This is a genomic window from Roseivivax lentus, assembly GCF_900156805.1.
GTDB classification, from domain to species: Bacteria; Pseudomonadota; Alphaproteobacteria; order Rhodobacterales; family Rhodobacteraceae; genus Roseivivax; species Roseivivax lentus.
In genome coordinates, this window is the sequence record NZ_FTOQ01000012.1 from 1 (window position 1) to 57671 (window position 57671).

A 57671-nucleotide genomic window follows, 5' to 3' on the forward strand; every position below is an offset into this window, starting at 1 on the left:
CTTCCTCGGTCCCATCATCGCCAATCCTCCCACCCATCGGCGGAATTGAATCAGCACCACGGCCCTCGATCAAGCGCGGGTTTTTCAACGGAATACGCCCTCCCTGCCGATTGCCTTCGCGGTCGCGGCGAGAACCGCGCAGGAGCGGCGAATGGCGGGAAGGTCCCGCATAGCGGCCATGCGAGCGAACCGCTGCGCAGGAACGTTCTTCGCCTTTGGCCGTCATTCGACTGCATCGCTGCCAAGTCCCCTTTCGACGCAAATCCGCTCTTTGCAGCCAAACAGCGGCGAGATGGGGTTTCGGTAAAAGCGTCAAGCGTGCACAGTCCCGCGCAGACGGAAAAAGGGCGGCCTGCGAGCCGCCCCTTCCGTAAAACGCGACGCCGGAGCGGTCACTCGACGGTGTATTCCACCGGCATCTCGTAGCCCGTCGCGGCGACCGCGGCGATGTAGGTCTTCATGACCTCGGTGCCGGGCATGCCGCGGCTGTCGGCTTCCTTGGCCTGCTGGTTGGGGAAGCTCACGAGGCTCTGGGCCCAGCCCGCGCGCGCCTCGGCGGACAATTCGCGGATCTCGGCGCCCACCTCGCGCAGGCCTTCGAGCCCGGCGGCCTGCCGCGCATTGTTGGACGCGCCCGACTGGTCCTCGTAGGCCCGGCCCACTTCCACGATGATCTGACGCACGTCCTCGGGCAGGCTGTCGAACTTGCGCTGGTTCATGGTCAGCGCGTTCACGCCCATCGCGCCGAAGCCGATCAGCGTGTAATAGGGCGAGGGCTCGTAGAACTTGAAGCCGAGATAGGCCGAGGGGAACATCAGCCAGCCGTTATAGACCCCGGTCTGCAGCGAGAGGTAGCCGTCGGGCAGGGTGGATTGCACCGGCACGGCCCCGGCGAATTCGAGCCACGGCAGGTTCGGACCGGCGCCGCCGATCTTCACGCCCTGCAGATCCGCCACCGTCTCCCAGGGATCGGTGGTGCCGAGGTGGTAATTGTCCCAGCCGTGCAGGCCCAGCAGGACCTGGTCGTATTCGGCGGTGAACTGCTCGGTGAGCCAGGGCACCGCGTCATAGGTCGCGCGCACCGCCTGCATGCCCTGCGCCGCGTCCTGCGGCCCGAAGGGCGTGTAATAGGGGAAGTTGTGCAGGAAGAGCTTCGCCGGCTCAAAGCAGATGCAATAGGCGCCGATATCGAGAATGCCGTTCTGCACCGATTCCAGCGTCTCGGCCACGCCGGCGATGGCGCCGCCATAGCCCTCGACGAACTCGATCGTGTGCTCGGTCTCCTCGGCCACGCGGCGCTTGACCTCGGGCACGAAGAAATCGGCCACGTCCGCCACGTAGACCGCGGGGCCATTGGGGTGTCCGGCGCCGATCCTGAGGGTGATATCCTCGGCAAGGGCCGCGGTCGCGCCGCAGGACATCGCCGTCGCCGCGAGCGCGATGCTGCGCGCGTAAGCCGTCTTGTTCATCTGTGTCTCCTCCCTGGTATCGCGTGAGCTAGGCGGCGGCGCCGTTCCGGCGTCTATTTATCGACCGCTAACTACAGGCGCATTCCCACACAGAATATCGATCCGGTCAAGCTGGCGTCGCGGCGAACGCCTCTTATTTATCGGTTGCTAATTAAATGCCTTGACCAAAATCCGAGATTCAGTAGCGTTCCCTGAAGCTTTGGCGGCAACAGGCAGGGGAGGGTCTGATGCAGGTGCCCATCAAGATATCGAGGGCGATCCATCTGATTTCCGCGCTCTGGACGCTGGCGCTCGCGGCGCTGATCTTCGGCGACGTGATCGGGCGGACGGTCTTCACCGCGCCCATCCCCGGCACGAAGGAAATCCTGCAGAATTCCATCGTGTCCATCGCCTTCCTGCAATTGCCACTGGCGATCTATTCGGGCTCGATGCTGCGCACGACGATCTTCGCGGACGCGGTGCCGCCGTTGGCGCGGCGCGTCCTGCGCACCTTCGCGGCGCTTCTGGGCCTGCTTGTCTTCATCGGGCTGGTCTGGAGCACGCTGCCCTCCTTCCTCGATGCCTACCGGATCGGCGAATACGAGGGCGAGGGATCGCTGCGGGTGCCCACATGGCCGGTGCGCGGCGTCGTGCTGGCGATGTCGGCCTTTGTCGGGCTCGCCTACCTGCAGATGATCTGGCTCGACTGGCGCGGGCGGCTGATCGACGAGTCCGAAGCGCCCGGCGCCTTCGCGCCCATCGGCGGCCAGGACTGAGACAAGAACAAGAAAAGACGGGGGAGGGCGGATATGGGCGGAGATATCGTACTTTGGATGCTGGCGCTGCTCATCCTGCTGATCTTCCTGGGTGTGCATATCGGCGTGGCGCTGGCGGTCTGCTCGGCGCTCGGCGTGTGGTTCATGCTGGGCAGCTTCGAGGCGGCGGTCTCGATCCTCGGCAACACCGCCTACGAGGCCGTGCGCAAGGATGTCTTCGCGGTCATCCCGCTTTTCGTGTTGATGGGCGATTTCATATCGCGCTCAGGGGCCGCGTCGGATCTCTACCGCATCTGCGACCGCACGCTGAAACGCCTGCCGGGACGGCTCGCGATCGCGACCATCGCGGGCAACACCGTCTTCGCTGCCGTGACGGGCGTCTCCATCGCCGCCGCCGCGGCCTTCTCGCGCATCGCCTATCCGGAGATGAAGCGCGTGGGCTACAAGCAGACCTTCGCGCTGGGGGCGGTGGCGGGTTCGGCCTGTCTCGGCATGCTCATCCCGCCGTCAGTTTTGCTGATCGTCTGGGCCATCCTGACCGAGATGAGCGTGGGCGCGCTCTTCATCGCGGGCATCATCCCGGGCATCGTGCTGGCGCTTCTCTTCACCGCCTATGTGGTGGTCTCGGCCATGCGCAAACCCGAGATCGCGCCGGCCTTCCAGGAGGACCTCGTGCCGCTGACGCCCGAGGAGCTGCGCTCCGAACTGGTGGGCGGGCTCGGCATCCTCGCGCTCATCCTGCTGGTGATCGGCGGCATCTGGACGGGCATGTTCACGCCCACCGAAGCGGCGGGGTTCGGCGCCATCGGCGCGCTGGTGATCGGCCTCGTCAAGGGCATGCGCGGGCGCGAGATCCTCGAGGCCATCTACCAGGCGGGGCGCACCACCGCGCCCATCATGTTCCTCCTGATCACCGCGCAGATGTATTCGCGCCTGCTGGCCATCGGCGGCGCGGTGAACTTCATCCAGGGGCTGTTCTTCGGGCTGGGCGTCGAGCCGTGGATGATCATCGCGCTGATGATGGTGATCTGGATCGTGCTGGGAATGCTGGTCGACTCGGTGTCGATCATCCTGCTGACGGTGCCGATCTTCGCCCCCATGGCGGCCGTTCTCGGACTCGATCCGCTGGCCTTCGCGATCTTCGGCATCCTGGTGATCGAGGCGGGGCTGCTCACGCCGCCTTTCGGGCTTCTTGTCTATACCGTGAAGGGCTCTGTGCCCGATCCGGACGTGACGCTCGGGCAGATCTTCGTGGGCTCGACGCCCTATTTCCTGCTGATCCTCGTGGCGGCGCTGATCGTGCTCTTTGTTCCGGCGCTGGCGACGTGGCTGCCGCAGGCGATGCTGTAGCGATGGCGTGGCGATCGCAGCCCGCGCAGGGCCGGACACTCCGCCCGGCGCAAGGCGCACAAGAGGCGCCCCTCGGACGGCAGCCGCCGCCGCGCCGGGTCCTTCACCACCTGCGCCAGTGCCGGTTTCTCCATGATATTTTCCCTTGAGCGCATGCCACTCTAGATTTTCTCCGATCAGCAATGCGGGAGGTCACGATGGATCTGGGTTTCTTCACCATGCCGATTCACCCGGTCGACAAGGACTGGCGGCAGTCGCTGGCCGAGGATCGCGCGGCCTTCCTGCTGGCCGACGAGCTGGGCTTCACCGAAGCCTATGTGGGCGAGCACGTGACCGATGCGGCGGAAAACATCACCAGCTGTGCGATGTTCATCGCCTCGCTCGCCTCGGCGGTGAAGCGGATGCGGCTGGGCACCGGCACGGTCAACATGCCCAACAGCCATCCGGCGGCGGTGGCCGCGCAGGTGGCGATGCTCGATCACATGCTCGACGGGCGGTTCAATTTCGGCATCTCGCCCGGCGGGCTCGCCTCGGATGCGGAGGTGTTCGGCAATCTCGACCGCGACCGTCCGGGCATGTTCCTCGAGGCGATCAACATGGTGCTGGAGATCTGGGCGCGCGAGGCGCCCTACAACATCAAGGGCGAATACTGGGAGGTCTCGACCGAGCGCACCCAGATGACCGAGATCGGGCAGGGCATCATGCCCAAGCCCCTGCAACGCCCGCATCCGCCCATCGTGGTGACCGCCGTGGCGCCGTTTTCCAAGGGCGTGACCGAGGCGGCGGCGCGCGGCTGGGAGCCGATCAGCGCGAACTTCCTGATGCCGCAATGGGTCAAGAGCCACTGGCCGAAATATGTCGAGGGCTGCGAACGGGCGGGACGGCCCGCCGACCTGACCAATTGGCGCGTCGCAAAAAGCGTCTTCGTGGCCGACGACCCGGACACCGCACGGGCCTACGCCACCGATCCGAATAGCCCCTACCGGTTCTATTACAGCCAGCTCCTGACCAAGATGCGCAAGCATAACCGGCTGGGATTGTTCAAGGAATACCATGATCAGCCGGATGAAGAGGTCACGCTCGATCATGTCTGCGAGCGGCTCATCATCTGGGGCACGCCTGACAAGGTCGCCGACGATCTGATGGCCTTCCGCGAAGAGGTGGGCGCCTTCGGCACGCTTCTGGTCGCGGGCAAGGACTGGGCCGATGTGGAGCTGTCGCGCCGCTCGAAGGTGCTGCTGGCCGAACAGGTCAAGCCCAAGATCGACGCAGCCGAGCGCGCATCGGCGCAGGCCGCGCAATGAACATCGCGGCCGATCTGGGTCATGTCCGGCTGAATTACCGGATCGACGGGGCGGAGGAGGCGCCCTGGCTGATCCTGTCGAACTCGCTCGGTGCGGATCTGTCCATGTGGGACGACCAGATGGCGGTTCTGTGCGAAACCTACCGGGTGCTGCGCTACGACACGCGCGGCCATGGCGGATCGTCGACGCCCGAGGGGCCCTACACATTCGGCGATCTGACGGGCGACGTGCTGGGGCTGATGGACCATCTGGGGATCGAGACGGCGTCCTTCATGGGGCTGTCGATGGGCGGGATGACCGGGCTTGGCCTTGCCATCCGTCACGGGGCGCGGATGCGGCAGGTGATCTGCGCCGATGGCCGCGCCGATGCGCCCCAACCGATCCGCGAGATGTGGGATCAGCGCATCGCCAAGGTTGAGGCGGGCGGGCTCGAGGCCATCGTCGACGGTACGCTCGAAAGCTGGCTGACCGAGGACTGGCGCGCGGATAACCCGGACCGCGTGGCGGCGATCCGGCGCATGATCCTCGGCAACGATCCGGCGGGCTATATCGCCTGTTGCCGGGCGCTGAAGGGGCTCGATTACCTGCGGCACCTGCCCGATGCGCAGGCGCCGATCCTCTTTTTGGGCGGCCGCGAGGACAAGGGCGCCGCACCCGAGGTGATGCAGGCCATGGCCGAGGCCACGCCGGGCGGCGCCTATATCGCGATTCCCGACGCCGCGCATCTGGCCAACATCAACCGGCCCGAGGCGTTCAACATCGCCATTGCCGACGTGCTGGGCCTGCCCGACCCGTCGCACCCGGCATGAGCGTGGACACCCCCGTGCCCGATCCGGCGGCGATGCCGCGCCTCGCCTATCTGCCGGTCGCGCTTTTCGGCATGACGATGGGGCTTCTGGGCCTCGGCCTTGCGGTCTATGCGGCGGGGTTCGCGACGCTGTCCTTCTGGATCGGCGGGGTGGGCAGTCTCGTGCTCGCGGTGCTTCTGGGCGCCTATGCGCTGAAGGCGCTGCGCTATCCGGGCCATGTGGCGCGGGAATGGGGCGATCCGGTGCGGCTCGCCTTCTTCCCGGCGGCCAGCCTGTCGGTGATCCTGATCGCCCTCCTGATCTGCCGCGACGCGCCGGCGCTGGCCCGGCCGCTTTGGATCGTGGGGGCCGGCGTGCAGGCGGTGATGACGGTGATCGTCTTCTCCGCATGGATATCGCACCGGGCCTTCGGGCCCGGGCAATTGTCGCCCGCCTGGTTCATCCCGGCGGTTGGCAACGCGGTCGTGCCCGCGGCGGGCGTGCCCCTGGGATATGTCGAGCTGAGCTGGTATTTCTTCGCCGTCGGCGTTCTTTTCTGGATCGTGCTGCTGACGCTGGTCTTCAACCGGCTGATCTTTCACGATCCGATGCCCGGCCGGATGCGGCCGACGCTGGTGATCCTGATCGCGCCGCCCGCGGTCGCGTGCCTCGCCTGGCTGCAACTCAATGGCGGCGTGCTGGACGCGCCCGCGCGCATCTTCATCAACCTGGGCTATTTCTTCGCCGCGCTCGTGGCGGTGCGGCTGCCATCGCTCTTGAAACTGCCCTTCGCCCTGTCCTTCTGGGCGCTGTCCTTTCCGCTGGCGGCGCTCACCAGCGCGAGCTTCCAGTTCGGCGCGCTGGCGGACTCGGCGCTGCATCGCGGGATCGGCTGGGTGCTGCTGGCGCTGCTATGCGTGGTGATCGGCGCGCTGAGCCTGCGGACGCTGAAAGCCGCGCTGGCGGGTCAGATCTGCGTGCCAGACTGAACGCGCGGGCGTTGCCGGGCGCCGGTTCTCAGGGATCGAAGGGATGGGCGGCCAGCCGGTCGGCGATATCCTCGTCGAGCGGCGTCTCGAAGGAATTCAGGATGAAACCCAGCGTCGAATAGAACCCCACCGTCGCCATCAGGTCGAGCAGGGCCGCCTTGCCATAGGCCGCGAGCAGCGCCTGCCGTGTCGCGGGCGCGAGGCGCTTGGTGTCGAAAAGCTCGTCCACCGCGTCGGTCAGAAGCCGGTCCTCGTCGTTCATCGCGGCCTTGGGGCCCATCGTGGTGGCGATGCGGCTATCGGAGAGCCCGGCCGCCCGGGCCCGTTCGATATGCTGTTGCCACTCGTATTCCGACCCCAGCCGGAAGCCCGTCCGCAGGATCACCACCTCGGCCCGCACCGGACCGAGGGCCGTGTGATGGACGATGTGATCCCGAAGCCCCGACCAGGCGCGCAGCAGATCGGGGTGATGCGCCATTGTGCGATAGATGTTGAGCCGCCCGGCGAAGCCCGTGCGCAGATCGGCCAGCGCCTCGGGCCAGTCCTGATCCGCGAGCGGGGCGAGGGGGGAAACACTGGTCATCTGTCAATTCGTCCAAGCGGACGCCCGAGGCCGCCGGTCATGCCACGTCGAAGGGTTCGAAGCTGGCGGGCCGGGCGCGGTGCCAGCGGTCGAGATAGCCGAACGCGTCCTTTTCCTCGCGCAGCAGGAAGCCGTCGGGCAGGTAGGGATAGACCTCCTCGCCGGTGACCATGTCGCGGGCGCTTTCGCGCATCAGCAGGTGATGGGGGCGGAAATCGCCGGGCTGGGCGAGGCCCGCGGCCCCGGTCATCTCGGCCAGCGCCTTGAGCGTGTTCTGGTGGAAGCGGAAGACACGCTGGGATTTCGAGTCCACATCGAGCGCGCGCTGCCGCATCGGGTCCTGCGTCGCGACGCCGACGGGGCAGTGGTTGGTGTGGCAGGCCTGCGCCTGGATGCAGCCGATGGCGAACATGAAGCCGCGCGCGGAATTGGCCCAATCCGCGCCGAGGGCCAGCGCCTTGGCGATGTCGAACGAGGTCACGAGCTTGCCCGATGCGCCGATCTTCAGCTTGTCGCGCAGGCCCGCGCCGCGCAGCGTGTTATGCGCGAAGACCAGCGCCTCGACGAGCGGCATGCCCATGTGGTTGGCAAACTCGAGCGGCGCCGCGCCGGTGCCGCCCTCCTTGCCGTCGATGACGATGAAATCGGGCACGATACCGGTCTCGAGCATCGCCTTGACGATGCACATGAATTCCCGCCGGTGCCCGATACAGAGCTTGAAGCCCACGGGCTTGCCATGGGCGTTTTCGCGCAGCTTGCCTACGAATTGCACCAGTTCGAGCGGCGTGGAGAATTCCGGATGCGCGGCGGGCGAGATGCAATCCTCGCCCATGGGAATGTCGCGCGCCTCGGCGATCTCGCGCGAGATCTTGGAGGCGGGCAGCATGCCGCCATGGCCGGGCTTGGCGCCCTGGCTCAGCTTCAGCTCGATGAGCTTGACCTGCGGATCGGCGGCCTGATCGGAGAATTTCTGCGCGTCGAAGCGGCCCTCGGGCGTGCGGCACCCGAAATAGCCCGATCCGATCTCGTAGATCAGGTCGCCGCCGCCCTCGCGGTGGTAGCGGCTGATGCCGCCCTCGCCGGTGTCATGGGCGAAGCCGCCCATCTTCGCGCCCTTGTTGAGCGCGCTGATCGCATTGGCCGAGAGCGCACCAAAGGACATCGCCGAGATGTTGTAGAGCGAGGCCTCGTAGGGCGTCTTGCAGTCCGGCCCGCCGATGGTCACGCGAAAATCGTGGTTCTCGATATGTTTGGGCGCGACCGAATGGGTGATCCATTCATAGCCCGAATCGTAGACCCGCTGGCGGGTGCCGAAGGGGCGCTTGTCCTCCACTCCCTTGGCGCGCTGGTAGACGATGGACCGCTTGTCGCGGGAAAACGGCTCCTCGTCCTGATCGCTTTCGATCAGGTATTGCCGGATCTCGGGGCGGATCCCCTCGAACATGAAGCGCATCCGCCCCAGAAGCGGGTAATTGCGCAGGATCGAGTGGCTGGGCTGGGTGAAGTCGTAAAGCCCAAGCGCAAGCAGCACGCCGAAGACCAGCACGCCGAGCCAGAACCAGGCCGACCAGAAGACGCCGATCAGCGCCAGGAGGGTCAGAACGCCGACCCCGATCAATACTGCGAAGCGCATGCCTTCCTCCCCGAAAGTCCAAGCCCGTCAGATGGTTGCGGTGATCGCCCGGTCGAGCTTGTCAACCAGCTCGTCGAGCTGCGCATCCTCGATGATGAAGGGCGGGGCGAGCAGGATGTGATCGCCGGTCTTGCCGTCGATCGTGCCCGACATCGGGTAGCAGATCAGCCCTTCGTTGAAGGCCGCCTTCTTCAGCGCCGCGCCGAGCTTGCGCGCCGGATCGAAGGGCGCCTTGGTGTCGCGGTCGGCGACCAGCTCGATGCCGCGAAAGAGCCCGCGGCCCCGGATGTCGCCCACATGCGGATGCTGGCCGAAGCGGTCCTCGAGGCGCGTCACGAGCTTGTCGCCCTGTTCTTTGACGCGCGCGATCAGCCCCCGGTTCAGGATGGCGCTGACGACCGCATGACCGGCGGCGGCGGCGGCGGGATGCCCGAGATAGGTATGCCCGTGCTGGAAAAAGCCCGATCCGTCGGCGAGGGTCTGGTAGATCTCGGCGGTGCAGAGCATCGCGCCGATGGGCTGGTAGCCCGCGCCGAGTCCCTTGGCGATGCACAGGATGTCGGGCGCGATGCCGTCCTGTTCGCAGGCAAAGAGGCTGCCGGTCCGGCCCATCCCGCACATGACCTCGTCGAGGATCAGCAGGATGCCGTACTTGTCGCAGATCTCGCGGATGCGCTTGAAATAGCCGGGGGCGGGGGCGAGGGCGCCCGCGGTCGCCCCGACGACCGGCTCGGCCATGAAGGCCATGACCGTGTCGGGGCCGACGCGCAGCAGTTCGTCTTCCAGCGCCTGCGCGGCGCGTGCCCCGTATTCCTCGGCGCTTTCGTCGTCGCGGCGGTAGCGGTATTCGTAGCAGGGATCGATATGGCTCACGTCGAGCAGCAGCGGGCCGAATTGCTGGCGGCGCCACTCGTTGCCGCCCGCCGAGAGCGCGCCGATGGTGTTGCCGTGATAGCTTTGCTTGCGGGCGATGAGACGGCCGCGCCCGGGTTCGCCCTTTTCGACCCAGTATTGCCGCGCGAGCTTGATCGCGGCCTCGGTGGCCTCGGACCCGCCGGAGACGAGATAGACGCGGTCGAGATCGCCCGGCGCGTGTTCGATCAGCAGATCCGCCAGCTTCTCGGCGGGCTCCGAGGTGAAAAAGCCGGTATGCGCGAAGGCCAGCTGTTCGAGCTGCGCCTCGATGGCCGCGGTCACGTCTGCATCGCCGTGGCCGAGGCAGGATACGGCGGCCCCGCCCGAGCCGTCGAGATAGCGCTTGCCGCTGTCGTCGATCAGGTAACAGCCCTCGCCGCCGACCGCGCGGGGCGGTGTGGCGTGACAATGACGGGAGAAGATATGCGACATCTTTCGCCTTCCTGCACCGGCTTCAGGGCGCTCTTGGGGGAACGTTCCCACCCACGATAGGCAAAGGCGTCGGGCGCGTAAACAACTGTGCCGCTTCGGTTCGCAGCGGGGGGAAGGCCGGTCTGCAGCGCGTGCGGGACGCTGCAGACCGGTTGCGCGGAGTTGGGGATTTACTCCGCGGCAATCGCGTGTTCGGCGGCGATGGCATCGGCGAGCGCGGCCTCGAACATGGCAAGGCCCTCCTCGATGATCGCATCCGACGCGGTCAGCGGCACCATGATGCGCAGCGCGTTGCCGTGCATGCCGCAGGACAGCAGGATCAGCCCGCGCTTGAGCGCATGGGCGATGACCGACTTGGTGAAGGCCGCATCGGGGGTCGCCATGTCGAAATCGGTGACGAACTCGACCGCCAGCATCGCGCCCAGACCGCGGATGTCCCACATCCGGTAGGGGGCCGTGCGCGCGCCGATCTCGGCGAAGCGGGCGCGGAAGGTCTCGCCCAGCTGGGTGGAGCGGGCCAGAAGGCCCTCGGCCTCGATAGCCTCGATCGCCGCCAGCGCTGCGGCGCAGGCCACGGGGTTGCCGCCATAGGTGCCGCCCAGACCGCCGGGGATCGGCGCATCCATCACTTCGGCGCGGCCGATGACACCGGCCACCGGGTAGCCGCCCGCCATGGACTTCGCCACGGTGATGAGGTCAGGCACGACGCCCGAATGCTCGATGGCGAACCAGGTGCCGGTGCGGCCGAAGCCTGCCTGGATCTCGTCGGCGATGAGCAGGATGCCGTGCTTGTCGCAGATCGCGCGCAGCGCCTGCAGCATCTCGGCGGGCACGGGCACGTAGCCGCCTTCACCCAGCACGGGCTCGATGATCATGGCCGCGATGCGCGAGGGATCGGCATCGGTCAGCATCAGCGTCTCGAGGCCCTTGAGCGCATCCTCGACCGTCACGCCGTTGCGGGCATCGGGGAAGGGGGCGCGGAAGATGTCGGACGGGAAGGGACCCACGTCCTTCTTGTAGGGCGCGATCTTGCCGGTCATGCCGAGCGTCAAGAGCGTGCGGCCGTGATAGCCGCCCGAGAACGCGATGACGCCGGGGCGCCCGGTATGGGCGCGGGCGATCTTCACGGCGTTCTCGACCGCTTCGGCGCCGGTGGTCACGAGCAGCGACTTCTTGGCGAAATCGCCCGGTGCCAGCGCGTTCAGCTTTTCGGCGAGCGCCACGTAGGGCTCGTAGGGGACGACCTGGAAGGAGGTGTGCGTATAGCGGTCTTCCTGCGCCTTGGCGGCGGCGATGACGCCGGGGTGACGGTGACCGGTGTTCAGGACCGCGATGCCGCCGGCGAAATCGATGTAGCGGTTGCCCTCGACATCCCACAGCTCCGCGTTCTCGGCATGGGCGGCGAAGACGGGGGCCGCGGAGGCGACGCCGCGCGGCACGGCCGCGTTCTTGCGCGCCAGAAGCGCCGCGTTCGTGGTGGCCGAAGCGACCTGCGCGCTGGCGGAGGCGAGCGCGGTGCTCATCGCCGTCTCGGCGATGTTGGCCTGACGCACGGGCGCCGCCGTCTCGGTCTTGGCCTCGGTCTTTGCGGCCTTCGTGGTCTTCGCGGTCTGGGCCTTGGAACGGGTGGTCTTCCGGGTGGTCTTGGTCATGGCACGCTCCGGCGTGAAAAGGGTCAGATGAGAAAATCCATACGCCGCTTAATATAATTGTCAATCGACGATTTCACGCAGCAGCGCACCGGCTGAAAGACGCCGAAAGGCCCCGTTCGGGTAAGCCGCCTTTGCGCAAAACACCCATTGACCCGCGCTGCGCCCCGGCGCTTAATAAATCAACCGGGCGATTAGCAAGGAGTTCGAATGGACGTCGGAGGCCGATTGAGGGCAGTGAGGGAGGCGCGCAGGATGTCCCAGCGCGACCTGGCGGCACGGGCCGGCATGACCAACGGTGCCATTTCGCTGATCGAGCAGAACAAGTCGAGCCCGTCGGTCTCTTCGCTCAAGGCGCTGCTCGATGCGATCCCGATGACCATGTCGGAATTCTTCTCCGAGGTCGAAGGCTCCGAACCCTCGAAATACTTCTACAGTCAAAGCGACTTCGTCGAGTTGTCGCCGCAGGACATGGGCATGGGCGAGACCGCCGCGCGGGTATCCCTGCGCCAGCTCGGCAATGCCGTCGATCACAGCCTGCAGGTGCTGCACGAACATTACCCGCCGGGCGCCGATACCGGCCCCGACATGCTGAGCCATCAGGGCGAAGAGGCGGGAATCGTCGTCTCAGGCATCATCAAAATCACCGTCGACGACCAGGAGCGGGTGCTCAATCCCGGGGAGGGCTACCTCTTCGACAGCCGCTTACCGCACAGATTTCAGAACATCGGTGACGTTCCGTGCGTCATTATCAGCGCCTGCACGCCGCCGAGCTTCTGAGATTTGCAATCCTCCGGGAAGGCTCCTAGCCTGCCCGGTACCAGAACCCGGCGCGTCAGATGCCGGGCCCAAATTTATCGAATGGGAGAAATTCGTATGAAGACGATCAGAACCGCCGCTTTCTCGACAATCGCGCTGATGGCCGCCTCCGGCGCCTCCGCGCAGGAATTCATCACCATCGGCACCGGCGGCCAGACCGGCGTTTACTACGTGGTCGGCCAGTCCATCTGCCGCCTGGTGAACCGCGGCACCGAGGAGCACGGCCTGCAATGCACCGCCCCCTCGACCGGCGGCTCGGTCGCGAACATCAACGCGATCAAGGCAGGCGACCAGACCATGGGCGTCGCGCAGTCGGACCAGCAATATTACGGCTATAACGGCGAGCAGAGCTTCGAGGAGCCCATCGAGGAGCTGCGCGCGGTCTTCTCTGTCCACCCCGAGCCCTTCACCGTCGTCGCCCGCGGCGATTCGGGCATCGCGACCTTCGACGACCTCAAGGGCAAGCGCGTGAACATCGGCAACCCGGGCTCCGGCCAGCGGGCGACGATGGACGTGGTGATGGAAGCCGCCGGCATGACCGCCAGCGATTTCTCGCTCGCCTCCGAGCTGAAGGCGACCGAGCAGGCGCAGGCGCTTTGCGACAACAAGATCGACGCCTTCGTCTACCAGGTCGGCCATCCGAACGGCTCCATCCAGGAAGCGTTCTCGTCCTGCGACGCGCAGTTCGTGGCGGTCACCGGCGATTACATCGACAGCCTGGTCGACTCGAATGCCTTCTACGCGACCGCGACCATCCCGGCCTCGCTCTATGAAGGCATCGAGGAAGACACCCCGACCTTCGGTGTGCGCGCGACCTTCGTGTCCTCGTCCAACGTGTCCGAAGACACCGTCTACACCGTGGTGAAGGCCGTCTTCGACAATTTCGACCGCTTCAAGCGCCTGCACCCGGCTTTCAGCAACCTCGACCAGGAAGAGATGATCTCGGCCGGTCTGTCGGCGCCGCTGCATGACGGTGCGGCCAAGTATTACCGCGAAATGGGCTGGATGGAGTAATCGCTCCACCCTGATGCCGCGGGCCCGGAACCACGGGCCCGAGACAAGGGGAGGGTCCGGCGCTGACGCGCCGGGCCGCCCGTTCCGAGAATTCGATGCAGCGGTTTTCAAGAACAGACGGATCAGAGCGGACGCCTTGCGAAGAAGCCGCCGGTCCCACCGATAGGGAACAGGGATAATGAGCGATCAGAAGAACCAGGGCCAGGCCGCGGCGGTCGAAAACCAGGCCGCCGGCAAGGCGGGCCTCAGCCAAGAAGAACTCGACGAACTGGTCGCTTCCTCCGATGCGGGTGGACGGTCGCCCTCGGGCCCGGTCGGCATCCTCATCATGCTCGTGGCGCTCGCGTGGTCGCTGTTCCAGCTTTGGATCGCCTCGCCCATCCCGTTCATGGTTGGCTGGGGCGTCTTCAACGACACCGAAGCGCGCGCCTTCCACCTCGCCTTCGCGATTTTCCTCGGCTTTCTCGCCTATCCCGCCGCGCGCACGCCGTTCCAGCTGACGCTCGGCATCCTCGTGCCGCTGGTCCTGACGGGCCTCTTCTGGCTCGGGGCCGATGCGGGCACCGGCTGGTGGATCCCCATCGTGGGCCTTGCGGTGATCGCGGGCGTGGCGCTCGGCTCGCCCAAGGACCGGGTGCCGGTCTGGGAATGGGCCATGGCCATCGCCGGCGCGGCCACCGCGCTTTACATCTTCTTCGCCTATGAGGGCATCGCGACCCGCGTCGGCGCGCCCATCCAGCAGGACCTGATCGTCGGCGCCATCGGCCTGATGCTGCTTCTGGAAGCCACGCGCCGGTCGCTCGGCCCCGCGCTGATGATCGTGGCGACGGTCTTCCTGTGCTATACCTTCCTCGGCCCCTACATGCCGCAGCTCATCGCCCACAGCCAGAAATCGCTGGGCGTCGTGGTCAACCACCAGTGGATCACCACCGAGGGCGTCTTCGGCATCGCGCTCGGCGTCTCGACCTCGTTCGTGTTCCTGTTCGTTCTGTTCGGCTCGCTGCTCGACAAGGCGGGGGCCGGGAATTACTTCATCCAGGTGGCGTTCTCGCTGATGGGTCACATGCGCGGCGGCCCGGCGAAGGCGGCGGTCGTGTCCTCGGCCATGACCGGCCTCATCTCGGGCTCGTCCATCGCCAACGTGGTGACCACCGGCACCTTCACCATCCCGCTGATGAAGAAGGTGGGCTTTTCGTCCGAAAAGGCGGGCGCGGTCGAGGTGGCCTCGTCGGTGAACGGCCAGATCATGCCGCCCGTCATGGGCGCCGCGGCCTTCCTCATGGTCGAATATGTGGGCATTCCCTATTTCGACGTGGTCAAGCACGCCTTTCTGCCGGCGGTCATTTCCTACATCGCCCTCGTCTACATCGTGCATCTGGAGGCGATGAAGCAGAACATGCAGGGCCTGCCGCGGGCCTACACGCCCAAGCCCATCGTGCAGCGCCTGATCGGCATCGCCTTCATCGTGGGCTTCATCTGTGCGCTGAGCTTCGCGGTCTATTACGGCATGGGCTGGGTCCGCGTCGTCTTCCCCGACACGGCGGGCTACATCATCTTCGTCTTCCTGACGCTCGTCTATATGGGCCTGCTCTACATCGCCTCGAAAGAGGAGATCCCGACGCTGGAGAAGGACAGCGAGGAGCCGCAGGTGCTGCCCCTGCCGGGACCGACCGTGCGGTCGGGTCTGCACTTCATCCTGCCGGTCGTGGTGCTTGTCTGGGCGCTGATGGTCGACCGCCTGTCGCCCGGCCTCTCGGCCTTCTGGGCCGCGGCCTACATGATCTTCATCCTCGTGACCCAGCGGCCCCTGACCGCCCTGATGCGCGGCGAGAGCAACTTCGCCACCGAAACCACGCGCGGCTTCGTCGATCTGCTCGACGGTCTCGTGACCGGCGCGCGCAACATGATCGGCATCGGCATCGCCACGGCGACGGCGGGCATCATCGTCGGCGCGGTCAGCCAGACCGGCGTCGGATCGGCGCTGGCGGACGTGGTCGAGGTGCTCTCGGGCGGCAACATCATGGCCATCCTCGTGCTGACGGCGATCCTGTCGCTGATCCTCGGAATGGGTCTGCCGACGACGGCCAACTACATCGTCGTCTCGGCGCTTCTGGCCCCGATCATCGTCACGCTGGGCCAGCAGAACGGCCTCATCGTGCCGCTGATCGCCGTGCACCTCTTCGTCTTCTACTTCGGGATCATGGCGGATGTGACGCCGCCCGTGGGCCTTGCCTCCTTCGCGGCGGCGGCGGTGTCGGGCGGCGATCCGATCCGCACCGGCGTGGTGGCGTTCTTCTACAGCCTGCGCACCGCCGCGCTGCCGTTCCTCTTCATCTTCAACACCGATCTGCTGTTGATCAACGTGGGCTGGGGGCAGGGAATATTCGTCTTCGTGACCGCGACGGTGGCCATGCTGCTCTTCGCGGCGGCCACGCAGGGCTGGTTCCTTGCCAAGAACCGCATCTACGAGACGCTGGCGCTGCTGCTCATCGCCTTCACGCTGTTCCGTCCGGGCTTCTGGATGGACATGGTGGCCCCGCCCTTCGAACGGGTCGCGCCCTCCAATATCGAGGAGGCGGCGATGCAGACGCCCGTGGGCGACAACCTCAGGCTCGAAGTGTCGGGCGTGGACGAGGTCGGCGCGCCGATCACCTTCGTGGCGCTGCTGCCGATCAGCGAAGGCGACACGGGAGAGGACCGGCTGTTCAATTCGGGCCTTGAATACATCAAGGACGGCGACAGCGTGGTGATCGACAACGTGACCTTCGGCAGCCCCGCCGCCGAGGCCGGGTTCGACTGGGACCAGGTCGTAGAGGTGGTCCGCATGCCGGTGCCGCAACCGTCCAAATACTGGATGTTCCTGCCGGCCTTCGCGCTTCTGGCCATGGTCGTCTTCATGCAGCGCGGCCGCGGCCGGCCCGAACCGGCCACGGCCTGAGCCCCAGAAGGAGTGAAAGACATGTTCGACAAGGTGCTTCTTCCGGTCGACCTCAACCATCCCGCAAGCTGGGAGAAGGCCTTGCCCGCCGCACGGCGCTGCGTCAGCGACGCGGGCGAGATCCATCTTCTGGGCATCGTGCACGATCTGGGTTCGGCCATGATCGCGTCCTTCCTGCCGGAGGGCTTCGAGAAGAAGGCGATGGAGACGCTGAAGCAGGGGCTTCTCGACCTCGCGGCCAAGGAGGAGGGGGCCCATGGCAAGCTCGAGGTACATGTGGCCCACGGACACATTCCCGAGACAATCCTGCGGGTGGCGGACCAAATCTCCGCCGATCTGGTTGTCATGGCGTCCCATCCGCCGCATGAGCTGCAGACGATGCTGGTAGGATCAAGCGCCGACAAGGTCGTGCGCCACGCCACCATCCCCGTTCTGGTTGTCCGATAGACGACCGACTTCGGCGGCGGGATCGTCCGCGCCGCCGCAACTCCCAAGGAGGCTTTGGCCTATATGACTCCCTTTGCAATTGCCGGTGTGCAGATGCATGTCTCAGCGCTTCACTCGAACGTGGAGGCCATGCGCCACCGCATCGACATCCTGATGGCGCGCTTCCCCTGGACCCAGATGGTCCTGTTTTCCGAACTGGCGCCCTACGGCCCGCTCGACCAATACGCCCAGCCCTTCCCGAACGATGCGCTGGCGCAGTTCCAGGAGGATGCCCGCCGCTACGGCATCTGGCTCATCCCCGGCTCGATGTTCGAGAAGATGCCCGACGGGCGCATCTTCAACACCTCCGTGGTGATCAATCCCGAGGGCGAGATCGTCCGCAAGTATTCCAAGATGTTCCCGTTCAAGCCCTATGAGCAGGGCATCGCCTCGGGCACCGATTTCTGCGTCTTCGACGTGCCCGACGTGGGCCGGTTCGGCCTGTCCATCTGCTACGACATGTGGTTCCCCGAGACCACGCGCCAGCTGACCAGCCAGGGCGTCGAGGTGCTGCTGCACCCGGTGCTGACCGGCACCACCGACCGCGAGGCCGAGATCTCCATCGCCAAGGCCACGGCGGCGCAGTTCCAGTGCTACGTGATCGACGTGAACGGTCTGGGTGCAGGCGGCGTCGGCCGGTCGCTGGTGGTCGATCCCTCGTCCACGGTGCTGCACCAATCGGCGGGGCAGGAGGACATGTTCCCGATCGAGATCGACCTCGACATCGTCCGCCGCCAGCGGGAAACCGGCCTCAAGGGTCTCGGCCAGGTGCTGAAGAGCTTCCGCGACCGCGAGGCCGAATTCTCGGTCTATGACCGCACGAGCGGGGTCGACAGCTATCTCAACACGCTGGGTCCGCTGCAGACGCCGCACAAGGGCTCGCGCGCAGGCGTCGACATGGCCGATCCCCGCAGCGCGCTGGCGCAGGAACGGATCGCCGGGGACGCCACTCTGGCCGCACCGGTCTTCAAGGGCCGCACCGGCACCCACTGAAACGAAACGGCACGTATCGCGCCCGGCACCATGACCGGGACAATGGAGGATCAAGATGAACGTACAGAAACCTGGAACGGATCTTCCGTCGATCAGTGACTATTACAGCGCCACCCAGCTTCGGGCGGATCGCTGGTCCGCGCTGCGCGAATGTGCCGAATCCCTGCAGATCCACGGCACCGAGGGTCGGCAGGGCAAGCGACTTCTGGAATCGGCGCGGGCGCTGCTCGATGCGCTCGCGCCGATCGAGAAATACTGGGCCTTCCCGGGCTCGCATTCCTTCGAGCATCTCCGGCGGATGCTCGAAGCGCGCAATATCGACGATCTCGTCGTCTCGGTGCGCCGGGTCGCGCGCGCGCTGACCTCGGGCGCCTATCGGCGGCGGTCCATCCCGCTCTCGACCGAAGAGATCGACAACGAGGATTTCGAGGATGAAAGCGCCCTCGCGCCCGAGGATCGCGCGCTGGGGCGGCCCTATTTCGAGGTGCTGATCGTCGACAACGTGAACGATCACCAGGAACGCTTCCTGCGCAACAACCTGCACCGGATGCGCCGGGCCGAGGACAGCTTCATCTACGAGGCAGTCGTGGTGCCGAGCCTCGAGGATGCGCTCATGGGCATCCTGTTCAACCACAACGTCCAGGCGGTCATCGTGCGCCCGGGGCTCACGCTGAAATCCAAGAACGAACTGCCGATCGTCCAGCAATACCTCAACCACCTGACCGTGACCGAGGACATGGACGCGATCGAGCCGCATGAATACGGCCCCGAAGCCTGCCGGCTGATCGCCAAGGTGCGCCCCGAGCTCGACGCCTACCTCATCACCGACCGCTCGGCGGAGGACATCGCGGGCATGGACCTCGGCAAGTGCCGCCGGGTCTTCTACAACCAGGAAGACTTCCTGGAACTGCACCTCAACATCCTGCGGGGCGTGAACCGGCGCTACAAGACGCCGTTCTTCACCGCGCTCAAGGAATATTCCAAGCAGCCGACGGGCGTCTTCCATGCCATGCCCATCAGCCGCGGCAAGTCGATTTCGCGCAGCCACTGGATCCAGGACATGGGGGCCTTCTACGGGCCCAACATCTTCCTTGCCGAAACCTCGGCCACGTCCGGCGGGCTCGACAGCCTTCTCGAGCCCAAGGGGACGATCAAGGAAGCGCAGGACATGGCCGCGCGGGCCTTCGGCTCCAAGCAAACCTTCTTTGCGACGAACGGCACCTCGACCTGCAACAAGATCGTCGTGCAGGCGCTGATCCGGCCGGGCGATATCGTGCTGGTGGACCGCGACTGCCACAAGTCGCACCATTACGGCATGGTGCTGGCGGGCGCCAATGTCTGCTACATGGACAGCTATCCGCTGCATGAATTCTCCATGTACGGCGCCGTGCCGATCCACGAGATCAAGCACACGCTTCTCAAGATGAAGGCGGCGGGCAAGCTCGACCGCGTGCGCATGGTGCTCTTGACCAACTGCACCTTCGATGGACTGGTCTATAACGTCGAGCGGGTGATGGAGGAATGCCTCGCCATCAAGCCCGACCTCGTCTTCCTCTGGGACGAGGCGTGGTTCGCCTTTGCGCGCTTCGGGCCGACCTATCGCCAGCGCACCGCGATGGATGTGGCGAACCGGCTGCGCGAGAAGCTGAAATCCGAAAAGCACGCCGAGGCCTACGCCGCCCAGCAGGAGGCACTCAAGGATGCCACCGAGGAGACGCTGCTGAAGACGCGCCTCTTGCCGCCGCCCACGGCGCGCGTGCGGGCCTATGCGACGCAATCGACGCACAAGACGCTGACCGCGCTGCGGCAGGGCTCGATGATCCACGTCAACGACATGGACTTCAAAGGCGAGGTGGAGCAGGCCTTCCACGAGGCCTACATGACGCATACCTCGACCTCGCCCAATTACCAGATCATCGCCTCGCTCGACGTGGGCCGCCGGCAGGTGGAGCTCGAGGGCTTCGAATTCGTCCAGCGCCAGATCGAAAGCGCCATGGCGATCCGCCGCGCGGTGGCCACGCATCCGCTTCTGTCGAAGTATTTCAAGGTGCTGACCGCGGGCGACATGATCCCCGAGCAATACCGCGAAAGCGGCGTCACGAGCTATTTCGACGCCAAGGACGGCTGGTCCGACAAGTCCGAGATCTGGGCCAAGGACGAGTTCGTGCTCGATCCGACCCGCGTCACGCTGGCGGTGGGCGGCACCGGCTGGGACGGCGACACCTTCAAGACGAAGGTGCTCATGGATAAGTACGGCATCCAGATCAACAAGACCTCGCGCAATTCCGTGCTGTTCATGACCAATATCGGCACGACGCGGTCCTCGGTCGCCTATCTGATCGAGGTTCTGGTGGAGATCGCGAACGATCTCGACGACCTGCTCGACGATGCCTCAAAGATGGAGCGGCGTTCGTTCGAGAAGCGGGTGAAGAACCTCATCGAGGACGTGCCGCCGCTGCCTGATTTCTCGCGCTTCCATGACGCGTTCCGCTCCGGCGGGGAGACCGCGGAGGGCGATATCCGCTCCGCCTTCTTCCTCGCCTACGAGGAAGAGAACTGCGATTATCTCGACCTCGACGACGCGCTGATGAAGCGGCTCGAGGACGGCGAGGAACTGGTCTCGGCCTCCTTCATCATCCCCTATCCGCCGGGCTTCCCGATCCTGGTGCCGGGGCAGGTGATGTCGCCCGAGATCCTGCATTTCATGCGCGCCCTCGACGTGAGCGAGATCCACGGCTACCGGCCCGATCTCGGTCTGCGGGTATTCACCCCCAAGGCTCTGAAGAGCCTCAAGAAAAAATCGTGAACACGACAGAGAGGACAGATTGATGCCGAAGAAGACGCTGAAGAATATCTCGGAGATCCGCAGGTATTTCCACACCAACCAGGACCCGATCTATTTCGTCTCGGCCACCAACTTCAACCTGCTGGGCCTCGACGAATGGACCAAGAATTTCAAGTATATCTGTTACATGGATTGCTTCGACGGGCGGCACCCGAACGTGCTGGTGCCCTCCGAGATGCCCCATGACGAATTCCAGTCGATCGAGGACATCAACAACTACCTGCTGCAGCACAAGGAAGTGGTCGACTACGTGAAGGCGCGCGGCGGCAAGCCGAAATTCGTCTTCCTGATGTTCGACGAGACCACCGAGAAGCTTGTGAAGGAGCTGGGCGGCGAAGTCTGGTTCCCCAAGGCCAAGATGCGCCAGAACATGGACAACAAGATCGAGACCGTGCGCATCGGCAACAAGGCGGGCGTGCCCTCGGTGCCGAACGCCCTGTCGGTCGTGGAAAGCTACGAACAGCTGCGCGAGGTCTGCAAGGAAAACAACCTCGGCGACGACCTCGTGCTGCAATCGGCCTTCGGCGACAGCGGCCACACCACCTTCTTCATCAAGTCCGAGGCGGATTTCCGCAAGCACGAGCACGAGATCGTGGGCGAGGGCGAGATCAAGATCATGAAGCGCATCGATTGCCGCGGCTCGGCGATCGAGGGCTGCTGCACGAGCCAGGGCACCATCGTCGGCCCGCTCATGACCGAGCTTGTGGGCTTCAAGGAGCTGACGCCCTATCGCGGCGGCTGGTGCGGCAACGAGATCTTCGCCACCGCCTTCCCGCCCAAGGCCCGCAACCAGGCGCGCGAGCTGACCTTCAAGTTCGGCGAACAGCTGCGCAAGGAAGGCTATCGCGGGTATTTCGAGCTCGATTTCCTGATCGACAAGAAGACCGGCGAGATCTGGCTCGGTGAGCTCAATCCGCGCATCACCGGCGCCTCGTCGATGACCAACCACGCCGCCTTCGCCCATGCGGATGCGCCGCTGTTCCTGTTCCACCTGCTCGAATTCTCGAAAAAGCCGTTCCAGTTCGACGTGGACGAGCTGAACGCGCGCTGGTCGGATCCGGACATGATCGACAGCTGGAGCCAGATGGTCATCAAGCACACCGACGACAATGTCGATATCATCACCCACGCGCCGCAGACCGGCATCTACAAGATGCTGCCGGACGGGCAGGTGGTCTATGACCGGTTCGACTATCACCGCCGCGCCGTCGAGGGCGAGGACGAGGCCTTCTTCCTGCGCATCTCCAAGGCGGGCGATTACCGCTACGAGGGCGCCGATCTGGGCATCCTGGTGACGCGGGGCCGGTCGATGACCAAGAACTTCCAGCTCACCGATAAGTCGCGCAACTGGATCGACGGCATCAAGAACGCGTTCTCGGCGCGGCCCCTGCCTTCGGCCCAGGCGCTTCAGGATCCCGCGTTCAAGATCATGTAGGCCATGGCCCTTGTCTTCCGCGCCATATCCGAGGATCAGCCCGGGCCGAAATGGGCCGGGCTGTTCGCCGATTACTGGCCGTCCTACCATGCGTGGTGGGCGCGCGAGGGGCTGCGGAGCCGTCCGACCTACCTGGAAAGCCGCCGGGCGATCCGTACGCATATGCCCGAGATCGCGGATCTCTACGAGGAGCTGTGCGAACTGGCGGGCGGCAGCGACTCGGCAGCGCGGTTTCTGAGCTTCTATTGCCCGCCACGCTACCTCGCGGGCTGCAGCCAAGCGATCTGGCCGGGTGACGATCCGCTTCTGGTGCGGAACTACGATTACAATCCGGACGCCTTCGACGCGATCGTGCTGAAGACGCGCTGGCAGGGGCGCGGGGTGATCGGCACATCGGACGGGCTGTTCGGGCTGGTGGACGGCATCAACGATGCGGGCCTCGTTGTGTCGCTGACCTTCGGGGGGCGGCGCGAGGTCGGTCAGGGCTTCGGCGTGCCGCTGATCCTGCGCTACATCCTGCAGACCTGCACCACCACCGAAGAGGCGGGCGACGTGCTGACGCGCATCCCCTGCCACATGAGTTACAACGTCACAGTGCTCGACGAGAGGCGGCGGTTTCTCACCGCCTATCTGACTCCGGACCGCCCGACGCTGCTAACCCATGCGGCGGTGGCGACGAACCATCAGGAACGGGTGGAATGGACGAGCCATGCGCGCTTCACCGCCACGGTGGAGCGGGAGCGTTTCCTGCTTCAGCGCCTGACCCTGCATCCCGAGACGCAGGCCAAGTTCATCGGCGCCTTCCTGAAGCCGCCGCTTTATTCGACGGCCTTCACGTCGGGCTTCGGCACGCTTTACACCGCGGCCTATCGCCCGCGCCGCCGCGCGCTCGAGCTGCAATGGCCCGGGCGGGTTTGGGAAAAGAGCTTCGATGTCTTCGAAGAGGACAGCGTCGCGCTGAGCATGCCCGGTCCCACCGCCGCGCGGCAGGCGCAGTTCTGACAGGTCCCCACGCTGTGACGGGTTCCGGCGCGCCGGCGGGCGGCGCGCCCGGTCTTCAACTCAGACCATCATCCGGCGCGGATCGGCGATGAGGCCGGCCAGGTAGCTCACGAAGCGCGCCGCGTCGGCGCCATTGATCACCCGGTGATCGTAGCTCAGATCGAGCGGCACCATCGGAACCGGACGCGGCGTATCGCCGTCCCAGACGGTGACCGTCTCGGTGCGGGTGATGCCGAGGATCGCGAGTTCCGGCGGGTTCACGATGGGGGTGAAACCGATACCGCCGATCCCGCCCAGATTGGTGATCGTCATCGACGCGCCGCCCATCTCGTCGGGGCCGACCTTGCGGTTCTGCGCGCGACTGGCGAGATCGGTGATCTCGGCGGCGATCTGCCAGAGCTTCTTGCGGTCCGCGTCGCGGATGACCGGCACCATGAGCCCGTGCGCGGTGTCCACGGCGATGCCGATATGAACGTAATCCTTCAGCACCAGCGTCTTGCCGTCGGGCGAGAGCGAGGCGTTGAAACGCGGGAATTCGCGAAGCGCGCGCGCCAGCGCCTTGACGTGGAAGGCCAGCGCCGTGAGCTTCACGCCGCGCGCCTGCGCCTCGGGCTTGAGCTGGCGGCGGAGCGCCTCGATGGCGGTGACCTCGGCGCGGTCGTGATGGGTGACCTGCGGGATGAGCGCATTGGCCGCCGCGAGATTGGCCGCGGCAAGCTGGGCGAACCGGCTCATCGGTTCTTCGCTCACGGGGCCGTAGGCCGCATGGTCCACGTCCCAATAAGAGGTGTCGGCCTTGGCCGCGGCCGGGGCCGGCGCGGCTCCGCCTTCCAGATCCTCGCGCCCGATGGTCGAGCGGCCCAGTTCCGCCGCGCGTTTTTCGATGTCGATGCCCTTTTCCAGCGCACGGGCGCGGGTCGAGGGCGATGCGATGACGTGGCTCATATCCGCCCCCTTACCAGCTGGCCGAGATATATTGCGTTTCCATGAATTCGAGCATGCCCTCGTGGCCGCCCTCGCGCCCGAGGCCCGATTGCTTCACGCCGCCGAAGGGCGCCGCCGGGTCCGAGACGAGGCCGCGATTGAGCCCGACCATGCCGTATTCCAGCCGTTCGCAAACCTGCAGCGCGCGCTTCATGTTCTCGGAAAAGACATAGGCGACAAGGCCGTATTCGGTGTCGTTGGCGCGGCGGATCACGTCTTCCTGGTCGGTGAAGGTCTGGATCGCGGCGACCGGGCCGAAGATCTCGTCATGCACGCATTCGGCGTCTTCGGAGACGTTCGAGAGCACCGTGGGCGGGTAGTAGAACCCCTTGCCCCCGGGCGTTTCGCCGCCGCATTGCACCTTGGCGCCCTTGGCCACCGCGTCGGCCACGAATTCGGCGACCTTGTCGCGGGTCTGCGCGTTCACCAGCGGTCCCACATCGACGGAAGGGTCCGTGCCGTCGCCGACCTTGAGCGCGGCCATGGCGGCGGTGAACTTCTTGGTGAATTCCTCGGCCACCGCCTCGTGCACGTAGAAGCGGTTGGCGGCGGTGCAGGCTTCGCCGAGATTGCGCATCTTGGCGAGCATCGCGCCTTCGACGGCGACGTCGAGATCGGCATCCTCGAACACCAGAAGCGGGGCGTTGCCGCCCAGCTCCATCGCCGGTTTCAGCACCTGGTCGGCGGCGGAATGCAGAAGCTTCACGCCGACGCCGGTGGAGCCGGTGAAGGAAACGACGCGCACGCGCGGGTCGTGCAGCATGTGATCGACAAGCGCGCCGGTGCGCTTCGACGGCAGCACGTTCACAAGCCCCGGCGGCACGCCCGCCTCTTCCAGAAGCGGCATCAGCGCCAGCATGGTCAGCGGCGTCTCGGAGGCGGGCTTGATGATGACCGCGCAGCCTGCGGCGAGCGCCGGCGCGATCTTCCGCGTGCCCATCGCGGCGGGGTAATTCCAGGGCGTGACCAGCACGGCAAGGCCCGCGGGCTTGTGCTGCACCATGATCCGCGCACCGGAGGCGGGCGCATGGGTCAGAAGCCCGTCGGCGCGCACCGCTTCCTCGGCGAACCAGCGGAAGAACTCGGCGGCATAGGTGGCCTCACCCATCGCGTCGTTGCGCGCCTTGCCGTTCTCGAGCGTGATGTAATGCGCGAAATCCTCGAGCCGCGCGGTCATCAGTTCCCACGCCTTGCGCAGCACTTCCGAGCGCTGGCGCGGCGTGCGCGCGGCCCAGTCCTTCATCGCGGCTTCAGCAGCGTCGAGGGCGGCATTGGCGTCGGAGATCTCGGCCGAAGCGACCGAGGCGATGGAGTCTTCGGTGGCGGGGTTGATGACGTCGAAGCGTTCCTTCGCGGCACCCGGCACCCATTTGCCGTTGATGTAGAGGTCGGTGAATTCCATGTCGGATCTCCCGGTTTAAAGCAGGTGGCGGAGCGGCAGCTCCATCCGGCCTGCGAAATTGGTAAGAAGGGTGACGGCCGCGCTGGCAGAGAGCTGCCCCGCGCCGCATTCGAGCGCGATGGTCAGGCCCGCGCCCTGCGACAGCAGCGTCAGGACCGGCGCGTCCTCGGCCCCGAGCGTGACCGATTGCACGGCTCTGAGACGCAGATCGCGCAGGATGAGGTCGGGTGCGGCGTCCTCGTCGGCGGGCGTGATGCCACCGAACGGCCCGTCGGGCACTTTGTAGAGGCGTGTTGCGCCGAACTGCTCCACCGCGACGGTCACATCGCCCCGGTCGAGGCTTGCCGCGGCGAGGCCCGCCATCAGCGCGGCGGCGTCCTTGAGGCCGGTCTCGGCGGCAGCCCAGGCGGCGAACTCGGTGAAGCCCTCGGTCTCGATCCGCGCCGTGAGGTGCCGCGCGGCGGCCCCCGGTGCGGCACCCTGGGGCCCGGCCATCTCGGCGGGCAGGCCCTTCAGCACCTCGATATCGGCGGCGTGATAGGGCTGCGGATGGCCCTCGGCCACGAGGCGGTTCAGGTCGAGCACCTGTTCCAGCGCCAGACGGCGCGCCTTCGGAGAGGCGAGGATGCGCCCGCCTTCTGCGGTCGGAGCCGCTTTGGCTGGTTTTGTGGGCGCCGCTTTCGCCGGGGCGGATTTCTTGGCTTCGGCCTTGGGCGCGTCCTCGGCGGGCGCGGCTTTCGGCGCCGGGGCAGGGGCCGCGCCTGCCTTGCGGCTGCGGCTCACGGGATTGGCGGGTTTCTCGGCGGAGATGATCGCGATGGGCTCGCCCACCGGGGCATCCTCGCCCGCCTCGGCCAGAAGTGCTGCGACAAAGCCGTCATGGCCTGCCTCGACATCCATCGTGGCCTTGTCGGTCTCCACCTCGAAGAGCACGTCATCGGCCTTGACCGCGTCGCCCGGACCCTTGTGCCAGGCGACGATATGGCCCGAATCCTGCGCCATGCCGAGGGCGGGCATGATGACCGCCTCGCCCTCGGGCAGGGCGTCGTCGGCGGGCTCCGCTGCGGCGGGCGCGTCCTTTTCTTCGGAAGCAGGGGCCGGGGCGCTGGAAGCCTCTTCCGCGCTGTCGGCGATCACGGCGATGACATTGCCCACGGGCACCTCGTCGCCGGCCCCGGCGCGCACGTCGGACAGAAAGCCCGCGCCCTGCGCCTCGACCTCCATCGTGGCCTTGTCGGTTTCCACCTCGAACAGAACGTCGCCCTCGGCCACCTTGTCACCGGGCTCCTTGTGCCAAGAGACGATGAGGCCCGTGTCCTGCGCCATGCCGAGGGCGGGCATGATGACCTCAAGCGGCATGGATCATCTCCCCCGACATCAGGCGGCGCGCGTTCTCGGCGACACCCTCGGGCGTCGGCACGGTGATGTCCTCGAGCGCGGGGCTGAAGGGCACCGGCACGTCCATCGCGCCCATGCGCAGCACCGGCGCGTCGAGGTGGTAGAAGGCCTTCTCGTTGATGCGGCTCGCGATCTCGCCGGTCACGCCGTAGCTCTGGTGGCCCTCGTCGACGACGATCACGCGCGAGGTCTTGCGCGCAGATTTGAGCAGCGTCGCCTCGTCTAGCGGCACGATGGTGCGCGGGTCGATGACCTCGGCCGAGATGCCTTCGCCCGCGAGGATCTCGGCGGCCTTCTCGCAGACCTGCACCATCGAGGAGGTGCCGATCAGGGTGATGTCGGTGCCCTCGCGCTTGATATTGGCCTCGCCGAAGGGGATCAGGTATTCCTCTTCGGGCACCGGGGCCTTGTCGTTGTACATGAGCTTGTCTTCGAAGATCACCACCGGGTTGTCGTCGCGGATGGCGGTCTTCATCAGGCCCTTGGCCTCGTAGGCCGAGGAGGGCATGGCGACCTTGAGCCCTGGGATATGCGCCACGAGCGCATGCAGCGATTGCGAATGCTGCGCCGCCGAGCGGCGGGTCGCGCCGAGATTGGTGCGCAGGACCAGCGGCACCTTGAGCTTGCCGCCCGACATGTAGTGCGTCTTGGCCGCCTGGTTACAGAGCTGGTCCATGATGAGATAGATGAAATCGCCGAACATCAGGTCGACGACGGGCCGGGTGCCGGTCATGGCCGCGCCGACCGCGATCCCCATGAAACCCGGCTCGGCGATGGGGGTGTCGACGACGCGGGAGGTGCCGAATTCCTCCACGAGGCCGGCGAGCACCTTGAACGGCGTGCCCGCCTCGGCCACGTCCTCGCCGATGATGAAGACGGTCTCGTCGCGGCGCATTTCCTCGGCGAGCGCCTCGTTGACGGCTTGGGACAGGGTGATCTGTCGCATGGGGTTAGTCCTCCCTCTGGTGCCGGGGGCCGGGGGCGGCGGCACATTCTTGGCGGTGGTCCCGGACGAGGCCCGGGCCGAAATGATTGGTGATGGCGGACAGGCGCGGCATGTCAGGCCAGCGCGTGCTCGACGCCCACATAGACATGCATGTCCACTTCCGAGACGTCGGGATATTTCGCTTCGAGCGCGTATTCGACGGCGGCCTTGGCATCGGCCTTGATCTCGGCGTTCATCGCCTCGATCTCCTCCTCCGTGGCGATGCCCTGCTCGACCATCCAGCCGCGGAAGCGGATGATCGGGTCGCGATTGTCCTTCCAATCCTTCTCTTCGTCCTTGGAGCGGTAATATTCGCGGTTGATGTCGCCCACGTGGTGGCCGTGGTAGCGATAGGTCATCAGCTCCATGAAGAACGGGCCTTCGCCCTTGCGCGCGCGGGCCACCAGCTTCTGGGTCAGCTCGTTCACGGCGAGCACGTCCTGGCCATCGACCTGATGCGCCTCGATGCCGAAGGCCTCGGCCCGCGCGGTGATGGAGCCCGCGGCGATCTCCTCGGTCTTGGTGTATTCCGAATAGCCATTGTTCTCGCAGGCATAGATGACGGGCAGGTTCCACAGCGCGGCCATGTTCATGACCTCGTACCAGAGGCCCTGCGCGGTCGCGCCGTCGCCGAAGAAGCACACGGTCACATCGCCGGTGCCCAGCATCTTCGAGGTGAAGGCCGAGCCCGTGGCGATCCCCATGGAGCCGCCGACGATGGCATTGGCCCCGAGATTGCCGTTCGACTGGTCGGCGATATGCATCGAGCCGCCCTTGCCGCGGCAATAGCCTTCTTCCTTGCCGAGAAGTTCGCAGAACATCTCCTTGAATTCGGCCCCCTTGGCCACGCAATGGCCGTGGCCGCGATGCGTCGAGGTGATCTTGTCGGTGATTTCCAGCGCTTCGCAGATGCCCACGGCAACGGCTTCCTCACCGGAATACATGTGGGTCAGTCCCGGCATCTTGGCCGAGAGATAGAGCTGGTTCGCATTGTCCTCGAAGGTCCGGATGCGCACCATCTGGCGGTACATCTGCAGGTAATCTTCGGTATTGTGCTTCGATTTGGCCATTTTGTCCTCTCGGGGCGCGTTTTGGCGAATGAGGTGCCCCGCGGCAGGGAGGGAGCCGCGGGGCAATCTGCGATCCGCTGCTCAGTAGCGGTTCGCGATGGGCAGATCCTCGGCGGGGAAGAGCGAGATGACCTCGCAACCCGTCTCGGTCACCACCACCTCTTCCTCGATCCGAGCGGCCGAATAACCGTCCGTCGCCGGGCAGTACGTCTCCAGCGCGAAGACCATGCCGGTCTGAATCTCCATCGGGTGATCGAGGCTGATCGCGCGCGAGATGATCGGCCGCTCATGCAGCGCAAGGCCGAGCCCGTGGCCGAATTGCAGGCCGAAGGCCGCGTCCTCGTTCGGGAAACCGAGGCTTTCGGCGGTCGGCCAGACCTCGGCCACCTTGTCGGTGGTGACGCCCGGCTTGATCATCGAGATCGAGGCGTCGATCCATTCGCGGGCCTTCACGTAGGCATCGTTCTGCGCGGGCGTCGCGCGGCCGATGTTGAAGGTCCGGTAATAGCAGGTCCGGTAGCCCTGATAGGATTGCAGGATGTCGAAGAAGGCCTGGTCGCCGGGACGGAAATAGCGATCCGTGAAGTTGTGCGGATGCGGATTGCAGCGCTCGCCTGAGATGGCGTTGATCGCCTCGACGTCGTCCGACCCCATCTCGTAGAGCATCTTGTTGGACAGGGCGACGATGTCGTTCTCCCGGATGCCCGGCTTCAGCTCTTCGTAGATCATGTGGTAGACGCCATCGACCATGGAGGCCGCCTGGGTCAGAAGCTGGATCTCGTCCCAGTTCTTGATCTCGCGGGCGGCGAGCATGATCTGCTGGCCGTCGACCACGTTGATGCCTTCCTCGAGCAGGGCGTGGAACATCGCCGTTTCGGCATAGTCGACGCCGACCGGCATGTTGGCCATGCCCGCATCCTTGATCATCTGCGCGATCATCTTGGCGTATTTGCGCATCAGGCCGAAATCGGGCGGGATCGTGCCGCGCATGCCGACGACGCCGGCAAGGCAGTGATCGGGCTCGAGCCAGTCGGAATGGCGCTTGTGATGCACGGCGGCAGAGCCGAAATCCCAGACATAGGGGGAATCATCGCCGGTCAGCAGGCAGAAGCGGCACATCTTGTCCCGTTCCCATTCGCCGATCTTGGTGGCGGTGACGTAGCGGATGTTGTTCACGTCGAAGAGCAGGAGCGAGCCCGCCTGGCTGTTCTTCAGCGACTGGCGGGTCCGCGCGAGCCGGTAGCGGCGCAGGCGGTCATGGTCGATCCGGCGTTCGAAATCGACCGACATGTGGCCCGAGGCGGGCAGGCGTTCACGCCATTCCCAGTTCGGTTCGAGGTCCTGGGGGGTGAGCAGGTTGGGCATCAGGGCTCTGGACATAATCATCTCCATGGGATGCGCAGCAGCCGCGCATCGCGGGTCAAGGGGTTCCGAGGGTGGTGCGCCGGGCGCACCTCATGGCGTCACTGGATGCACCAGCCGCCATCGATGTGGATCATCTGGCCGGTCATGTAGTCGCTGTCGTCGCTGCACAGGAACGACGCGGTGCCGGTGATGTCGTCGGGGTAGGAGACGCGCTTGATCTGCAGCGCATCGCGCACGATGTCCTCGTAGGCCTGGCCTTCCTTCTGCTTGAAGCCGATATCCACGAGGTCCTTGTCGAGCTGCTCCCAGAGCGGCGTGACCACGACGCCGGGCGCATAGCCGTTGACGGTGATGTTGTGCTCGGACAGGGCCAGCGCGCCGCAATGGGTGAGCGCGAGACAGCCATATTTGGACGTGCAATAGACCGTCACGTCCACCAGCGGCTTGCGCGAGGCGATCGAGCCCACGTTGATGAGCTTGTAGGGGTGATCCTCCATCGGCCCCTGCTTGATCATCTGGCGCGCGGTCTCCTGCATGCCGAGCCACATCGCCTTGGTGTTGACGTTCATGATCATGTCCCAGTTGTCTTCATCGATATCCATGAAGAACCGGGGCTTGTTCAGGCCCGCATTGAAGAGCCCGACATTGATCGAGCCGAAGGCCTCGACCGTGGCGGCCACGGCGGCGGCGTTGTCTTCGCGCTTGGTGACATCCATCTTGACCGCGATGGCCTTGCCGCCGCCGGCCTTGTTGATGGCGTCGGCCACGCCCTGCGCCGCGTCGAGATCGAGATCCCCGACGGTCACGTTGGCGCCCTGCGCCGCGAACGCCTCGGCATTGGCGGCACCCATGCCGCGGCCTGCGCCGGTAATCAGAACGTTCTTGCCTTTCAAGCGGTTGGGATCCATCTCTCTCTCCTCCTCAGATCGTGTGGTCCACTAGTCGAACAGCGCATCGGCCCGGGCTTGGGCCTTGCGCAAAGCCTCGCGCGGAGTGGTCACCCCGCGCAGCATCTCGTGAAATTCCTCGCCGCATATCTGGATGATATCGGTGATCTCGGGCACTGGTGGGCGGGGCCAGAACTGCAACTCGTCGCGCCAGGACATCGCGTCCACGGCCTCGAAGATCGGCGACAGGCGGCGCACCTCCGGATCGGCCGCGACCGAATAGCGGGGATTGGTGCGGCTGCCGTTCTGCACGTACATCTTCTGCGCCTCGGGCGAGGTGAAGACGATGAGCGCCTCGACCGCCGCGCGCACCCGGTCCTTGGGCAGGTTGGCGGGCAGGCTCATGACATAGCCGCCGACCGGTGCGACATTGCTCGCGCCGGGACCCGCGGGATGCGGCAGATAGCCGGTCTTGCCGCGGGCGGGCGAATTCTCGTCGAGCTCGAAGAACGGGGCCAGCAGCGTGTAGCCGTAGGCCATGGCGATCTTGCCCGCCGCATAGGGGCGGACGCGTTCGTACCAGGACATCGACAGGATCCCCGGCGGCGAGTATTCGAGCAGCTGCAGCAGAAACTCCGCCGCGCGCAGGCCCGCCTCGGTGTCGATGGTGGGCCGGTAGTCGCGGTCGGCCAGGTTGTCGGTGCCGAAGCCGCCCGCGATCTCGGGCAGATCGAGGATCGGCTGGCCGAAATCGGCCATGGTCATCAGGACGGTATGACCCAGCGCGGTGCCCCGCGCGGCGTTCCAGGCGATGCCGTAGCGCCCGCGGTTCGGGTCATGGAAGGTGCGCGCCGCATCGAGCAGTGCCTCGGTCGTGGTCGGGGCGTCGAGGCCCGCCTCGGCGAAGAGATCGCGGCGGTAGAACAACACTTCCGGCGTGGTCTGGGCGGGCACGCCATAGGGCCGTCCGCCCCAATGGGTGGCCTTCCAGCCCGCGGTGTGGAAATCCGCCGGATCGAGCCGGGCGATATCCATCGCCTCGTCGAGCGGCATAAGCGCGCCTTCCTCGGCGAAGCCGCCGATCCAGGGCAGGTCCACGGCGATGATGTCGTACCGGCTGGTCTTGCGCTCGGCGTTGCGCCGGGCCTCTTCGCGCAGCCGGTCGATGGAGAAGGCGCGCTGGTGGATCTGCGTGCCGATCGCCTGTTCGAACTGGCGCTTCAGCGTGTCCATGACCATGAAGGTCGGATCGCCGTGCACGAGGACGCGCAGGCCGCCCGCGACCTTGATCGGCTCGGCCAGAACCTGCATCGGCGGGATCGCCTGCCCGGCCATGTAGGAGCCGCCGTAGAAGTAATCCTTGGCCTGCGGCGCCGGCTCCGCGGTGCCGAAATGGCTGTCGATCAGGCGCAGCACGCGGCCCGAAAGCTGCATCCACTGCTCCATCAGCTTTTCGCTGGGATGCAGCGAGTAGCTCTTGCCGCTGGCGGTGCGGGGCCGCCGCTCGATGAGCTCGGCCTCGATCATCTCGGCCATGCGGCGGCTGGCGGTGGCATAGGGCACGCGGGCCTGGCCGATCAGCGAGGTGGGGGTGATCGTCTTGGCCTCGAAATGGCCGCGGATCAGGTGCAGCGTCATGCGCAGGTAGGGGTTGGGTTCGACCACGTCGATTGTGGTCTCGGTCTCCTCGCCCAATTCCTCCAGAAAGGACAAAACCCGCAGCATCTCGGGCTTCTCCTGGGGCGAGACCGTGCTGGTGGGGGTATGTCCGGGCATAGCATTCATGGACGGGGCCGCTGCCTTTTCCGTGTATTTGCGCAGATTGTGACGTAACCTGCCATCAGGTTGGGATATCTTGGACCCGACCATTGCGAGAGCCTCACCAGATTGTTCAAAACGAGAATTTGAACGTATCGGAAAAATGTCCAAGATGGATATTTAATTATCCAAAATGGACACAATTTGAGAACGCCGGTCGTCTTGGACCGGGCAAGCTCTGGGGGCTCGTTCAAGCAAGAACGGCGGATGCCGCCCAGTCGGAGGAGACCGGGCGCATACGTTCAACAGGATCATCCGGGAGGAGACCGAATATGACTCTGCGCACCACTTTGGCCGCAACAACCGCAATCGCCACCCTCAGCTTCGGTGGCGCGGCCATCGCAGCCGAGCACAGCGAAACCATGAAGATCGGCATCACGCAGAACAACGTGGGTGTCGACAGCTACCAGACCACCTACGAGAAGGCCTTCATCGCGGCCGCCGAGGCCAACGACAAGATCGAGACCGTCGTGCTCGATGCCGGCGGCGACGTGGCGCGCCAGATCGCGCAGATGGAAGACCTGATCCAGCAGGAAGTCGACGCCATCATCATCTGGCCCACGAACGGCGAGGCCGTGATCCCCGCCGTCCGCAAGGCCTTCCAGGCGGATATCCCGGTGATCGTCACCAACTCGAACATCGCCGAGGCCGGCTTCGATTTCGTCGCCTCCTTCTCGGGCCCCGATAACATCACCCAGGGTGCGCGTTCGGCCGAGATCATGTGCGACAAGTTCATGGACATGGGCATCGAGAACGAGGCGCAGGTCGTCCACATCACCGGCCAGCCGGGCTACACCACCGCCATCGAGCGCGCCAAGGGCTTCGAGGACCGTCTGCCCGAGGTCTGCCCGAACGTGACCGTGGTCGACACCCAGCCGGGCGACTGGAACCGCGAGAAGAGCCAGAAGGTCATGGAAGCCTTCCTCGTCAAGTATGACGACATCGACGGCGTCTATGCAGGCGACGACAACATGGGCGTGGGCGCGCTGAACGCCGCCAAGGCCGCGGGCCGCGAGGGCATCATCTTCGTCGGCGCCACCAACTTCGCGGTGGGCTACGAGGCGATGGAGCGCGGCGAGTACTGGGGCTCGATCTACCAGTCCCCGGTCGACGACGCCGAGGCCGCGCTGCAGACCGCCATCGACGTGCTGAACGGCGAGGAAGTGCCGTTCCTGAACTACTTCGACACGCCGAAGATCACCCAGGACAACATGGGCGACTACACCAAGCCGGTCTTCTAAGACCGCGCCGGGTGTCGGGCGCGGCCTCGGTCGCGCCCGATCCGCTTTTGGGAACTGACTTGGGAGGAGACCATGGCCCGTGTGTCTGGTCGGTCGTGCATCGTCACCGGTGCCGCGCGGGGCATAGGCCGCGCCATCGGTGAGGCCCTGCTCGACGAGGGCGCCGATGTCTGCTTTGCCGACATCAACGCCGAAAGCGTCCGCGAGGTCGCAGCCGCAAACGAAAATCGCGCCGCCGCGGGCGGCGGAAAGGTCACCTGGGCCGCCGTCGACGTGGCCGACCGCGAACAGGTTCAGGCAATGATCGCCAAGGCCGTCGAGGTTTTCGGCAAGATCGACGTCAAGTTCAACAATGCCGGCGTCAACAAGCCGATGAACTTCCTCGACGTGACCGAGGAGAACTGGAATTTCATCATGCGGGTGAACGGGCTCGGTTGCCTCATCGGCATGCAGGAAGCCGCGCAGCAATTCATCCGCCAGGGCACGCCCGGCAAGATCGTCAACACCGCCTCGATCGCGAGCCGCCAGGGCTTCGACAACGTGGCCCCCTATTGCGCGAGCAAATGGGGCGTGGTGTCGCTGACGCAATCGGGCGCGCGCGATCTGGCCAAGCACGATATCACCGTCACGGGCTTCGCGCCCGGCGTGGTGGCGACCGAGATGTGGGAAGAGGTCGACCGCGACCTTCTGGAGATCGGCGCCTCCGAGCGGCCGGGCCAGGCGATGGAGGAATTCTCGGCCGAGATCCTCAAGGGGCGCGTGGCCAAGCCCGAGGACATCACCGGCACGACCACCTTCCTCGCGTCGCGCGACAGCGACTACATGACCGGACAGATCGTCATGATCGACGGCGGCATGACACTGGTCTGAGCCGCCCAGCGGGTCCGCTCGGCGACCCGGGTCCACGAAGGATCGGTCCCGCAGCACCCGCGTGCCGCAGGGCCGGCTTTGACAGACGTCCCGGACGCGCTTCGGGACGACGCGCGACAGGGACCGGAGCACCTTCGGACCAGGGCCGCGACGCAATGCAGGATGGAGGCCGGGCGATGCCCGGACCTGCAGGGCGCGCAAAACGGCAGGGGAGAGGAATGAATACGATGAGCAAACAGGAAATCGGAAGCTTCTTGGCGAAACAGGGCATCCTGATCGCCTTCGCGGTCTTCATGATCGGCTTCACGCTCGCCAACAGCCGGTTTCTCGATCCCGACAACGTCATGGGGGTGATCCGGTCCTCGGCCATTCTGGGCGTCATGGCGCTCGGCGTGACCTTCGTGGTCATCAGCGGCAATCTCGACCTCTCGGTGGGCTCGATGATGTCCTTCTCGACCATCGTGGTGCTCGATCTGCACGACAAGATCGGGCCGGCGCTGGCGATCCCCGCGATGTTCGCCATGACGCTCTGCCTCGGGGCCTTCATCGGGTTCCTCGTGGGCTATCTCAAGCTCAATTCACTGATCGTCACGCTGGGCATGCTCTCGGCCATCCACGGCCTCACGCTCACCTATTCGGGCGGGCAGAACATGGACATCGCCGACAAGGAGGGGACGTGGTTCTCGGTCTTCGGGCAGGGCGATGCCCTGGGCATCCCGGTGCCGATCCTGATCTTCCTCGGGCTTGCGGCTTTCCTCGGCATCATGCTGTCGAAGACGCCCTTCGGCCGGAAGGTCTACGCGGTGGGCGGCAACGGCACGGCGGCGACCTTCTCGGGCATCCGCCGCGCGCGGGTCGTCTTCATGTGCTACCTGATGTCGTCCTTCTGCGTCGCCACCGCGGGCCTCATCCAGGCGAGCCGGTCGCTGGGGTCGCAGAACACCGTGGGCCAGGGGCTCGAGCTTGAAGTGCTGGCCGCGATCATCCTCGGCGGCGCGTCGCTGCTGGGCGGGTCGGGCACGATCTTCAAGACTGTGATCGGCGTGCTGATCCTCGGCTTCATCCAGAACGGCCTGCTGCTCGTCGGTCTGCAATTCTACGTCCAGTACGTCGTCACCTGGGTCATCATCATCCTTGCTGTCTGGCTCGATATCGCGGCCAAGCGCGGCAGGCTCTGGTCACCGATCGCTTGAACGGAGGGAAGAACATGCAACCCGGAACGCTATCCACCTTCCTCAAGCGCGGGGCCATCTGGGGCTTCATCGTGCTCGAGCTGATCTTCTTCTCCATCGCGGGCGAGTTCATGTCGCTGTCGGACAACGCCTTCATGGACCTCGACAACATGCTCTTGCTGCTCAAGCAATCGGCCCCGATCGGCATCATCGCCATGGGCATGACCATCGTCATGATCAACGGCAATATCGACCTGTCGGTGGGCGCGATCTACGCCATCAGCGCCATCATCCTGCTCGACAGCATGACCTGGCCGATCTTCGGCGCGCTCGGCGACGGGGCGATCCCGATCGCGTGGCTGCTGGCGCTGGCCGTGGGCACGGCGCTTGGCGCGCTCAACGGTCTCATCGTGTGGAAAACCGGCGTCGACGCCTTCATCGTGACGCTGGGCGCGATGCTCGGCTATCGCGGTCTGGTCTTCATGTATAACGGCGAGCAGCCCACGAGCCATCTCAACTGGACGCTGGTGGATTTCGCCGAGGCGCAGTTCCTCGGGCTGCACACCGCGACGTGGTTCCTGCTGCTGGTGACCGCCGCGATCTGGTTCCTGATGAACAAGACCGTGCATGGCCGCAACGCCTATGCCATCGGCGACAACCGCGAGGCGGCGGTCAATGCGGGCATCCGCGTCGGCCCGCACATGATGATCAACTTCATGATCATCGGTTTTCTGGCCGCGCTCTCGGCGGTGGTCTTCTATTCCGAAAGCGGATCGGTGAACCCCAATGACGGCGAGCTTTACGAGCTTTGGGTCATCACCGCGGTCGTCCTCGGCGGCACCAAGCTGACCGGCGGCGCGGGCTCGATCATCTCGACCTTCGGCGGCGTGCTGGCGATTCAGTTGCTGCGCAAGGGGCTGAGCCATATCGGGGCCGATACGGAGACCGTGAACCTGGTGATCGGCCTCATCCTGATCGCGGTGCTGTTCCTCGACCGGCAGCTGAACATCAAAGGCAAAGAGGAGTTGAAGGTATGACCGATCAACAACCCGCCCTGCGTCTGGAAGGCATCGTCAAGACCTTCCCGGGAGTGCGTGCCCTCGACAACGTTTCCTTTGCGGTGATGCCGGGCGAAGTCCATGCCCTGATGGGCGAAAACGGCGCCGGGAAGTCCACCTCGATGAAGGTGCTCGGCGGCATCTACCAGCCCGATGAAGGCACGATCTACGTGGGTGAAAAGCCGACGGTCATGCATTCGCCGCTGGATGCGAAGGCCAAGGGCATCGTCTTCATCCACCAGGAACTCAGCCTTGCGGAAGAGCTGTCAGTGGCCGAGAACATCTATCTCGGCGAGCTGCCCAAGAAGCGGTTCGGCCTTGTCGACTGGGACACGCTTTATGCCCGCACCGACAAGATCCTCGAAAAGCTGAAGGTCAGCTTCAACGCCAAGACGCGGGTCGGCGACCTGTCCATCGCCAACCAGCAGATGGTCGAGATCGCCCGCGCCCTGACGGTGGATGCGAAGGCCGTGTTCTTCGACGAGCCGACCGCCTCGCTCACGGATGCCGAGAAGGTGGTGCTGTTCGAGGTCATCGCCGATCTGCAGAAGCAGGGCGTCGGTATCGTCTACATCTCCCACCGGATGGAGGAGATCTTCAAGATCACCGACCGGATCAGCGTCCTGCGCGACGGGCAATATCGCGGCACGTTGAACACGCGCGAGACCAACGAGGAAGAGGTCACGCAACTGATGATCGGCCGCAAGCTCGATCTCAGCCGATCCGCCCTGACCCACGAAGTCGGCGATGTCGCCCTCGAGGTGCGGGGGCTGAGCTGCGGCGATCTCTATCGCGACGTCGATTTCGAGGTGCGCCGCGGCGAGGTGCTGGGCTTTTACGGACTCGTGGGTGCGGGCCGCACGGAAATCGCCGAGACGCTGTTCGGCCTGCGCGACCCCTCGGCGGGCAAGATCCTGATGGACGGGCAGGAGGTGCGCATCCATTCGCCCGCCGATGCCATCGCGCGGGGCATCAGCCTCGTGCCCGAGGATCGCAAGGGTCAGGGGCTGGTTCTGGGCATGAATTGCCGGGACAACATGACCCTGCCGCAGGTCGATGACCTGAAGGCCGGGCCGTTCGTGGCCGAGGGGGCCGAGGTGTCGATCTTCGATCAGTACCGCGACAAGCTCGATATCCGCACGCCGGGCTGGAAACAGACCGTCGGCAACCTTTCGGGCGGCAACCAGCAGAAGATCGTCATCGGCAAGTGGCTGTCGATGCATCCCAGCGTGCTGATCGTGGACGAGCCGACGCGGGGCATCGACGTGGGCTCCAAATCCGAGATCCACAACCTGCTGCGCGAGCTGGCCTCGCAGGGCTACGCGGTGATCGTCATCAGCTCCGAGATGCCGGAAGTGCTGCATGTGGCGGACCGCATCGTGGCGATGTTCAACGGCCGCGTCATGCGCACCTTCACCTCGGAGGAGGTGACCGAGGACAACCTGATCCAGGCCATCTCCGGCCTCTCAGGCGACGGTCAGGCCGCCTGAGATGCGCGTCGGGGTGGCCGGGCTTGGGCGGATGGGGGCGCATATGGCCCGCAACCTCGCCCGGGCGGGCCATGACGTCACGCTCTGGAACCGCTCTGCCGCGAAGGCGCACGAACTTGCGCTCGAGATCGGCTGCGCGATGGCGGAAACCCCCGCCGCGCTGTCGAACGCTGCGGAGGTGGTGATCACGATGCTGGCCGACGATGCCGCCTCGACGGCGGTGCATGAGGGGCCGGAGGGTCTTTTCGCGGGATCGGCGCAGACCTTTCTCGAGATGGGCACGATGAGCCCCGATCACATCGCCGGGCTAAGGGCGCGCGCGCCCGAGGGCGTCCGGGTGATCGACGCACCCGTGTCGGGCGCCACGCAGGCCGCGCAGGAGGCCACGCTGACGATCATGGCAGGCTGCGACGCGGACGAGGCCGGGCGGCTGAGCCCGATCTTCGAGGCTCTGGGCAAGACCACCATTGCGCTCGGTGCGCCGGGGCAGGGGGCGGTGATGAAGCTTGCCGTCAACGCGCTGCTGCACGGCATCAACCAATCCTTCGCCGAGGCGATGACCCTGTCCGAGGCCGCCGGGATCGAGACGGCCCGCGCCTTCGACGTGATCGAGGCCTCCGCCGCCTGCGCGCCCATGCTGCGCTATCGCCGCCCGCTCTATCTCGACGAGGCCGGGCAGGACGTGACCTTCACCGTCGCGCTTGCGCGCAAGGATATGGGCCTCGCGCTCGATCTCGCGCGGCAATCCGGCATCGCCATGCCCACCGGCGCAGTCACGCTGGCGCGGCTGGAACAGGCCGAAGCGGCGGGCTTCGGGCCCCGCGACATGGCCGCGATGCTGGCCTTCAACAGAGAGGACAAGACATGAAAGCGGCTTTGTTCGTCGGTGGCTGGGAAGGTCATGCCCCCATGGACTTCGCCCATTGGTATCGCGACCTGCTGCAGGCCAATGGCTGCGAGGTGGTGATCCACGACACGCTGGAGCCGCTGGAGCGGCCCGAGGACATGGCCGATGTGGACCTCATCACGCCGATCTGGTCCTCGGCCCGGTCGGGGCATCGCGAAGAGTTCGGCAACATGACCAAGGCGCAGGAGGACGGGCTTTTGCAGCTCATCGCGGGCGGTGTCGGCCTTGCCGGCTGGCATGGCCACATGGGCGACGCGTTCCGCGACCGGCCGACCTATCACTTCCTGATCGGCGGCCAGTTCGTGGCCCATCCGCCGGGCTGGCCCGACAACCTGCAGCCGCGCGAGGATTACATCGATTACGACGTGACCATCTGCCGTCCGGCGCATCCCATCGTCGAGGGCATCGGCAGTTTCCGCCTGACATCGGAGCAGTATTACATGCTGGTCGATCCCTCGAACGAGGTGCTGGCGACGACGACCTTCTCGGGGGAGCATCTGTGGTGGATCGAGGGCACGGTGATCCCGGTCGTCTGGACGCGCCGCTGGGACAAGGGCCGGGTGTTCTATTGCTCCATCGGGCACGAACTGGCGGACCTGAAGACACCGCAGGTGACCGAGATCATCCGCCGCGGGGCGCTCTGGGCCGCGCGCGGCTGAGCGGTTCTCGCATCGGGTCTCAACCGGCCAGCGTGGGTGCGCGTGAATCAGGATAGTTACAAACGGGACGAGTCGGGCGCGCTGTCCGCAAGACCGGACAGGCGCTGAAGGCAATCCAGCAGGATCAGCCGTTCGCCCGGCGAAAAGGGCGCGAGCAGCCGCGCATTGTGCCGCGCGGCGATGGCGCAGAGGTCGTCGAAGGCGCGCCGCCCTTCGGGACGCAGGCTCAGCGTGTCGCGCCGCCGGTCCTCCGAGGCCGCGCGCTTCGCGATGAAGCGCTTGTCTTCCAAGGCCTTGACCGCGCGACTGATCTTCGTCTTGTGCATCTTCGACAGCCGCGCGATGTCGCTGGCGGTCATGTCGCCGTAATGGCCGAGGTGAAAGAGCACGCGCCACTCGGTCCGCAGCATGTTGTAGCGGTCGCGATAGACCGTCGAGAAGGCGAGGCTCGTCTGCTCGGCTGCCTGGTTGAGCAGGTAGGGCAGGAAGTTCTCCGGGATGAAGGGCGGCATGGCGGACCGGATTAGTTGCTCTTGTTGGTTACAAATGAGACTTTATTCTGTGCGCCAACCAACAGCAAGGAGGGGGCCCGATGAACGAGCACGCCCAAGGCAGGACGCTGCAGCACGGCACGTCGCCGCTGGCGCCCGAAGGCCGCTACATGCCGGGCTTCGGCAACGATTTCGAGACCGAGGCGCTGCCCGGCGCGCTGCCGCAGGGCATGAACAGCCCGCAAAAGGTGAATTACGGCCTTTACGGGGAGCAGCTGTCGGGCACCGCCTTCACCGCGCCCAGCCACCAGAACGAACGCACGTGGTGTTATCGCATCCGGCCCAGCGTCAAGCATTCGGGCCGCTACCGGAAGATCGACCTGCCGTACTGGAAAAGCGCGCCGCATGTGGACCCGGACGTGGTCAGCCTCGGCCAGTGCCGCTGGGATCCGGTGCCGCATTCCGACGCGCCGCTGACCTGGCTGACGGGCATGCGGACCATGACAACCGCTGGCGACGTCAACATCCAGGTCGGTATGGCGAGCCACATCTACCTTGTCACCGAAAGCATGCAGGACAGCTATTTCTACTCCGCTGATAGCGAATTGCTGGTGGTCCCGCAGGAGGGCCGGCTGCGGTTCTGCACCGAGCTGGGGGTGATCGACCTCGAACCCAAGGAGATCGCGATCCTGCCGCGCGGGCTGATCTACCGGGTCGAGCTTCTCGACGGGCCGGCCCGCGGCTTTGTCTGCGAGAATTACGGCCAGAAGTTCGAGTTGCCGGGCCGCGGCCCGATCGGGGCGAATTGCATGGCGAACCGGCGCGACTTCAAGACGCCGGTCGCGGCCTATGAGGACCGCGACGTGCGGTCGACCGTCACCATCAAGTGGTGCGGCCAGTTCCACGAGACCGAGATCGGGCACAGCCCGCTGGACGTGGTGGCCTGGCACGGCAATTACGCGCCCTGCAAATACGATCTGCGCACCTATTGCCCGGTGGGGGCGGTGCTGTTCGATCACCCGGATCCCAGCATCTTCACCGTGCTGACCGCGCCCTCGGGCGTCGAAGGCACCGCCAATATCGATTTCGTGCTGTTCCGCGAGCGCTGGATGGTGGCGGAGAATACCTTCCGCCCGCCCTGGTACCACAAGAACGTCATGTCCGAGCTGATGGGCAACATCTACGGCCAGTACGACGCGAAACCGCAGGGCTTCGTCCCGGGCGGGATGAGCCTGCACAACATGATGCTGCCGCACGGGCCCGACAAGACCGCCTTCGAGGGGGCCAGCAATGCCGATCTCAAGGCCGAAAAGCTCGACAACACGATGTCCTTCATGTTCGAGACGCGGTTTCCCCAGCACCTGACCCGCTTTGCCGCGAAGGAAGCGCCGCTGCAGGACGATTACATCGACTGCTGGGAGAGCCTTGAGAAGAAATTCGACGGCACGCCGGGGGTGAAATGACCCGATTGCGCCCAAGCTGGGTGGCCGGCGCGAACGATCCCGAGACGGACTTTCCGCTGAACAACCTGCCCTATGGCGTGTTTTCGACCAAGGCGCTGTCCCCCCGCTGCGGCGTGGCCATCGGCGACCGGATTCTCGATGTCGCGCGCGCCGAAGCGGCCGGTCTGACCGGCACGCGCGACCTTGTGCAGGCGGCAAAGTGGAACCCGCTGATGGCGGCCGGACCCGAGGTCTGGGCCGGTTTCCGCGCGCGGATCGGCGCGCTGCTGGCCGAGGGATCGCCCGAGCGGGAGGCCGTCGCGCCGCTGCTCGTGCCGATGGCCGATGCCGCGCTGCATCTGCCCTTCGATGTTGCGGAATACACCGATTTCTACGCGGGCAAGCAGCATGCGATCAATGTCGGCACCATGTTTCGCGGCCCGGAAAACGCGTTGCCACCCAATTGGTTGCACATTCCCATCGGCTATAACGGGCGGGCGTCGACCGTCGTCGTCTCCGGCACGGATATCCGGCGCCCCGTGGGTCAGACCAAGGCGAAGGAGGCCGCGGCGCCAAGCTTCGGACCCTCCCAGCGGCTCGATATCGAGCTCGAGATGGGCGCCATCGTGGGCACGCCCAGCACGATGGGCCAGCCCGTCACCGTGGCCGAGGCGCGCGCGATGATCTTCGGCTACGTGCTGCTGAACGATTGGTCGGCGCGGGATCTGCAGGCCTGGGAATACCAGCCGCTGGGCCCGTTCCAGGCCAAGGCCTTCGCCACCTCGATCAGCCCTTGGATCGTCACCGCCGCCGCCCTCGCGCCCTTCGCCGCCGAAGGCCCGGAGCGCGAGGTGCCGCTGCTGCGCTATCTCGTCGAGGACACGCCCGGGCTCTACGATATCGCGCTGTCGGTCGAGATGAACGGCCAAACGATCAGCCGCACCAACATGCGCGAGCTTTACTATTCGCCCGCGCAGCAACTGACGCATCACGCCTCTTCGGGCTGCGCGATGCGGACGGGCGATCTTCTGGGCACCGGTACGATTTCCGGGCCCGCGCCCGACAGCTACGGATCGCTGCTGGAAATGACTTGGGGCGGGCAGACCCCGATCCGGGTCGGCGCCGAGACGCGCGCCTTCATCGAGGACGGCGATACACTCACCCTCAGGGGGCACGCGCAGGGCGATGGCTTCCGTGTGGGCTTCGGCGCCTGCAGCGGCCGGATCCTTCCCGCACCAGACTTTTTCAAGGAGACCACATGAGCAAATCCTTCGCATCCGCGGGCGACATGACGGACAAGGAAATCAGCTTCACCGAGGTGGGCGCGGGGCTCTGGGCCTTCACCGCCGAGGGCGATCCCAATTCCGGCGTCATCATCGGCGAGGACTCGGTGATGGTGATCGAGGCGCAGGCCACGCCGAGATTGGCCGAAAAGGTCATCGAGAAGGTGCGCAGCGTCACCGACAAGCCGATCAGCCATATCGTTCTGACGCATTACCACGCGGTGCGCGTCCTCGGCGCCTCGGCGTACAAGGCGCGCGAAATCATCATGTCGGACACTGCCCGCGCGATGGTGGCCGAGCGCGGACAGGAAGACTGGGACAGCGAGTTCGACCGCTTCCCGCGGCTCTTTCAGGGCCATGAGAGCATCCCCGGTCTGACCTGGCCCACCACCACCTTCAGCGACCGCATGTCGGTCTATCTGGGCCGCCGCCGCGTCGACCTGATGAAGCTTGGCCGGGCGCATACGGCGGGCGATATCGTCGTGCACGTGCCCGATGCGAACGTGATGTTCACTGGCGATATCGTCGAATACCACTCGGCCTGTTATTGCGGCGACGGGCATTACCGGGACTGGCCCGCGACGCTCGACCGGATCCGGGCCTTCGAGCTCGACGCGATCGCGCCGGGGCGCGGCGACGCGCTGGTGGGGCGGAAGATGGTCGATGCCGCGCTCGACAATACCGCCGATTTCGTGACCTCGACCTACGACGCGGTGCGCCGCGTGGCCGCGCGCGGCGGCACGCTGCAGGACGCCATGGCCCATGTGCGCGCGGTCTGCGATCCGAAATTCGGCGATTACGCGATCTACGAACATTGCCTGCCCTTCAACGTCGCCCGCGCCTTCGACGAGGCCCAGGGCATCGACACGCCCCGGATCTGGACCGCCGCGCGCGACAAGGAAATGTGGGCCGCTTTGCAGAAATAGGCGCATGGCCGCCCTGGATGGCCGGGAGGAGAACGACGATGCTGGATGACCGCTACGCGCTGGCGCACAGGCTTTATCCCTATGCACGCAGCGCCGATCAGGATGCGAGGGGCGCGGTGCATCACCCCGTCGTCATCATCGGCGGCGGGCCGGTGGGCATGGCCGCCGCACTCGATCTGGGGCTGAAGGGAATCCCGGCGCTGGTGCTCGATGACCACGAAGGCGTGGGCGAAGGCAGCCGGGCGATCTGTTTCGCCAAGCGGACGCTGGAGATTTGCGACCGGCTCGGCTGCGGCGATCCGATGGTCGAGAAAGGCGTGGTCTGGAACCTCGGCAAGGTCTTCCACGGCGAAGAGAAAGTGTTCGAATTCAACCTTCTGGCCGAGGGCGGACACCGGCGCCCCGCCTTCATCAACCTCCAGCAGCCCTATTTCGAGAAGCATCTGGTGGACCGGATCCGCGCGGCGCAGGACGCAGGCGCGCCCATCGAGATCCGCGGCAAGAACCGGGTCGCGGCGCTGGAACCCGCAGAGGACGGCGCCCGGCTGGAGGTCGCTACGCCCGAGGGCGCCTATGCGATCACCGCCGATTGGGTGCTGGCCTGTGACGGGGCGGGATCGCCCACGCGCAAGGCGCTGGGGCTGGGTTTCACGGGCAAGGTTTTCCGGGACAGTTTCCTGATCGCCGATGTGCGCATGAAAGCCGATTTCCCGACCGAGCGCTGGTTCTGGTTCGATCCGCCCTTCCGCGACGCGGGCGCCTCGGCGCTTTTGCACAAACAGCCCGACGATATCTGGCGGATCGACTTCCAGATTGGCTGGGACGTCGACCGCGAGACCGAGCTGCAGGAGGACCGCATCCGCGCACGGATCGACGCGATGCTGGGTGCGGGCGTGGAATACGAGCTCGTCTGGACCTCGATCTACACCTTTCAATGCCGCCGCATGGCGTCGTTCCGGCAGGGCCGCGTGCTGTTCGTGGGCGACAGCGCGCATCAGGTCTCGCCCTTCGGCGCGCGCGGGGCCAATGGCGGGCTGCAGGATGCCGACAACCTGTGCTGGAAGCTCGCGGCGGTGATGCAGGGGGAGGCGCCCGAGACGCTGCTCGACAGCTACGATGCCGAACGCGGCGCCGCCTCGGACGAGAACATCCTCAACTCGACCCGCTCGACCGATTTCATCATCCCAAAATCCGAGCAGAGCCGCCTATTCCGCGATGCGGTGCTGCAGCTGTCGCGGCACCACGATTTCGCCCGGCCCTTCGTCAATTCGGGGCGCCTGTCGCAACCTTGCGTCTATGACGGATCCGGTCTGAATACCGCCGATGCCCTTGAGGGTGGCCCGCGCGTCACCCGTCCGGGCGCACCGGCTCCCGACGCGGCACTCGGGAACGGGTTCCTGCTCGACCGGCTGGGCAACGACTTCGTCCTGCTGGCCCTGGGATGCGATGCACCGGAGTTGCCGGACCTGCGGGTCGTCTCGGTCGCAGCGCCAGGCGCCGACATCGCGGAGCGCTATCTTGGAGATGCGCCGCGCGGCCTTTACCTCATCCGCCCCGACCAGCACGTCGTCGCGCGCTGGCTCGAGGCCACGCCTGCAGAGATCACAAACGCGCGCGACCGCGCCATGGGCAGGGAGGCCACGCCATGACGCTGATCACCACCCGCAACGTCGCGGATCCCGACGCGGCTTACGAATTGCTGCTGTCGGCGCATGAAGGTTTGTCGAAGGCGGAAAGCGACGCGCTCAATGCCCGGCTGATCCTGACGCTCATCAACCATATCGGCGATATCGAGGTCCTGCGCGAGGCGCTGCACTTGGTGCGGGACGATACTGGCTGACCGGACCCGCCGCCGGAAGTCATTCGGCGCGAAAGCGCGCCAACAGGTGCTTGCCCGAATCCGCGATTTCGGGCATGTGCGGAGCAGGGCCGGGCGATGGCGTCGCCGCCGCGAAGATCGCGGATGCCCGCTCACCCATCCTGAACGCCGGGATCTTGCTTTTCCGCCTCGCGGTGAAGGGAGAGACCGATCCCTTCGCGCCCGAGGCGGCCCAGGAAGGAGCCGTTCCATGGACCGTCCCGAATTATATCGTTTCCACCAGGGCGACCGCGTCCTGCCGTTCGATGCCGCCGAATACGACGCGCGGCTGTCCGGCCTGCGCCAGCGCATGGATGCCGAGGGCGTGGATGCCTGCGTGTTCACCTCCATGCACAACATCGCCTATTACTCGGGCTTTCTCTATTGTTCCTTCGGACGGCCCTACGGGCTTGTCGTGACCGCCGACGAAAGCGTGACCATCAGCGCCGGGATCGACGCGGCGCAGCCCTGGCGGCGCAGCCATGGCGACAGCATCACCTATACCGACTGGCAGCGGAACAATTACTGGCGCGCGATCCGGTCGGTGACCGGCGAGGGCAAGGCAATCGGCTTTGAGGCCGACCACATCTCGGTCGCGCAGAAGGCGCTTCTGGAGACGTTCCTCGCGCCGTCGCGCAGCGTCGATATCGCGCCCGCCACGATGCGCCAGCGGATGCACAAATCCCCCGCCGAGATCGCGCTCATTCGCCACGGGGCCGAGGTCGCCGATGTGGGCGGCTACGCCATTCGGGACGCGGTGAAGGCGGGCGTACGCGAGATCGACGTCGCCATGGCCGGCCGGGACGCGATGGAGCTGGAGATCGCCAAGCGCTTTCCGCAGGCCGAATACCGCGACAGCTGGGTCTGGTTCCAGTCGGGCATCAACACCGACGGCGCGCATAACCCCGTCACCGCCCGGGTGCTGGAGCGCGGGGATATCCTGAGCCTGAACACCTTCCCGATGATCTCGGGATATTACACCGCGCTCGAACGCACGATGTTCGTCGGCGAGGTGGACGACGCCTCGCGCCGGATCTGGGAGTCCAACGTCGCGGCCCATGAATACGGCATGTCCCTGCTGACGCCCGGTGCGACCTGCGCCGAGGTGACCGAGAAGATCAACGTCTTCTTCGCCGAGCGCGACCTGCTGCAATACCGCACCTTCGGCTACGGCCATTCCTTCGGCGTGCTGTCGCATTATTACGGGCGCGAGGCGGGGCTCGAGCTGCGAGAGGATATCGACACGGTGCTGGAGCCGGGCATGGTGATCTCGATGGAGCCGATGCTGACGATCCCCGAAGGACAGCCCGGGGCCGGCGGCTACCGCGAGCATGACATCCTCATCATCACCGAGGACGGCAACGAGAACATCACGGGCTATCCCTACGGCCCCGATTTCAACGTGGTCGGCTGAAGAAAACCGCGCGCGGCCCGGAATGCGGGCCGCGCGCCTGACTTCGCCGGATTGATGCCCGGGCTTGGACCGGGATCAGTCCGAAGCGCGCGCCGCGCGGACCCAGGCCACGATATCGGCCCGCGCCGCATCGTCCATCTGGATCGCATTGGGCGGCGGCATGGCGTGGCTCAGACCCGCCTGCAGGTAGATCTGCTCCGCATGGCGGGCGACATCACCTTCGGTCTCCAGAAGCACGTTCTTCGGGGCCCAGCGGATGCCCGCCCAGGAGGGCTCCCGCGCGTGGCACATCGAGCAATTGCCGAGAACCGCGCTGTAGGCCGCGTCGAACCCCTCGGCGGAGGCGAAGTGCTCCTCGTAGGGGGTCAGCGGGCGGGCCGCGGCCTCCTCGTAGGGGGCGTTGGTCATCGGCGCGACCGAGAGCCACGCGATCAGCACCATCAGGAGGACGGTCACAGCCCAGGTCCAGTGCGGCCCCTTGCCGGTCTTGTGCATGGTGTTGAAGTAATGGCGGATGGTGACGCCGGTCAGGAAGATCAGGCTGGCGATGATCCAGGCATATTCGGTGGCGAAAGCCAGCGGATAATGGTTCGACAGCATCAGGAAGACCACCGGCAGCGTCAGGTAGTTATTATGCGTCGACCGGACCTTGGCGATCTTGCCGTACTTGGCATCCGGCGTCCGCCCCGCCTTGAGATCGGCCACCACGATCCGCTGGTTCGGCATGATCTGGAAAAACACGTTGGCGGTCATGATCGTCGCGGTGAAGGCGCCGAGATGCAGAAGCGCGGCGCGTCCGGTGAAGATCTGGTGATACCCCCAGGACATCACCACGAGGATGACGAACAAGAGTAGCATGAGCAGCGTGGGCTGGTCGCTGAGCGAGGATTTGCACATCGCGTCATAGGCCAGCCAGCCGATGGTCAGCGAGCCTGCCGAGATCAGGATGCCCTGCCAGAGCGCGAGGTCGACCTTCGACGGGTCGAGCAGGTAAAGCTCCCCGCCGACCCAGTAGATGATCATCAGAAGCGCGGCGCCCGACAGCCAGGTCGAATAGCTTTGCCATTTGTGCCAGGTCAGGTGCTCGGGCATCCGCGCGGGTGCCACCATGTATTTCACCGTGTGGTAGAACCCGCCGCCATGCACCTCCCATTCCTCGCCGGAGGCGCCGTCGGGCAGGGCCGCATTCGGTTGCAGCATCAGGTCGAGCGCGATGAAGTAGAAGGACGCGCCGATCCAGGCCATGGCGGTGATCACGTGCAGCCAGCGGACCGAGAAGCCGATCCAGTCCCAGATCGCGATGAAGTCATACATGGCAGGGCCTTCCCAGATATCAGTGCGTCGCCAGACTAGGCGCTTTGCAATTCTTCTGGTATCGCTGTCCAAAGCCAAGCAGCATCAAAAATTTCCGAACAATGTCCTATCTCGACAACATCAGGACCTTCGTGCGCGTCTACGAATTGGGCAGCATGTCCGCTGCCGGGCGCGATCTGCGGATCTCTCCGGCGGTGACCTCGTCGCGGATCTCCCAGCTCGAGGATCATCTCAGCGTGCGGCTGTTCCAGCGCACCACGCGCAGCCTGACGCCCACCGAACAGGGCAAGGCGTTCTATGCGGGGGCGTGCGAAATCCTCGAATCGGTCGAGAATGCCGAGGCGCAGGTCGTCAACATCACCGAGAACCCCAAGGGCACGCTGTATGTGGCGGCGCCATTGGGGGTCGGACGGCGGCTGCTTGCGCCGCAGGTGCCGGAATTTCTGAAGCTCTATCCGCAGGTGACCGTCCGTCTGCGCCTCTCGGACCGCAAGGTGGACCTGACCACCGAGGGGCTCGATCTCGCCTTCTTCCTGGGCCAGCCCGAGGACAGCAACCTGCGCATCCGCAAGATCGCCGATGTCGCCCGCGTCCTCTGCGCGTCCCCCGATTATATCGCGGCGCGCGGCAGTCCCGCGGGGGGCGACGATCTGGTCTCGGGCGGGCACGAATGCCTGAACCTGCGCTTTCCCGGCGCGACCGAGTTCCAGTGGCGGCTGATGACCGAGGACGGGCCGAAGCGCTTCCGGGTCGCGGGGCGCTACGAATCCGACGACGGCGACGTGCTGACCGATTGGGCGCTTGCCGGGCACGGCATCGCGCTGAAACCGATCTTCGAGATCTCGGAGCATCTCGAGGCGGGCCGCCTCGTGCCGGTGGCCGAGAACACTCCGCCCGAACCCATCCAGATGGCCTGCCTGTTCACCCATCGCCGGCGGCAGGATCCGAAGACGCGGCTTTTCATGGAATTCATGATCGATCGGATCAGCGCCATCGTCCGCGACGCCGAAAAGCGCGGTCAGCTGCCGCGATAGGTGGAATAGCCGAACGGCGACAAGAGAAGCGGCACGTGGTAATGCGACGGCTCCGACATGCCGAAGCGCAGCGGGATCACGTCGAGAAAGCGCGGGCTTTCGGCGGGAACCCCGGCGGCGTCCAGATAGGCGCCAGCATGGAAGACCAGCTCATAGGTGCCGGTCTCGAACTGCTCCGCAGGCAGGATCTGCCTATCGGTGCGCCCGTCGCTGTTGGTGACGAGCGTGGTCAGCAGGCGGCGCGTCTCGCCCTCGATGCGGAAAAGCTCGATCGTTAGCCCCTCGGCGGGACAGCCGCGCGCGGTATCGAGCACATGGGTGGTAAGATAGCCGGACATCACGGTCCCTCCTGAGTTTTGCCTGTTATACCGGCACGGGCGCGCGGCGAAAGCGTGCGGCGCCGAAGACACCTTCAAATTTATTTTGAGAAACAGGAGGATTGTTTTGCTCTACAGAGGAACGAAATCGAGAGGTGTCCATCCATGATGCGCTATCCCCGGGACATGACCGGCCACGGCCCGGTGCCGCCCGCTGCCAACTGGCCGAACGGTGCCAAGATCGCCGTGCAGATCGTGCTGAACTACGAAGAGGGCGGCGAGAACAACGTGCTGCACGGCGATGCCGCGTCCGAAGCCTTCCTGTCCGAGATCACCGGCGCCGCACCCTGGCCGGGTCAGCGGCACTGGAACATGGAGTCGCTTTATGAGTACGGCGCGCGGGCGGGCTTCTGGCGGGTGCATCGCCTGTTGGGCGACACCCCCATCACCGTCTACGGCGTCGCCACGGCGCTCGCCCGCGCACCCGAGCAGGTCGCCGCGATGCAGGCCTCGGGCTGGGAGATCGCCAGCCACGGGCTGAAATGGATCGAGCACAAGGACATGAGCCCCGAGGAGGAGCGGGCCCAGATCCGCGAGGCGATCCGGCTGCATACCGAGGTGACGGGTAGCGCGCCGCGCGGCTGGTATACCGGGCGCTGTTCGATGAACACCGTGGACCTTACCGCCGCCGAGGGGGATTTCGCCTATATCGCCGACAGTTACGCCGACGATCTGCCCTATTGGATCAAGGCCGGGGGCAAGGATCAGCTGATCGTGCCCTACACGATGGATTGCAACGACATGCGCTTCGCGATCCAGGCGGGGTTCACCGCGGGCGACCAGTTCGAGACGATGCTGCGCGATGCCTTCGATACGCTTTATGCCGAGGGTGTGGAGGGCGCACCGAAGGTCTTGTCCATCGGCCTGCATTGCCGCCTGATCGGACGGCCGAGCCGGATCGCGGCGCTGCGCCGCGCGCTGGAGCATTTCCGCAGCCATCCCGATGTCTGGTTCGCCACGCGCCTGCAGATCGCCGAACATTGGACCGCCGAGCATCCGCCGAGCCCGCGCGCGCGTCCGTCCGAGATGGACCGCGACACCTTCGTCGCGGAATTCGGCGGCATCTTCGAGCATTCGCCCTGGATCGCCGAGGCCGCGCATGCGCTGGAGCTGGGCCCGACCCACGACAGTGCGGCCGGGGTTCATGCGGCGCTGGCGCGGGTGTTCCGCACGGCCAGCGAGGCACAGCGCCTCGACGTGCTGAAGGCGCATCCGGACCTCGCGGGCAAGCTTGCCGAGGCCAAACGCCTGACCGTCGAATCGACCGCCGAACAGGCCTCCGTCGGGCTCGATGCGCTGACCGATGCGGAGCGCGCGCGCTTCACCGAGCTGAACGACGCCTATACCGCGACCTTCGGTTTTCCCTTCATCATCGCGGTGCGGGACAACACCAAGGCCTCGATCATGGCCGCCTTCGAGCGCCGCCTGCAGAACGACCGCGCCACGGAATTCGCCGAGGCCTGCCGCCAGGTCGAACGGATCGCGGCGCTGCGCCTGCAGGACAAGCTCGCGTCATGACCCGGCTCATCGCAGACGCGCTGACGGCAGAGGCCTTCGCGCCCTTCGGCGATGTGCTGGAGGTCCGGGGGACGCCGGACAAGATCATCAACCGGGGACGCTGCGGGCGTTTTCACGATCTCGCGGCGCTCGATTTCGGGGCCGGGGGCCGGGCGGGCATCAGCCTTTTCGAAAGCGCCATCGTGGAGTGGCCCGTCGAGGTCGCCATGGTCGAGCGGCACCCCGAGGGCAGCCAGGCTTTCCTGCCGATGACGGAGCATCCGTTCCTCGTCGTCGTGGCGCCTGACGAGAACGGCCGCCCGGGCAGCCCGCGGGCCTTCGTCACGGCGCCCGGGCAGGGCATCAATTTCTACCGCGGCACGTGGCACGGCGTTCTCACGCCGCTCCATGCGCCGGGGCTTTTCGCGGTGGTGGACCGGATCGGAGACACTCCGAACCTGGAGGAGCATTGGTTCGACGCGCCCTATCACGTTGAACCGGGGGAGGACCGGGCCGGCACGATGCAGGCCTAGTCACGCAACAAGGGAGGGCCCACCATGGCCGACACATCGATCGGGACACCCGCGCAGCTGCGCGATCCGAATTACACACCGCCGCTTCACAAGGCGGTGCCCCTCGGCATCCAGCACGTGCTGGCGATGTTCGTTTCGAACGTCACGCCCGCGATCATCGTCTGCGGCGCGGCGGGCTTCGGCTTCGGCTCGAACAGCCCGGATTTTCCGCAGATGATCTACATGATCCAGATGTCGATGTTCTTCGCGGGCATCGCGACGCTGTTCCAGACCATCGGCATCGGTCCGGTGGGCGCGCGGCTGCCGATCGTGCAGGGCACATCCTTCGCCTTCATCCCGATCATGATCCCGCTGGTGGCGGGCAAGGGGGTCGACGCCATCGCCGTGCTGATGGGCGGCATCCTCGTGGGCGGCCTGTTCCATGCCTGTCTCGGGCTCTTCATCGGCCGCCTGCGCTTTGCGTTGCCGCCGCTGGTGACGGGCCTCGTGGTGACGATGATCGGCCTCGCGCTCGTCAAGGTCGGCATTCAATACGCCGCCGGGGGCGTTCCGGCCATCGGTACGCCGGAATACGGCTCGCTGCTGAACTGGTCGATGGCGCTCGTGGTGATCCTCGTCACGCTGGGGCTGAAGTTCTTCACCCGCGGCATGCTTTCGATCTCGGCGGTGCTGGTGGGCCTTCTGGCGGGCTATGCCTTCGCCTTCGCCCTGGGCGAGGTCAATCTGGGCAATGTCGGCCGCGCGGCCCCCTTCGCCCTGCCGAACCCGCTGCATTTCGGGTTGGAATTCAGCGTGGCGGCGATCATCGGCTTCTGCCTGATGTCCTTCGTCTCCGCCGTGGAGACCGTGGGCGACGTGTCCGGCATCACCAAGGGCGGCGCCGGGCGCGAGGCCACCGACAAGGAAATCCAGGGCGCGACCTATGCCGACGGCATCGGCACGGCGATCTCGGGTCTCTTCGGCGCGCTGCCCAACACCTCATTCAGCCAGAATGTGGGCCTGATCGCCATGACCGGCGTCATGAGCCGCACCGTGGTGACCATCGGCGCGATCTTCCTGATCGTCTGCGGCCTGCTGCCGAAGATCGGGGCCATCATCTCGTCGGTGCCGATCGAGGTTCTGGGCGGCGGTGTCATCGTCATGTTCGGCATGGTGGTCGCCGCCGGTGTCTCGATGCTGTCGGATGTGGTCTGGAACCGCCGCAACATGGTGATCTTCGCCATCTCGCTGTCGCTGGGCCTCGGCCTGCAGCTCGAGCCGGGTGCGCTGCAGCACCTGCCGGCCACGGCCAAGGTGCTGGCCACCTCGGGCATCCTGCCGGCGGCGCTGATCGCCATCGTGCTGAACCTCGTGCTGCCCGCGCAGCTTTCGGACGAGGCGACCGAGGAGGTTTCGGGCGGCATGTCCGGCCATGCCAAGGGCGCGCTCGTGAAGGACGGCCAGGCCTGACCCAAGCGGGACGGCGCCCGGACCGGGCGCCGTCCGATTGGCCGATCACACAACCTGAGAAGCAAAAAAAAGCAGCCGCTTGCGGCTGCTTTTTCGTTCTGTATCGCAGGTCCGCGTGGCCGCGTCAGCCAGCCGACCCGAGTGCCGGACGCAACGCCATGTGCCGGTTGACGTCCTTGTAGAGCAGGTAGCGGAAGCGGCCCGGCCCACCGGCATAGCAGGCCTGCGGGCAGAAGGCGCGCAGCCACATGTAATCGCCCGCCTCGACCTCGACCCAATCCTGGTTCAGCCGGTAGACCGCCTTGCCCTCGAGCACATAGAGCCCGTGCTCCATCACGTGGGTTTCGGCGAAGGGGATCACCGCGCCGGGCTCGAAGGTGACGATGGTGACATGCATGTCGTGGCGCATGTCCGCGGGATCGACGAAGCGCGTCGTGGCCCATTTGCCATCGGTTCCGGCCATCGGCGTCGGCGCCACGTCCTGTTCGTTGGTGACGATGACCTCCGGCCGGGGCAGCCCCTCGACGGGGCTGTAGGCCTTGCGGATCCAGTGAAAGCGCAGGGCCGCGTCGCCGTCATTGGTCAGGTGCCACGCGGTTCCTGCGGGCAGGTAGACATAGCTGCCCGGACGCAGCGCATGGGTCGCGTCGCCGATGCCGAGGCGTCCGGTGCCCTCCACGACGAACAGCACGCCCTGCGCGCCGGGGTCGGTTTCGGGGCGGGTGGAGCCGCCGCCGGGCGACACCTCCATGATGTATTGCGAAAACGTCTCGGCGAAGCCGCTGAGCGGGCGCGACAGCACCCAGAGACGCGTGCGGTCCCAGAACGGCAGGAAGCTCGTGACGATGTCCTGCATCGTGCCGCGCGGGATCACCGCATAGGCGTCGGTGAAGACTGCCCGTCCGGTCAGAAGCTGCTCCTGCGGCGGGTGGCCGCCTGTCGGTGCAAAATATCGTGCGGTCATAACGGCTCCAAAGGTGACAAACCCGGCGATGATACGCTCCCGTCCGGGCGGGTGACCACCCGCCACTTCCCGACAGCACCTTTCGGCTTTCACGAAGAATGGCGCGGGTTTTGTCGGAAATGCCGGAAGGTGGCGGGCCTGTGGCTGGGCGCGGCGTCAGCCCGTCGCCGAGGCGCCGCTCGCCACGACCGCCCCGGCGAGGCAGGCCGAGGCGGCGACGCCGTCGATCAGGGGCACGCCGGTCCGCGCCGACAGGCGGGCTTTCAGCGGCGCCATGCCCGCGCACCCGAGGATCGCGCAAGCGGCCGCATCCTCGCGGGCCGCGGCGTCGATTTCCGCCGCGATGCGGTCGATGGTTCCGGGCGCGCCTTCGTCGATGGTCAGGACGGGCAGGCCGCTGGCCCGCACCGAGGCGCACAGCGCCGTATAGCCCTGATCGCGCAGGTTTTCCTCGATCACCGGGATCGAGACCGGCAGCGACGTGATGACCGAGAAGCGCAGGCCGAGAAGCTGCGCCATCACGTAGCTCGCCTGACCGATGCCGAGAACCGGACAGCCCGCCTGCGCCCGCGCCTCGGCAAGGCCGGTGTCGTCGAAACAGGCGATGACGATGGCGTCGGCCCCTTGCGCACGGGCCACCGGCAAAAGCTTCAGGAGGCCCGGCACCGATGCCTCGCCATCCGCCTTGCCCTGGATCGCCGCGGGGCCGCGTGCATTGGTCAGCCCCGCGATCTCGGCGCCGGGAAGGGCCGCGCGCGCGCTCGCGACGATGCCCTCGGTCATCGAGACGGTGGAATTGGGGTTGATGTAGACGAGTTTCATACGCCTTGCCCCGCATCCGAGCCCAGACGCGCCCGGCGCTTGCCCATGATCCACACGGCCAGCAGGAAGACCGCGATGATGGCGAAGGAAAACAGCGTCGTCAGCGTGCCGAGCGCGTAGATCACCGGGGTGGTGACGTTGGTGGTCATGCCGAAGATCTCCAGCGGCAGGGTGTTGTAGCTGCCGGCGGTCAGGAGCGTGCGGGCGAACTCGTCATAGCTCAGCGTGAAGCCGAACAGCGCCACCCCGATCAGCGAGGGCGCGATGATCGGCAGCACCACGTAGCGGATGGTCTGCCACGAGGTCGCGCCCTGGTCGCGGGCGGCCTCCTCGTAGCTCTTGTCGAAGCGGTTGAAGACCGCGAACATGATCAGCAGGCCGAAGGGCAGGGTCCAGGTCAGCTGCGATCCGAGGCCGGAGCTAGCCCAATGCACCTTCAGCCCGAGCTGGTTGAAGATCAGCCCGACCCCCAGCGACACGAGGATCGACGGGATCACCAGCGACGTGATCGCGGCGTAGAACAAAATGGCCGACCCGGCGAAGCGCTTGCGGAAGGCAAGCCCCGCCATCACCGACACCACGACCGTGATGACCATGACGATCAGCCCGAGGGCGAAGCTGCGCCGGAACGCGCCCCAGATATCGCCCACCGCCTGCTCCTCGAACAGGTCGCGGAACCAGTAGAGCGAGACGCCGTTCATCGGGAAGGTCAGGCCGCCTTGCGGGCCCTGGAAGCTCAGGATGCCGATGGTCAGGATCGGCCCGTAGAGGAACAGGACGAAGAGCCCGAAGAAGGCCGCAAGCACGTAGAAGGAACGGGGGCGGCGGTCCATGTCACAGCTCCTTTCGGATGTTGACGAAGCGCAGGAGGATGGCGATCACGATCAGCACCGTGCAGAGAAGCACGACGGCGGTGGCCGCGGCGGAGGGATATTGCAGCAGCCCGATATCGTTCGAGATCAGCCGGCCCACATTGGCGCGCTGCGATCCGGACATGAACCGCACGGTGATGAAATCGCCCATCACCAGCGTCACCACGAAGATCGTGCCGATCATGATGCCGGGCTTGGTGAGCGGAATGATGATGTGCACCAGCGTCTGAAACCCCGACGCGCCGGCGTCGCGGGCCGCCTCCAGCAGCGATTTGTCGATCCGCATCATGGTGTTGAAGATCGGCACCACCATGAACAGCGTGTAGAGATGCACGAAGGCGAGAAGCACCGAGAAGTCCGAATAGAGCAGCCATTCCAGCGGCTCGTCGATCACCCCCCAGGAGATCAGCGTCTGGTTGGCGATGCCGTTGCGCCCGAGAAACGGGATCCACGAGATCATGCGGATGATGTTCGAAGTCCAGAACGGGATCGTGCAGATCAGGAACAGCGCCACCTGCATCGTCAGGCTGCGCACGTGGAAGGCCAGGAAATAGGCCACCGTGAAGCCAATCACGAGCGTCAGCGCCCAGGTGATCAGCGCGTATTTGAAGGTGGCGAGGAACACCCGGTAGGTGACCGGGGAGCCGAACAGGAACTCGTAATTGTCGAACTGGAAGGCCGGGTAGATCG

51 protein-coding genes (1 of these 51 running past the window's edge) are annotated in these 57671 nt (G+C 65.8%); 30 read left to right on the top strand and 21 right to left on the bottom strand.

Annotated features, from left to right (window positions below; genetic code table 11):
• A partial coding sequence (locus tag BW990_RS22325) for a hypothetical protein (protein ID WP_234990278.1) occupies window positions 1–226 on the bottom strand: 226 nt, incomplete at its 3' end.
• 166 nt (window positions 227–392) lie between these two features.
• Window positions 393–1469 (bottom strand): C4-dicarboxylate TRAP transporter substrate-binding protein, encoded by a 1077-nt coding sequence (locus BW990_RS15765; protein WP_083950658.1) that lies wholly within the window; start codon window positions 1467–1469, stop codon window positions 393–395.
• Between the two features lie 227 nt (window positions 1470–1696).
• Between BW990_RS15765 and BW990_RS15770 the strand changes: the two genes are divergently transcribed.
• The 5 genes from BW990_RS15770 to BW990_RS15790 all read left to right on the top strand — a co-directional run bounded on the left by BW990_RS15770 (window position 1697) and on the right by BW990_RS15790 (window position 6655).
• Entirely contained in the window at window positions 1697–2224 is a 528-nt protein-coding gene (locus BW990_RS15770; RefSeq protein WP_076449469.1) for a TRAP transporter small permease, read from the top strand.
• A 33-nt stretch (window positions 2225–2257) separates the two neighbouring features.
• Window positions 2258–3574, top strand: coding sequence for a TRAP transporter large permease (locus tag BW990_RS15775; RefSeq protein ID WP_076449470.1), 1317 nt, complete (start codon window positions 2258–2260; stop codon window positions 3572–3574).
• A 182-nt stretch (window positions 3575–3756) separates the two neighbouring features.
• Window positions 3757–4878, top strand: coding sequence for an LLM class flavin-dependent oxidoreductase (locus BW990_RS15780; protein ID WP_234990279.1), 1122 nt, complete (start codon window positions 3757–3759; stop codon window positions 4876–4878).
• A complete protein-coding gene (pcaD, locus tag BW990_RS15785) occupies window positions 4875–5687 on the top strand; it encodes a 3-oxoadipate enol-lactonase (protein ID WP_076449473.1) in 813 nt (270 codons plus the stop codon). The genes BW990_RS15780 and pcaD overlap by 4 nt, the downstream gene beginning before the upstream one ends.
• Window positions 5684–6655 carry an SLAC1 anion channel family protein gene (locus BW990_RS15790; protein ID WP_076449475.1) on the top strand — a complete coding sequence of 324 codons (972 nt, stop codon included), beginning with the start codon at window positions 5684–5686 and terminating at the stop codon, window positions 6653–6655. Before pcaD ends, BW990_RS15790 begins: the two co-directional genes overlap by 4 nt.
• Before the next feature lie 28 nt (window positions 6656–6683).
• Here BW990_RS15790 and BW990_RS15795 read toward each other — a convergent pair whose 3' ends face one another.
• The 4 genes from BW990_RS15795 to gabT all read right to left on the bottom strand — a co-directional run bounded on the left by BW990_RS15795 (window position 6684) and on the right by gabT (window position 11741).
• On the bottom strand, window positions 6684–7238 hold the full coding sequence (locus BW990_RS15795; RefSeq protein ID WP_076449477.1) for a carboxymuconolactone decarboxylase family protein: 555 nt from the start codon (window positions 7236–7238) through the stop codon (window positions 6684–6686).
• A gap of 37 nt (window positions 7239–7275) precedes the next feature.
• Window positions 7276–8871, bottom strand: coding sequence for an FMN-binding glutamate synthase family protein (locus tag BW990_RS15800; RefSeq protein ID WP_076449479.1), 1596 nt, complete (start codon window positions 8869–8871; stop codon window positions 7276–7278).
• A 27-nt stretch (window positions 8872–8898) separates the two neighbouring features.
• A complete protein-coding gene (locus BW990_RS15805) occupies window positions 8899–10218 on the bottom strand; it encodes an aspartate aminotransferase family protein (RefSeq protein WP_076449481.1) in 1320 nt (439 codons plus the stop codon).
• 170 nt (window positions 10219–10388) lie between these two features.
• Window positions 10389–11741 carry a 4-aminobutyrate--2-oxoglutarate transaminase gene (gene gabT, locus BW990_RS15810; protein WP_076449639.1) on the bottom strand — a complete coding sequence of 451 codons (1353 nt, stop codon included), beginning with the start codon at window positions 11739–11741 and terminating at the stop codon, window positions 10389–10391.
• A gap of 336 nt (window positions 11742–12077) precedes the next feature.
• On the opposite strand from gabT, the gene BW990_RS15815 reads away from it, so the two are divergent.
• The 8 genes from BW990_RS15815 to BW990_RS15850 all read left to right on the top strand — a co-directional run bounded on the left by BW990_RS15815 (window position 12078) and on the right by BW990_RS15850 (window position 23399).
• Window positions 12078–12647 (top strand): cupin domain-containing protein, encoded by a 570-nt coding sequence (locus BW990_RS15815; RefSeq protein ID WP_076449483.1) that lies wholly within the window; start codon window positions 12078–12080, stop codon window positions 12645–12647.
• Window positions 12648–12743: 96 nt separating this feature from the next.
• A complete protein-coding gene (locus BW990_RS15820; RefSeq protein WP_076449485.1) occupies window positions 12744–13700 on the top strand; it encodes a TAXI family TRAP transporter solute-binding subunit in 957 nt (318 codons plus the stop codon).
• 178 nt (window positions 13701–13878) lie between these two features.
• A complete protein-coding gene (locus tag BW990_RS15825; RefSeq protein WP_076449494.1) occupies window positions 13879–16638 on the top strand; it encodes a TRAP transporter permease in 2760 nt (919 codons plus the stop codon).
• Between the two features lie 21 nt (window positions 16639–16659).
• A complete protein-coding gene (locus BW990_RS15830; protein WP_076449496.1) occupies window positions 16660–17085 on the top strand; it encodes a universal stress protein in 426 nt (141 codons plus the stop codon).
• 63 nt (window positions 17086–17148) lie between these two features.
• Window positions 17149–18117: a carbon-nitrogen hydrolase family protein gene (locus BW990_RS15835; RefSeq protein WP_076449640.1), complete on the top strand. Its 969-nt coding sequence runs from the start codon at window positions 17149–17151 to the stop codon at window positions 18115–18117.
• Window positions 18118–18172: 55 nt separating this feature from the next.
• Complete coding sequence (locus tag BW990_RS15840; protein WP_076449498.1) at window positions 18173–20923, top strand: aminotransferase class I/II-fold pyridoxal phosphate-dependent enzyme; 2751 nt, start codon at window positions 18173–18175, stop codon at window positions 20921–20923.
• Window positions 20924–20942: 19 nt separating this feature from the next.
• Complete coding sequence (locus tag BW990_RS15845; RefSeq protein ID WP_268794342.1) at window positions 20943–22397, top strand: biotin carboxylase; 1455 nt, start codon at window positions 20943–20945, stop codon at window positions 22395–22397.
• Between the two features lie 3 nt (window positions 22398–22400).
• On the top strand, window positions 22401–23399 hold the full coding sequence (locus tag BW990_RS15850; RefSeq protein ID WP_076449502.1) for a C45 family autoproteolytic acyltransferase/hydolase: 999 nt from the start codon (window positions 22401–22403) through the stop codon (window positions 23397–23399).
• 60 nt (window positions 23400–23459) lie between these two features.
• Here the strand turns inward: BW990_RS15850 and BW990_RS15855 are convergent, their stop codons facing one another.
• The 8 genes from BW990_RS15855 to BW990_RS15890 all read right to left on the bottom strand — a co-directional run bounded on the left by BW990_RS15855 (window position 23460) and on the right by BW990_RS15890 (window position 33275).
• Complete coding sequence (locus BW990_RS15855) at window positions 23460–24344, bottom strand: 2-oxo acid dehydrogenase subunit E2 (protein WP_076449504.1); 885 nt, start codon at window positions 24342–24344, stop codon at window positions 23460–23462.
• A gap of 10 nt (window positions 24345–24354) precedes the next feature.
• Entirely contained in the window at window positions 24355–25785 is a 1431-nt protein-coding gene (locus BW990_RS15860; RefSeq protein WP_076449506.1) for an NAD-dependent succinate-semialdehyde dehydrogenase, read from the bottom strand.
• Between the two features lie 15 nt (window positions 25786–25800).
• Window positions 25801–27144, bottom strand: coding sequence for a biotin/lipoyl-containing protein (locus BW990_RS15865; protein ID WP_076449508.1), 1344 nt, complete (start codon window positions 27142–27144; stop codon window positions 25801–25803).
• Entirely contained in the window at window positions 27134–28129 is a 996-nt protein-coding gene (locus BW990_RS15870; protein WP_076449510.1) for an alpha-ketoacid dehydrogenase subunit beta, read from the bottom strand. The genes BW990_RS15865 and BW990_RS15870 overlap by 11 nt, the downstream gene beginning before the upstream one ends.
• A 113-nt stretch (window positions 28130–28242) precedes the next feature.
• Window positions 28243–29238 carry a thiamine pyrophosphate-dependent dehydrogenase E1 component subunit alpha gene (locus tag BW990_RS15875; RefSeq protein ID WP_076449512.1) on the bottom strand — a complete coding sequence of 332 codons (996 nt, stop codon included), beginning with the start codon at window positions 29236–29238 and terminating at the stop codon, window positions 28243–28245.
• Window positions 29239–29319: 81 nt separating this feature from the next.
• Window positions 29320–30618: a M24 family metallopeptidase gene (locus BW990_RS15880; protein WP_076449513.1), complete on the bottom strand. Its 1299-nt coding sequence runs from the start codon at window positions 30616–30618 to the stop codon at window positions 29320–29322.
• An 83-nt stretch (window positions 30619–30701) separates the two neighbouring features.
• Complete coding sequence (locus BW990_RS15885; RefSeq protein ID WP_076449515.1) at window positions 30702–31511, bottom strand: SDR family NAD(P)-dependent oxidoreductase; 810 nt, start codon at window positions 31509–31511, stop codon at window positions 30702–30704.
• A 30-nt stretch (window positions 31512–31541) separates the two neighbouring features.
• The gene (locus BW990_RS15890; RefSeq protein ID WP_076449516.1) at window positions 31542–33275 is read right to left on the bottom strand and encodes an extracellular solute-binding protein; all 1734 of its coding nucleotides are present in this window, start codon (window positions 33273–33275) and stop codon (window positions 31542–31544) included.
• A 305-nt stretch (window positions 33276–33580) separates the two neighbouring features.
• Here BW990_RS15890 and BW990_RS15895 point away from each other — a divergent pair, with 305 nt between their 5' ends.
• The 7 genes from BW990_RS15895 to BW990_RS15925 all read left to right on the top strand — a co-directional run bounded on the left by BW990_RS15895 (window position 33581) and on the right by BW990_RS15925 (window position 40705).
• Window positions 33581–34549, top strand: a complete 969-nt coding sequence (locus tag BW990_RS15895) for a sugar ABC transporter substrate-binding protein (RefSeq protein WP_076449518.1) — start codon at window positions 33581–33583, stop codon at window positions 34547–34549.
• Between the two features lie 72 nt (window positions 34550–34621).
• A complete protein-coding gene (locus BW990_RS15900; RefSeq protein ID WP_076449520.1) occupies window positions 34622–35419 on the top strand; it encodes an SDR family oxidoreductase in 798 nt (265 codons plus the stop codon).
• Window positions 35420–35637: 218 nt separating this feature from the next.
• A complete protein-coding gene (locus BW990_RS15905) occupies window positions 35638–36612 on the top strand; it encodes an ABC transporter permease (protein ID WP_076449521.1) in 975 nt (324 codons plus the stop codon).
• Window positions 36613–36626: 14 nt separating this feature from the next.
• Complete coding sequence (locus BW990_RS15910; protein ID WP_076449523.1) at window positions 36627–37628, top strand: ABC transporter permease; 1002 nt, start codon at window positions 36627–36629, stop codon at window positions 37626–37628.
• A complete protein-coding gene (locus BW990_RS15915; protein ID WP_076449524.1) occupies window positions 37625–39139 on the top strand; it encodes a sugar ABC transporter ATP-binding protein in 1515 nt (504 codons plus the stop codon). Before BW990_RS15910 ends, BW990_RS15915 begins: the two co-directional genes overlap by 4 nt.
• Window position 39140: 1 nt before the next feature.
• Window positions 39141–40007, top strand: a complete 867-nt coding sequence (locus tag BW990_RS15920) for an NAD(P)-dependent oxidoreductase (RefSeq protein WP_076449526.1) — start codon at window positions 39141–39143, stop codon at window positions 40005–40007.
• Window positions 40004–40705 (top strand): ThuA domain-containing protein, encoded by a 702-nt coding sequence (locus BW990_RS15925; RefSeq protein ID WP_076449528.1) that lies wholly within the window; start codon window positions 40004–40006, stop codon window positions 40703–40705. The genes BW990_RS15920 and BW990_RS15925 overlap by 4 nt, the downstream gene beginning before the upstream one ends.
• 56 nt (window positions 40706–40761) lie before the next feature.
• Here BW990_RS15925 and BW990_RS15930 read toward each other — a convergent pair whose 3' ends face one another.
• Window positions 40762–41217, bottom strand: a complete 456-nt coding sequence (locus BW990_RS15930; protein WP_076449530.1) for a MarR family winged helix-turn-helix transcriptional regulator — start codon at window positions 41215–41217, stop codon at window positions 40762–40764.
• Between the two features lie 149 nt (window positions 41218–41366).
• Here BW990_RS15930 and hmgA point away from each other — a divergent pair, with 149 nt between their 5' ends.
• The 6 genes from hmgA (at window position 41367) to BW990_RS15960 (ending at window position 48119) form a co-directional block, all read left to right on the top strand.
• Entirely contained in the window at window positions 41367–42659 is a 1293-nt protein-coding gene (gene hmgA / locus BW990_RS15935; protein ID WP_143526250.1) for a homogentisate 1,2-dioxygenase, read from the top strand.
• Entirely contained in the window at window positions 42656–43900 is a 1245-nt protein-coding gene (gene fahA, locus BW990_RS15940; protein ID WP_076449532.1) for a fumarylacetoacetase, read from the top strand. The genes hmgA and fahA overlap by 4 nt, the downstream gene beginning before the upstream one ends.
• Window positions 43897–44847: an MBL fold metallo-hydrolase gene (locus BW990_RS15945; protein WP_076449534.1), complete on the top strand. Its 951-nt coding sequence runs from the start codon at window positions 43897–43899 to the stop codon at window positions 44845–44847. Before fahA ends, BW990_RS15945 begins: the two co-directional genes overlap by 4 nt.
• 38 nt (window positions 44848–44885) lie before the next feature.
• Window positions 44886–46496 (top strand): FAD-dependent oxidoreductase, encoded by a 1611-nt coding sequence (locus BW990_RS15950; RefSeq protein ID WP_076449536.1) that lies wholly within the window; start codon window positions 44886–44888, stop codon window positions 46494–46496.
• On the top strand, window positions 46493–46687 hold the full coding sequence (locus BW990_RS15955; protein WP_076449538.1) for a DUF2783 domain-containing protein: 195 nt from the start codon (window positions 46493–46495) through the stop codon (window positions 46685–46687). Before BW990_RS15950 ends, BW990_RS15955 begins: the two co-directional genes overlap by 4 nt.
• A gap of 229 nt (window positions 46688–46916) precedes the next feature.
• Complete coding sequence (locus BW990_RS15960) at window positions 46917–48119, top strand: aminopeptidase P family protein (RefSeq protein ID WP_076449540.1); 1203 nt, start codon at window positions 46917–46919, stop codon at window positions 48117–48119.
• Window positions 48120–48194: 75 nt separating this feature from the next.
• Here the strand turns inward: BW990_RS15960 and BW990_RS15965 are convergent, their stop codons facing one another.
• Window positions 48195–49433 carry a urate hydroxylase PuuD gene (locus BW990_RS15965; RefSeq protein WP_076449542.1) on the bottom strand — a complete coding sequence of 413 codons (1239 nt, stop codon included), beginning with the start codon at window positions 49431–49433 and terminating at the stop codon, window positions 48195–48197.
• A 101-nt stretch (window positions 49434–49534) separates the two neighbouring features.
• On the opposite strand from BW990_RS15965, the gene BW990_RS15970 reads away from it, so the two are divergent.
• A complete protein-coding gene (locus BW990_RS15970) occupies window positions 49535–50467 on the top strand; it encodes a LysR family transcriptional regulator (protein WP_076449544.1) in 933 nt (310 codons plus the stop codon).
• On the opposite strand, the gene uraH is transcribed toward BW990_RS15970, so the two are convergent.
• Window positions 50452–50805, bottom strand: a complete 354-nt coding sequence (gene uraH / locus BW990_RS15975) for a hydroxyisourate hydrolase (protein ID WP_076449546.1) — start codon at window positions 50803–50805, stop codon at window positions 50452–50454. The genes BW990_RS15970 and uraH overlap by 16 nt on opposite strands.
• Before the next feature lie 144 nt (window positions 50806–50949).
• Here uraH and puuE point away from each other — a divergent pair, with 144 nt between their 5' ends.
• Genes puuE through BW990_RS15990 form a run of 3 tightly spaced genes read left to right on the top strand, consistent with a single transcriptional unit; the run spans window position 50950 to window position 54323 of the window.
• On the top strand, window positions 50950–52362 hold the full coding sequence (puuE, locus tag BW990_RS15980) for an allantoinase PuuE (protein ID WP_076449547.1): 1413 nt from the start codon (window positions 50950–50952) through the stop codon (window positions 52360–52362).
• Window positions 52359–52874 (top strand): ureidoglycolate lyase, encoded by a 516-nt coding sequence (locus BW990_RS15985; RefSeq protein ID WP_076449549.1) that lies wholly within the window; start codon window positions 52359–52361, stop codon window positions 52872–52874. Before puuE ends, BW990_RS15985 begins: the two co-directional genes overlap by 4 nt.
• Window positions 52875–52898: 24 nt before the next feature.
• On the top strand, window positions 52899–54323 hold the full coding sequence (locus BW990_RS15990) for a uracil-xanthine permease family protein (protein WP_076449551.1): 1425 nt from the start codon (window positions 52899–52901) through the stop codon (window positions 54321–54323).
• Between the two features lie 124 nt (window positions 54324–54447).
• Here BW990_RS15990 and BW990_RS15995 read toward each other — a convergent pair whose 3' ends face one another.
• The 4 genes from BW990_RS15995 to BW990_RS16010 all read right to left on the bottom strand — a co-directional run.
• Window positions 54448–55287, bottom strand: coding sequence for a bifunctional allantoicase/(S)-ureidoglycine aminohydrolase (locus BW990_RS15995; protein ID WP_076449553.1), 840 nt, complete (start codon window positions 55285–55287; stop codon window positions 54448–54450).
• 156 nt (window positions 55288–55443) lie between these two features.
• Window positions 55444–56109, bottom strand: a complete 666-nt coding sequence (locus BW990_RS16000) for an aspartate/glutamate racemase family protein (RefSeq protein ID WP_076449556.1) — start codon at window positions 56107–56109, stop codon at window positions 55444–55446.
• Window positions 56106–56942 carry an ABC transporter permease gene (locus tag BW990_RS16005; protein ID WP_076449558.1) on the bottom strand — a complete coding sequence of 279 codons (837 nt, stop codon included), beginning with the start codon at window positions 56940–56942 and terminating at the stop codon, window positions 56106–56108. The genes BW990_RS16000 and BW990_RS16005 overlap by 4 nt, the downstream gene beginning before the upstream one ends.
• Before the next feature lies 1 nt (window position 56943).
• Window positions 56944–57671: the 3' portion of an ABC transporter permease gene (locus tag BW990_RS16010; protein WP_076449561.1), read on the bottom strand. The gene runs 127 nt beyond the window's last position; 728 of the gene's 855 nt are visible here — the last part of the coding sequence; its start codon lies beyond the right edge, outside the window; it ends in the stop codon at window positions 56944–56946.

Bases quoted from the DNA above. Each gene is read 5' to 3' on its own strand.
- BW990_RS15765 (WP_083950658.1), bottom strand. From the start codon at position 1,469: ATGAACAAGACGGCTTACGCGCGCAGCATCGCGCTCGCGGCGACGGCG.
- BW990_RS15770 (WP_076449469.1), top strand. From the start codon at position 1,697: ATGCAGGTGCCCATCAAGATATCGAGGGCGATCCATCTGATTTCCGCG.
- BW990_RS15775 (WP_076449470.1), top strand. From the start codon at position 2,258: ATGGGCGGAGATATCGTACTTTGGATGCTGGCGCTGCTCATCCTGCTG.
- BW990_RS15780 (WP_234990279.1), top strand. From the start codon at position 3,757: ATGCGGGAGGTCACGATGGATCTGGGTTTCTTCACCATGCCGATTCAC.
- pcaD (WP_076449473.1), top strand. From the start codon at position 4,875: ATGAACATCGCGGCCGATCTGGGTCATGTCCGGCTGAATTACCGGATC.
- BW990_RS15790 (WP_076449475.1), top strand. From the start codon at position 5,684: ATGAGCGTGGACACCCCCGTGCCCGATCCGGCGGCGATGCCGCGCCTC.
- BW990_RS15795 (WP_076449477.1), bottom strand. From the start codon at position 7,238: ATGACCAGTGTTTCCCCCCTCGCCCCGCTCGCGGATCAGGACTGGCCC.
- BW990_RS15800 (WP_076449479.1), bottom strand. From the start codon at position 8,871: ATGCGCTTCGCAGTATTGATCGGGGTCGGCGTTCTGACCCTCCTGGCG.
- BW990_RS15805 (WP_076449481.1), bottom strand. From the start codon at position 10,218: ATGTCGCATATCTTCTCCCGTCATTGTCACGCCACACCGCCCCGCGCG.
- gabT (WP_076449639.1), bottom strand. From the start codon at position 11,741: ATGAGCACCGCGCTCGCCTCCGCCAGCGCGCAGGTCGCTTCGGCCACC.
- BW990_RS15815 (WP_076449483.1), top strand. From the start codon at position 12,078: ATGGACGTCGGAGGCCGATTGAGGGCAGTGAGGGAGGCGCGCAGGATG.
- BW990_RS15820 (WP_076449485.1), top strand. From the start codon at position 12,744: ATGAAGACGATCAGAACCGCCGCTTTCTCGACAATCGCGCTGATGGCC.
- BW990_RS15825 (WP_076449494.1), top strand. From the start codon at position 13,879: ATGAGCGATCAGAAGAACCAGGGCCAGGCCGCGGCGGTCGAAAACCAG.
- BW990_RS15830 (WP_076449496.1), top strand. From the start codon at position 16,660: ATGTTCGACAAGGTGCTTCTTCCGGTCGACCTCAACCATCCCGCAAGC.
- BW990_RS15835 (WP_076449640.1), top strand. From the start codon at position 17,149: ATGACTCCCTTTGCAATTGCCGGTGTGCAGATGCATGTCTCAGCGCTT.
- BW990_RS15840 (WP_076449498.1), top strand. From the start codon at position 18,173: ATGAACGTACAGAAACCTGGAACGGATCTTCCGTCGATCAGTGACTAT.
- BW990_RS15850 (WP_076449502.1), top strand. From the start codon at position 22,401: ATGGCCCTTGTCTTCCGCGCCATATCCGAGGATCAGCCCGGGCCGAAA.
- BW990_RS15855 (WP_076449504.1), bottom strand. From the start codon at position 24,344: ATGAGCCACGTCATCGCATCGCCCTCGACCCGCGCCCGTGCGCTGGAA.
- BW990_RS15860 (WP_076449506.1), bottom strand. From the start codon at position 25,785: ATGGAATTCACCGACCTCTACATCAACGGCAAATGGGTGCCGGGTGCC.
- BW990_RS15865 (WP_076449508.1), bottom strand. From the start codon at position 27,144: ATGCCGCTTGAGGTCATCATGCCCGCCCTCGGCATGGCGCAGGACACG.
- BW990_RS15870 (WP_076449510.1), bottom strand. From the start codon at position 28,129: ATGCGACAGATCACCCTGTCCCAAGCCGTCAACGAGGCGCTCGCCGAG.
- BW990_RS15875 (WP_076449512.1), bottom strand. From the start codon at position 29,238: ATGGCCAAATCGAAGCACAATACCGAAGATTACCTGCAGATGTACCGC.
- BW990_RS15880 (WP_076449513.1), bottom strand. From the start codon at position 30,618: ATGTCCAGAGCCCTGATGCCCAACCTGCTCACCCCCCAGGACCTCGAA.
- BW990_RS15885 (WP_076449515.1), bottom strand. From the start codon at position 31,511: ATGGATCCCAACCGCTTGAAAGGCAAGAACGTTCTGATTACCGGCGCA.
- BW990_RS15890 (WP_076449516.1), bottom strand. From the start codon at position 33,275: ATGAATGCTATGCCCGGACATACCCCCACCAGCACGGTCTCGCCCCAG.
- BW990_RS15895 (WP_076449518.1), top strand. From the start codon at position 33,581: ATGACTCTGCGCACCACTTTGGCCGCAACAACCGCAATCGCCACCCTC.
- BW990_RS15900 (WP_076449520.1), top strand. From the start codon at position 34,622: ATGGCCCGTGTGTCTGGTCGGTCGTGCATCGTCACCGGTGCCGCGCGG.
- BW990_RS15905 (WP_076449521.1), top strand. From the start codon at position 35,638: ATGAATACGATGAGCAAACAGGAAATCGGAAGCTTCTTGGCGAAACAG.
- BW990_RS15910 (WP_076449523.1), top strand. From the start codon at position 36,627: ATGCAACCCGGAACGCTATCCACCTTCCTCAAGCGCGGGGCCATCTGG.
- BW990_RS15915 (WP_076449524.1), top strand. From the start codon at position 37,625: ATGACCGATCAACAACCCGCCCTGCGTCTGGAAGGCATCGTCAAGACC.
- BW990_RS15920 (WP_076449526.1), top strand. From the start codon at position 39,141: ATGCGCGTCGGGGTGGCCGGGCTTGGGCGGATGGGGGCGCATATGGCC.
- BW990_RS15925 (WP_076449528.1), top strand. From the start codon at position 40,004: ATGAAAGCGGCTTTGTTCGTCGGTGGCTGGGAAGGTCATGCCCCCATG.
- BW990_RS15930 (WP_076449530.1), bottom strand. From the start codon at position 41,217: ATGCCGCCCTTCATCCCGGAGAACTTCCTGCCCTACCTGCTCAACCAG.
- hmgA (WP_143526250.1), top strand. From the start codon at position 41,367: ATGCCGGGCTTCGGCAACGATTTCGAGACCGAGGCGCTGCCCGGCGCG.
- fahA (WP_076449532.1), top strand. From the start codon at position 42,656: ATGACCCGATTGCGCCCAAGCTGGGTGGCCGGCGCGAACGATCCCGAG.
- BW990_RS15945 (WP_076449534.1), top strand. From the start codon at position 43,897: ATGAGCAAATCCTTCGCATCCGCGGGCGACATGACGGACAAGGAAATC.
- BW990_RS15950 (WP_076449536.1), top strand. From the start codon at position 44,886: ATGCTGGATGACCGCTACGCGCTGGCGCACAGGCTTTATCCCTATGCA.
- BW990_RS15955 (WP_076449538.1), top strand. From the start codon at position 46,493: ATGACGCTGATCACCACCCGCAACGTCGCGGATCCCGACGCGGCTTAC.
- BW990_RS15960 (WP_076449540.1), top strand. From the start codon at position 46,917: ATGGACCGTCCCGAATTATATCGTTTCCACCAGGGCGACCGCGTCCTG.
- BW990_RS15965 (WP_076449542.1), bottom strand. From the start codon at position 49,433: ATGTATGACTTCATCGCGATCTGGGACTGGATCGGCTTCTCGGTCCGC.
- BW990_RS15970 (WP_076449544.1), top strand. From the start codon at position 49,535: ATGTCCTATCTCGACAACATCAGGACCTTCGTGCGCGTCTACGAATTG.
- uraH (WP_076449546.1), bottom strand. From the start codon at position 50,805: ATGTCCGGCTATCTTACCACCCATGTGCTCGATACCGCGCGCGGCTGT.
- puuE (WP_076449547.1), top strand. From the start codon at position 50,950: ATGATGCGCTATCCCCGGGACATGACCGGCCACGGCCCGGTGCCGCCC.
- BW990_RS15985 (WP_076449549.1), top strand. From the start codon at position 52,359: ATGACCCGGCTCATCGCAGACGCGCTGACGGCAGAGGCCTTCGCGCCC.
- BW990_RS15990 (WP_076449551.1), top strand. From the start codon at position 52,899: ATGGCCGACACATCGATCGGGACACCCGCGCAGCTGCGCGATCCGAAT.
- BW990_RS15995 (WP_076449553.1), bottom strand. From the start codon at position 55,287: ATGACCGCACGATATTTTGCACCGACAGGCGGCCACCCGCCGCAGGAG.
- BW990_RS16000 (WP_076449556.1), bottom strand. From the start codon at position 56,109: ATGAAACTCGTCTACATCAACCCCAATTCCACCGTCTCGATGACCGAG.
- BW990_RS16005 (WP_076449558.1), bottom strand. From the start codon at position 56,942: ATGGACCGCCGCCCCCGTTCCTTCTACGTGCTTGCGGCCTTCTTCGGG.